50 protein-coding genes (2 of these 50 running past the window's edge) are annotated in these 56,938 nt (G+C 71.1%); 24 read left to right on the forward strand and 26 right to left on the reverse strand.

Annotated elements, in window-relative coordinates:
• Both I004_RS0119875 and I004_RS0119880 read left to right on the forward strand, forming a co-directional pair.
• Window positions 1-418, forward strand: partial view of an LD-carboxypeptidase gene (locus I004_RS0119875; RefSeq protein WP_028436945.1) — the 3' end only. The gene continues 527 nt to the left of window position 1, outside the view; only the last 418 of its 945 coding nucleotides appear in the window; the start codon falls outside the window, past its left edge; its stop codon occupies window positions 416-418.
• Window positions 415-954 (forward strand): DinB family protein, encoded by a 540-nt coding sequence (locus tag I004_RS0119880; protein ID WP_486580138.1) that lies wholly within the window; start codon window positions 415-417, stop codon window positions 952-954. Before I004_RS0119875 ends, I004_RS0119880 begins: the two co-directional genes overlap by 4 nt.
• Before the next feature lie 31 nt (window positions 955-985).
• Here I004_RS0119880 and I004_RS0119885 read toward each other — a convergent pair whose 3' ends face one another.
• Window positions 986-1,903 (reverse strand): haloalkane dehalogenase, encoded by a 918-nt coding sequence (locus tag I004_RS0119885; RefSeq protein ID WP_028436947.1) that lies wholly within the window; start codon window positions 1,901-1,903, stop codon window positions 986-988.
• 59 nt (window positions 1,904-1,962) lie between these two features.
• Here I004_RS0119885 and I004_RS34940 point away from each other — a divergent pair, with 59 nt between their 5' ends.
• The gene (locus I004_RS34940) at window positions 1,963-2,568 is read left to right on the forward strand and encodes a TetR/AcrR family transcriptional regulator (RefSeq protein ID WP_037976937.1); all 606 of its coding nucleotides are present in this window, start codon (window positions 1,963-1,965) and stop codon (window positions 2,566-2,568) included.
• Window positions 2,569-2,628: 60 nt separating this feature from the next.
• Here the strand turns inward: I004_RS34940 and I004_RS0119895 are convergent, their stop codons facing one another.
• Window positions 2,629-3,642: an aminoglycoside phosphotransferase family protein gene (locus I004_RS0119895; RefSeq protein WP_028436948.1), complete on the reverse strand. Its 1,014-nt coding sequence runs from the start codon at window positions 3,640-3,642 to the stop codon at window positions 2,629-2,631.
• Window positions 3,643-3,656: 14 nt separating this feature from the next.
• Here I004_RS0119895 and I004_RS0119900 point away from each other — a divergent pair, with 14 nt between their 5' ends.
• From I004_RS0119900 to I004_RS0119930, 7 genes are all read left to right on the forward strand, one after another.
• Entirely contained in the window at window positions 3,657-4,319 is a 663-nt protein-coding gene (locus I004_RS0119900) for a 4'-phosphopantetheinyl transferase superfamily protein (RefSeq protein WP_051345219.1), read from the forward strand.
• Between the two features lie 169 nt (window positions 4,320-4,488).
• Window positions 4,489-6,570 carry a DUF5107 domain-containing protein gene (locus tag I004_RS34945; RefSeq protein ID WP_486580139.1) on the forward strand — a complete coding sequence of 694 codons (2,082 nt, stop codon included), beginning with the start codon at window positions 4,489-4,491 and terminating at the stop codon, window positions 6,568-6,570.
• A 233-nt stretch (window positions 6,571-6,803) separates the two neighbouring features.
• Entirely contained in the window at window positions 6,804-7,565 is a 762-nt protein-coding gene (locus tag I004_RS0119910) for a DeoR/GlpR family DNA-binding transcription regulator (protein ID WP_028436950.1), read from the forward strand.
• Between the two features lie 92 nt (window positions 7,566-7,657).
• The gene (locus I004_RS0119915; protein WP_028436951.1) at window positions 7,658-9,019 is read left to right on the forward strand and encodes an ABC transporter substrate-binding protein; all 1,362 of its coding nucleotides are present in this window, start codon (window positions 7,658-7,660) and stop codon (window positions 9,017-9,019) included.
• Window positions 9,016-9,987, forward strand: coding sequence for a carbohydrate ABC transporter permease (locus I004_RS0119920; RefSeq protein ID WP_028436952.1), 972 nt, complete (start codon window positions 9,016-9,018; stop codon window positions 9,985-9,987). Before I004_RS0119915 ends, I004_RS0119920 begins: the two co-directional genes overlap by 4 nt.
• A complete protein-coding gene (locus I004_RS0119925; protein ID WP_028436953.1) occupies window positions 9,984-10,862 on the forward strand; it encodes a carbohydrate ABC transporter permease in 879 nt (292 codons plus the stop codon). Before I004_RS0119920 ends, I004_RS0119925 begins: the two co-directional genes overlap by 4 nt.
• The gene (locus I004_RS0119930) at window positions 10,859-11,848 is read left to right on the forward strand and encodes a zinc-dependent alcohol dehydrogenase family protein (protein ID WP_028436954.1); all 990 of its coding nucleotides are present in this window, start codon (window positions 10,859-10,861) and stop codon (window positions 11,846-11,848) included. The genes I004_RS0119925 and I004_RS0119930 overlap by 4 nt, the downstream gene beginning before the upstream one ends.
• A gap of 208 nt (window positions 11,849-12,056) precedes the next feature.
• Here the strand turns inward: I004_RS0119930 and I004_RS0119935 are convergent, their stop codons facing one another.
• The 5 genes from I004_RS0119935 to I004_RS34965 all read right to left on the reverse strand — a co-directional run bounded on the left by I004_RS0119935 (window position 12,057) and on the right by I004_RS34965 (window position 17,067).
• The gene (locus I004_RS0119935) at window positions 12,057-12,413 is read right to left on the reverse strand and encodes a glyoxalase/bleomycin resistance/dioxygenase family protein (protein WP_028436955.1); all 357 of its coding nucleotides are present in this window, start codon (window positions 12,411-12,413) and stop codon (window positions 12,057-12,059) included.
• Between the two features lie 33 nt (window positions 12,414-12,446).
• The gene (locus I004_RS34950) at window positions 12,447-13,286 is read right to left on the reverse strand and encodes a class I SAM-dependent methyltransferase (RefSeq protein WP_037977053.1); all 840 of its coding nucleotides are present in this window, start codon (window positions 13,284-13,286) and stop codon (window positions 12,447-12,449) included.
• A 69-nt stretch (window positions 13,287-13,355) separates the two neighbouring features.
• Complete coding sequence (locus I004_RS34955) at window positions 13,356-15,182, reverse strand: bifunctional phosphatase PAP2/diacylglycerol kinase family protein (RefSeq protein WP_078511476.1); 1,827 nt, start codon at window positions 15,180-15,182, stop codon at window positions 13,356-13,358.
• A 270-nt stretch (window positions 15,183-15,452) separates the two neighbouring features.
• Window positions 15,453-15,854: a DUF2795 domain-containing protein gene (locus I004_RS0119955; RefSeq protein WP_028436956.1), complete on the reverse strand. Its 402-nt coding sequence runs from the start codon at window positions 15,852-15,854 to the stop codon at window positions 15,453-15,455.
• Window positions 15,841-17,067 (reverse strand): baeRF2 domain-containing protein, encoded by a 1,227-nt coding sequence (locus tag I004_RS34965; RefSeq protein WP_051345220.1) that lies wholly within the window; start codon window positions 17,065-17,067, stop codon window positions 15,841-15,843. Before I004_RS34965 ends, I004_RS0119955 begins: the two co-directional genes overlap by 14 nt.
• A gap of 168 nt (window positions 17,068-17,235) precedes the next feature.
• On the opposite strand from I004_RS34965, the gene I004_RS0119965 reads away from it, so the two are divergent.
• Window positions 17,236-17,457 (forward strand): DUF6158 family protein, encoded by a 222-nt coding sequence (locus tag I004_RS0119965; RefSeq protein ID WP_028436957.1) that lies wholly within the window; start codon window positions 17,236-17,238, stop codon window positions 17,455-17,457.
• A gap of 179 nt (window positions 17,458-17,636) precedes the next feature.
• Here I004_RS0119965 and I004_RS34970 read toward each other — a convergent pair whose 3' ends face one another.
• Window positions 17,637-19,673: a thiamine pyrophosphate-requiring protein gene (locus I004_RS34970; RefSeq protein WP_078511478.1), complete on the reverse strand. Its 2,037-nt coding sequence runs from the start codon at window positions 19,671-19,673 to the stop codon at window positions 17,637-17,639.
• Window positions 19,674-20,350: 677 nt separating this feature from the next.
• Between I004_RS34970 and I004_RS34975 the strand changes: the two genes are divergently transcribed.
• From I004_RS34975 to I004_RS0119990, 4 genes are all read left to right on the forward strand, one after another.
• On the forward strand, window positions 20,351-21,196 hold the full coding sequence (locus I004_RS34975) for a SigB/SigF/SigG family RNA polymerase sigma factor (protein WP_051345221.1): 846 nt from the start codon (window positions 20,351-20,353) through the stop codon (window positions 21,194-21,196).
• Window positions 21,197-21,566: 370 nt separating this feature from the next.
• A complete protein-coding gene (locus I004_RS37625; protein WP_051345222.1) occupies window positions 21,567-22,130 on the forward strand; it encodes a GAF domain-containing protein in 564 nt (187 codons plus the stop codon).
• 153 nt (window positions 22,131-22,283) lie between these two features.
• Window positions 22,284-23,396: an aminotransferase class I/II-fold pyridoxal phosphate-dependent enzyme gene (locus tag I004_RS34985; protein ID WP_051345223.1), complete on the forward strand. Its 1,113-nt coding sequence runs from the start codon at window positions 22,284-22,286 to the stop codon at window positions 23,394-23,396.
• A 77-nt stretch (window positions 23,397-23,473) separates the two neighbouring features.
• Entirely contained in the window at window positions 23,474-24,511 is a 1,038-nt protein-coding gene (locus tag I004_RS0119990; RefSeq protein ID WP_051345246.1) for an MBL fold metallo-hydrolase, read from the forward strand.
• A gap of 54 nt (window positions 24,512-24,565) precedes the next feature.
• On the opposite strand, the gene I004_RS0119995 is transcribed toward I004_RS0119990, so the two are convergent.
• A complete protein-coding gene (locus I004_RS0119995; protein ID WP_486580140.1) occupies window positions 24,566-25,207 on the reverse strand; it encodes a DedA family protein in 642 nt (213 codons plus the stop codon).
• Complete coding sequence (locus tag I004_RS0120000) at window positions 25,207-25,980, reverse strand: MBL fold metallo-hydrolase (RefSeq protein ID WP_028436960.1); 774 nt, start codon at window positions 25,978-25,980, stop codon at window positions 25,207-25,209. Before I004_RS0120000 ends, I004_RS0119995 begins: the two co-directional genes overlap by 1 nt.
• Before the next feature lie 189 nt (window positions 25,981-26,169).
• Here I004_RS0120000 and I004_RS34990 point away from each other — a divergent pair, with 189 nt between their 5' ends.
• Window positions 26,170-28,332: a phage holin family protein gene (locus tag I004_RS34990; protein WP_051345224.1), complete on the forward strand. Its 2,163-nt coding sequence runs from the start codon at window positions 26,170-26,172 to the stop codon at window positions 28,330-28,332.
• 36 nt (window positions 28,333-28,368) lie between these two features.
• On the opposite strand, the gene I004_RS34995 is transcribed toward I004_RS34990, so the two are convergent.
• From I004_RS34995 to I004_RS0120020, 3 genes are all read right to left on the reverse strand, one after another.
• Window positions 28,369-29,454, reverse strand: a complete 1,086-nt coding sequence (locus I004_RS34995; RefSeq protein ID WP_051345225.1) for an acyl-CoA desaturase — start codon at window positions 29,452-29,454, stop codon at window positions 28,369-28,371.
• 145 nt (window positions 29,455-29,599) lie between these two features.
• The gene (locus I004_RS0120015; RefSeq protein ID WP_051345226.1) at window positions 29,600-29,920 is read right to left on the reverse strand and encodes a YrhK family protein; all 321 of its coding nucleotides are present in this window, start codon (window positions 29,918-29,920) and stop codon (window positions 29,600-29,602) included.
• An 18-nt stretch (window positions 29,921-29,938) separates the two neighbouring features.
• Complete coding sequence (locus I004_RS0120020) at window positions 29,939-30,982, reverse strand: PHP domain-containing protein (protein WP_028436962.1); 1,044 nt, start codon at window positions 30,980-30,982, stop codon at window positions 29,939-29,941.
• Between the two features lie 229 nt (window positions 30,983-31,211).
• Between I004_RS0120020 and I004_RS0120025 the strand changes: the two genes are divergently transcribed.
• The gene (locus I004_RS0120025; protein WP_028436963.1) at window positions 31,212-31,601 is read left to right on the forward strand and encodes a nuclear transport factor 2 family protein; all 390 of its coding nucleotides are present in this window, start codon (window positions 31,212-31,214) and stop codon (window positions 31,599-31,601) included.
• Here the strand turns inward: I004_RS0120025 and I004_RS0120030 are convergent.
• Complete coding sequence (locus I004_RS0120030) at window positions 31,591-32,388, reverse strand: helix-turn-helix transcriptional regulator (protein ID WP_028436964.1); 798 nt, start codon at window positions 32,386-32,388, stop codon at window positions 31,591-31,593. The two genes, I004_RS0120025 and I004_RS0120030, sit on opposite strands and share 11 nt — an antisense overlap.
• A 101-nt stretch (window positions 32,389-32,489) precedes the next feature.
• Here I004_RS0120030 and I004_RS0120035 point away from each other — a divergent pair, with 101 nt between their 5' ends.
• A complete protein-coding gene (locus tag I004_RS0120035; RefSeq protein ID WP_028436965.1) occupies window positions 32,490-32,795 on the forward strand; it encodes a 4a-hydroxytetrahydrobiopterin dehydratase in 306 nt (101 codons plus the stop codon).
• Window positions 32,796-32,799: 4 nt separating this feature from the next.
• On the opposite strand, the gene I004_RS0120040 is transcribed toward I004_RS0120035, so the two are convergent.
• The 3 genes from I004_RS0120040 to I004_RS0120050 all read right to left on the reverse strand — a co-directional run bounded on the left by I004_RS0120040 (window position 32,800) and on the right by I004_RS0120050 (window position 36,632).
• Complete coding sequence (locus I004_RS0120040; RefSeq protein ID WP_028436966.1) at window positions 32,800-33,978, reverse strand: trypsin-like serine protease; 1,179 nt, start codon at window positions 33,976-33,978, stop codon at window positions 32,800-32,802.
• A gap of 238 nt (window positions 33,979-34,216) precedes the next feature.
• Complete coding sequence (locus tag I004_RS0120045) at window positions 34,217-34,858, reverse strand: fasciclin domain-containing protein (RefSeq protein ID WP_028436967.1); 642 nt, start codon at window positions 34,856-34,858, stop codon at window positions 34,217-34,219.
• Window positions 34,859-34,916: 58 nt separating this feature from the next.
• A complete protein-coding gene (locus I004_RS0120050; protein ID WP_078511481.1) occupies window positions 34,917-36,632 on the reverse strand; it encodes a molybdopterin-dependent oxidoreductase in 1,716 nt (571 codons plus the stop codon).
• 154 nt (window positions 36,633-36,786) lie between these two features.
• Here I004_RS0120050 and I004_RS0120055 point away from each other — a divergent pair, with 154 nt between their 5' ends.
• The 5 genes from I004_RS0120055 to I004_RS0120075 are packed head-to-tail and all read left to right on the forward strand — an operon-like array spanning window position 36,787 to window position 42,275.
• Window positions 36,787-38,103 carry an FAD-dependent oxidoreductase gene (locus I004_RS0120055; RefSeq protein ID WP_037976948.1) on the forward strand — a complete coding sequence of 439 codons (1,317 nt, stop codon included), beginning with the start codon at window positions 36,787-36,789 and terminating at the stop codon, window positions 38,101-38,103.
• The gene (locus I004_RS0120060; protein ID WP_051345227.1) at window positions 38,097-38,861 is read left to right on the forward strand and encodes a DUF1365 domain-containing protein; all 765 of its coding nucleotides are present in this window, start codon (window positions 38,097-38,099) and stop codon (window positions 38,859-38,861) included. The genes I004_RS0120055 and I004_RS0120060 overlap by 7 nt, the downstream gene beginning before the upstream one ends.
• 8 nt (window positions 38,862-38,869) lie before the next feature.
• Complete coding sequence (locus I004_RS0120065) at window positions 38,870-40,162, forward strand: SAM-dependent methyltransferase (RefSeq protein WP_028436971.1); 1,293 nt, start codon at window positions 38,870-38,872, stop codon at window positions 40,160-40,162.
• Window positions 40,159-41,442, forward strand: coding sequence for an SAM-dependent methyltransferase (locus I004_RS0120070; protein WP_028436972.1), 1,284 nt, complete (start codon window positions 40,159-40,161; stop codon window positions 41,440-41,442). Before I004_RS0120065 ends, I004_RS0120070 begins: the two co-directional genes overlap by 4 nt.
• The gene (locus I004_RS0120075) at window positions 41,439-42,275 is read left to right on the forward strand and encodes a DUF1295 domain-containing protein (RefSeq protein ID WP_028436973.1); all 837 of its coding nucleotides are present in this window, start codon (window positions 41,439-41,441) and stop codon (window positions 42,273-42,275) included. The genes I004_RS0120070 and I004_RS0120075 overlap by 4 nt, the downstream gene beginning before the upstream one ends.
• Before the next feature lie 64 nt (window positions 42,276-42,339).
• Here I004_RS0120075 and I004_RS0120080 read toward each other — a convergent pair whose 3' ends face one another.
• The 4 genes from I004_RS0120080 to I004_RS0120095 form a co-directional block, all read right to left on the reverse strand.
• The gene (locus tag I004_RS0120080; RefSeq protein WP_028436974.1) at window positions 42,340-43,131 is read right to left on the reverse strand and encodes an anti-sigma factor; all 792 of its coding nucleotides are present in this window, start codon (window positions 43,129-43,131) and stop codon (window positions 42,340-42,342) included.
• 26 nt (window positions 43,132-43,157) lie between these two features.
• Window positions 43,158-43,745 carry a sigma-70 family RNA polymerase sigma factor gene (locus I004_RS0120085; RefSeq protein WP_028436975.1) on the reverse strand — a complete coding sequence of 196 codons (588 nt, stop codon included), beginning with the start codon at window positions 43,743-43,745 and terminating at the stop codon, window positions 43,158-43,160.
• A gap of 320 nt (window positions 43,746-44,065) precedes the next feature.
• Window positions 44,066-44,902, reverse strand: a complete 837-nt coding sequence (locus tag I004_RS0120090) for an aldo/keto reductase (RefSeq protein ID WP_028436976.1) — start codon at window positions 44,900-44,902, stop codon at window positions 44,066-44,068.
• A gap of 168 nt (window positions 44,903-45,070) precedes the next feature.
• Complete coding sequence (locus I004_RS0120095) at window positions 45,071-46,897, reverse strand: AMP-dependent synthetase/ligase (RefSeq protein WP_028436977.1); 1,827 nt, start codon at window positions 46,895-46,897, stop codon at window positions 45,071-45,073.
• A 302-nt stretch (window positions 46,898-47,199) separates the two neighbouring features.
• On the opposite strand from I004_RS0120095, the gene I004_RS35000 reads away from it, so the two are divergent.
• A complete protein-coding gene (locus I004_RS35000) occupies window positions 47,200-48,291 on the forward strand; it encodes a bile acid:sodium symporter family protein (protein ID WP_078511484.1) in 1,092 nt (363 codons plus the stop codon).
• Here I004_RS35000 and I004_RS35005 read toward each other — a convergent pair.
• The 5 genes from I004_RS35005 to fdhF all read right to left on the reverse strand — a co-directional run.
• Window positions 48,247-50,097, reverse strand: coding sequence for an exo-alpha-sialidase (locus I004_RS35005; RefSeq protein ID WP_078511486.1), 1,851 nt, complete (start codon window positions 50,095-50,097; stop codon window positions 48,247-48,249). The genes I004_RS35000 and I004_RS35005 overlap by 45 nt on opposite strands.
• 282 nt (window positions 50,098-50,379) lie before the next feature.
• Window positions 50,380-52,287 (reverse strand): molybdopterin biosynthesis protein, encoded by a 1,908-nt coding sequence (locus I004_RS0120110; RefSeq protein WP_028436978.1) that lies wholly within the window; start codon window positions 52,285-52,287, stop codon window positions 50,380-50,382.
• Window positions 52,284-53,504, reverse strand: coding sequence for a molybdopterin molybdotransferase MoeA (locus I004_RS0120115; protein ID WP_028436979.1), 1,221 nt, complete (start codon window positions 53,502-53,504; stop codon window positions 52,284-52,286). Before I004_RS0120115 ends, I004_RS0120110 begins: the two co-directional genes overlap by 4 nt.
• A complete protein-coding gene (locus I004_RS0120120; protein WP_028436980.1) occupies window positions 53,501-55,231 on the reverse strand; it encodes an NAD(P)H-dependent oxidoreductase subunit E in 1,731 nt (576 codons plus the stop codon). The genes I004_RS0120115 and I004_RS0120120 overlap by 4 nt, the downstream gene beginning before the upstream one ends.
• Window positions 55,228-56,938: the 3' portion of a formate dehydrogenase subunit alpha gene (fdhF, locus tag I004_RS35010; RefSeq protein WP_051345229.1), read on the reverse strand. 1,244 nt of this gene lie beyond the right edge of the window; only the last 1,711 of its 2,955 coding nucleotides appear in the window; the start codon falls outside the window, past its right edge — the gene reads right to left on this strand; the stop codon is at window positions 55,228-55,230. The genes I004_RS0120120 and fdhF overlap by 4 nt, the downstream gene beginning before the upstream one ends.

Here is a 56,938-nt window from a genome sequence, read left to right on the forward strand (position 1 = left end):
CGACAGCGGGACGCTCGTTCCTGGTCGCGCCCACGGCATCACCCTCGGCGGGAACCTCTCCCTCCTCGCCTCCGAGCGAGGCACGTCGCACGCCCGCCCCTCGGCAGCGGGAGCCATCCTGCTGCTGGAGGACATAGACCAGCCGCCGTACAGCATCGACAGGTTGCTGACACAGCTGCTGCGCTCGGGCTGGTTCGACGGCGTCGCCGGCATCGCGCTGGGTTCCTGGACGGCGTGCGGCGACCCGGAGGAGGTCGGCGCGGTGCTCCGTGACCGGCTCGAACCGCTCGGCGTTCCCGTCGTCGGGGAACTCGGCTTCGGCCACGGCCCGTCGACGCCCACACTTCCGCTCGGTGTCCCTGCCGTGCTGGACGCCGACGCCCGCACTCTCACCTACGACGAACCGGGACTGCTGTGACCGCCATCGAACCCTCGATCCCACCGCTGCCGTCGGGCGAGCCCGATCCGTCCGTCGCCGATCCGCACGTGCTGCTGCGCGGCTATCTCGACTTCTACCGGGACACCCTTCTGCGGAAGCTCGACGGGCTGTCGGAGGCCGAGCTGCGGAGGAGTCATGTGCCCTCGGGCTGGTCGCCGCTGGAGCTGGTGCGGCACCTGACGTACGTCGAACGCCGTTGGCTGTCATGGGGGTTCGAGGCCGAGCGGGTCCCGGACCCTTGGGGCGACAGGGGCGGCGACGACAGATGGCGCGTCCCGGACGGTGTCCCGACGGCCGACGTCGTCGACGCTTTCCGCGCGCAGTGCGACCGTTCCCGCGAGATCGTCCGCGAGGCCCGTCTGGACGCTCACGCACGGCTCGGCGGACGCTTCCCCACCGAGGACGAGGCGCCCTCGCTGGCCTGGATCCTCTTCCACCTGCTGCAGGAGTACGCGCGGCACGTGGGCCAGCTCGACGTGGCGAGGGAACTGGCGGACGGAGCGACCGGGGAGTGAGCCGGGGCCTACGGCGCCCGCTGCAGCCCATTCATGAACTCGTGCGCTGTCCGAGGAACTCAACTATGTGGCGGGCCAGTTCCTCACCCGCATCCTCTTGGAGGAAGTGCCCGGCATCACGAATGACCGGGTGATCGTGTCCCTGTGCGCCTCGCATCTCGCGCTGGAAGATCGGGGCCATGCCTTTGGTGATGGGGTCGCCGTCGCTGAAAGCCACCGACATCGGAGTCGGGCTGTCGCGCAAGGCAGCCCAGGCGGCCCGGTTGGCTGCAGTGGCGGGGTCATCCGGCGACGTGGGCACCAGTCCGGGCATCGCTCGGGGACCGGCGCAGTAGGAATCGTCGGGGAACGGCGCATCGTAGGCGGCGCGTACCGCGTCGCTCATCGGGCGCTGACATCCGGACTGCACAAACCGGCCGATGTCGAGAGTGGGCTGGCCCTGGATGGCTTCGCGGAACTTCCACCAGATGTCGGGCATCGGGATGTCGCCGGTGGGCAGGCCGGTGTTGGACACCACCAGACTCGCGAAGCGCTCCGGGTGCTCGGCGGCCATGCGCAACCCGATCAGGCCGCCCCAGTCCTGTCCGACCAGCGTCACGCCGGTGAGGTCGAGGTGATCGAACACCAGGGCGCGTACCCATTCGACGTGGCGAGCGTAGGTGTGGTCGAACACGCCGGTCGGCTTGTCGGAGCGGCCGAAACCCACCAGGTCCGGGCAGATGACGCGGTGGCCGGCCGCGGCCAGCGTCGGCATCATCCGGCGGTACAGAAACGACCACGACGGCTCACCGTGCAACAGCAGTACGGGATCCGCGTCGGCGGGTCCGTCCTCCACCCACGCCATCCGCAGTTCGCCGCCTTCGTCGTCGGACACGTGGGCGTACCGGGGCTCATAGGGGAAATCGGGGAGATCGGCGAATCGCTCAGCGGGAGTGCGCAGGATCTGCATGGCCGTCGACCCTAACGGCGAGTTGACTGACCGGTCAACTCCCGCCTACGTTGGCCGCTATGGAGACACGTGACCGGATCGTCCGTTCTGCGGCCGGGCTGTTCATCACCCGTAGTTACCAGTCCGTGGGAATCAGCGATCTGTGTGCGACGGCCGACGTGCGGAAGGGCAGCTTCTATCACTTCTTCGCCTCGAAGGCCGACCTGGCCAAGGCCGTCGTCGATCTGCACGCGGCGGAGTTGGAACGAAACCTCGGCGAGGTCGATGAGGACGACCCGGCGGCCCGGCTGCTGGCAGTCGCCGATGCGGTGACGTCGGTACAGAGCGCTTTTGAAAAGCAGTTCGGCCGGATAGTGGGTTGCCCGTTCGGCAACCTCGCAGCCGAACTGTCCACCACCGATGAAGCACTCCGCGCACATGTCGCGGCGGTGCTGACGCGCTGGGAGGCGCAATTGGCCGACGCCTGCCGGCACGCCGCCGCGCGCGGCGTCCTGCGGGAAGGCGTCGAGCCGGACCTGCTTGCGCATCTGACCCTCGCCCAGATCCAGGGCTTGATCCTGCTGGCGAAGGTGTCCGGGGCCCCTGCTTCCCAGATCACGACGGGGCTGCGTGCGTTCCTCGACCTCAACCTCCGGGAGCCGGCCGAGAGCCGGGTCCCGAACTGATCCCGGGCCACCAGGCAGGCAGTCGACGGGGGAGTGAAGTGGGCCGCGACCGGGGCCCGTTCAAAGCTCGGCAAGCTCCGCCAGGACCCGTACCTGCTCCGACATCCGCGCGGAGTCCGACAGATCGCCGTGGCCGTCGAGGTGGTACAGCAGGAAGTCGACGAGGCGTGCCACTGCCCAGGCGCGTAGGCGCGCGACGTCCGTACCGGTCGCGTCCGCCACGAGCGCGGTGCGCCGGGCGAGCACCCGCCGCGGATCGGGATGGCCGAAGGGATCGTCGGTCTGCTGGATCAGCGGCCACGGGTCGAACGCCGGGTCCCCGTACATCGGCTTGGTGTCGATCGCCAGCCACGGCTCGCGCTCAGCGGTCAGAAGGTTGCCGGGGTTGAAGTCACCGTGAACGACGGTTTTCCGTCCGCCGCCGCAAGGGAGTTCGCGCAGCAGCCCCGCCCCGAGCAGGAAGAGACCGGTATCGACCCCGGCGGGCCAGTCGTACCGCTCGACGCGTTCCTCTGCGCGATCGGCCCAGTCGGACGCCACCGCCGACAGCGGCTCCACGGACGGCACTTGGTTGCCGCCGCCACCGACCCTGCCCGTGCCCGTGTCAGCGCCCGTATCTGTGCCCTCGGCGCCCGTCTCCGGGCCCGCCTCCCACAGCCGCCGCAGCACCCGGGCGCCCAGCAGCAGCCGCTCCTCCGCCGGCAGATCCGTCGCCGCGCGCAGCTCGGTGCCGGGTTCGCAGCGCTCCAGCAGCAGGGCGTAGCGCTCCGGGTCCTGCTCGTACACGAGTACCGACCCACGGCCCGCCCACAGCCTCAGCACCTCGCCCTCGGGCCGTGCCTCCGCATGCGGCCACGTCACCTTCAGCACGGCGGCGGTGCCGTCCGCCCGCTGCGCCGGAGCCACCCAGGAGCAGCTGCCGCCGTGGTACGGGGCGGCGAGCCGCAGCTCCCAGCAGTCGCGGAACTCCTCGACAAGGGCGGGCAGTTGCTCCAGCCACCGGCGTCCGCTCGCGGTTCGCCGCATGTCGTTCATCACCGGCAGCGAGGGCGGGAAGAGCGAGGCGTCCGTCACGGTACGTTCGTACCATGACCGCCGGCCCCGCCACTTCCCCAGCTCCCGCGGCCCCGGAGACGGTGATCCTGCGCGTGTCCGAGAACGTCGCCCACGCCACCCGCGAACTGCAATGGCTCTCCCAGGAGGAGCGGGCACGGGCCGCGGCGTTCAGACGTCAGGAGGACCGGGACCGCTACCACGTCGCGCACACCGCGCTGCGCCGCGAACTCGCCCGCCGTACTAACACCGCCCCGTCCGAGCTCCCCCTCGTACGCGCCGACTGCCCCGTGTGCGGCGGCCCGCACGGCAGGCCGGGCCTCGCGGGCGACCCCTTGCACTTCTCGCTCTCGCACGCCGGAGATCTGGTGCTCCTCGCGTTCGCCGACGTACCCGTGGGCGTCGACGTCGAGTCACTGCCGGGCCCGGGCGTCGTCGAGGAGGTCTCCAGGACCCTCCACCCCCGGGAGCGCGACGAGCTCGGCGCCCTGCCGCCACAGCAACGGCCGGCGGCGTTCGCCCGTTGCTGGACGCGCAAGGAGGCCTACGTGAAGGGGACCGGAAGCGGACTCGGGGAGGAACCGTCGGTCACGTACGTCGGCACCTCACAGCGGCCCACCTGGCCGCAGGGCTGGAGCATCGGCGACATCGACGTGGCCACCGGCTACGCCGCCGCGTGGGCGCTCCGGCGCAGCTGACCGGCCACAGCGCGGTCCTCCGGGGCCCGGCGGCCCCGGTCGGGGCCCAGCCGTGGGAGGGGAGTGCCCTCGGCAAACCGGCGGCCTGTTCAAGGCGACGTCCAGCGTGTTCCATGGTCATCAGGGGGTCCCGGCGAGGCGGCGGCGCCCACGGAGGATCGAGGTAGCCGTGCCGACGACGCTGCGCCGCACCACTGTGACCCTGCCCGTCGCTGGGGGCACCTCTCCGGCCTCCCCCTGGGCCTTCGGCCCCGGTGGTGCCCCCAGGTCCAGAAGGACGATCGGCCCCGAGAATCCGCTGCCCGCGCTCGCGCCCCTCGACGAGATGCACACCATCGACGAGCACGAACGGGCCGCGCTGCCAGCCGACATGGCGCGTCAGGTCGGCTACGCACCGCTGCGGTCCGTGCTGCCCGTCCGCATCCTCGACGGCTACACACGCGAGCGCACACCCGCCTCCCTGGACGCTCTGGTCCTGGAGAACGACCGGCTCCGCGCGACCGTGCTCCCGGGACTCGGCGGCCGAATCCACTCCCTGCACCACAAGCCCACCGGACGCGAGCTGCTCTACACCAACCCCGTTCTGCAGCCCGCGGACTTCGCCCTGAACGGCGCGTGGTTCTCGGGAGGCATCGAGTGGAACATCGGCGCGACCGGTCACACCACGCTCTCCGTCGCGCCCATGCACGCCGCCCGCGTGCCCGCCCCCGACGGCTGGGGGCCCCACCCGGCGGCAGCTGGGGGAGACATGCTGCGGCTGTGGGAGTGGGAGCGCCTGCGCGACACACCGTTCCAAGTGGACCTGTGGCTCCCGGAGGGATCCGACTTCCTCTACGTCGGCGCCCGCATCCGCAATCCGCACGACCACACCGTGCCCGTCTACTGGTGGTCCAACATCGCGGTGCCGGAGGACGAGCGCGCCCGCGTCCTCGTCCCGGCGGACGAGACCTGGTACTTCGCCTACGAGCGCCGCCTGCGCCGCATCCCCGTGCCGGAGTGGGACGGTGTGGACCGGTCGTACGCGCTGCGGAGCGAGTTCCCGGCCGACTACTTCTACGAGATCCCCCGCGAGGAGCGGAAGTGGATCGCCTCCCTCGACGAGCAGGGCACGGGCCTCGTCCAGACCTCGACGGACCTGCTGCGGGGCCGGAAGCTGTTCGTGTGGGGACACGGGCCCGGAGGGCGGCGCTGGCAGCAGTGGCTCACCGAGCCCGGCACCGGCGGCTACGCCGAGATCCAGGCGGGCCTCGCACGCACCCAGCTCGAACACATTCCGCTGGAGGCGGGGCGGGAGTTCGCATGGCTGGAGGCGTACGGGCCGCTTGCCGCCGACCCGGCCACCGTGCACGGCGACGACTGGGCCGCCGCACGCAGACACACGGCCGCCCGCCTGGAGGAGATCCTGCCCCGTGCCGACGTGGACGCGGCGTTCGCGGCCTGGCGCCCGCACGCCGACACCGAGCCGGAAACCGGAGCGGACGGCACGTTCCTCGCCACCGGCTCCGGCTGGGGAGCGCTCGAAGTGGCCCGCGGCGGCCACAAGTTGCCCGGCACGCCCTTCCCCCGCGAGACGATGGGCGAGCAGCAGCGGCCCTGGATCGAACTGCTGACGAAGGGGCGGTTCCTCGACGATGCGGCCGGTGCTCAGACCGCTCTCACCGCCTCCGATCCCGGCCCTTCGCTCGTCTCCGACGCCTGGCGCGACCAGCTGGAGTGCGCGCCCTCGGGGCCGGTGACCGACTACCACCTGGGTGTCGCCCAGTGGCACGCGGGCGACCGCGCGCAGGCCGTGCGCAGCTGGGAGCGCTCTGCCGCGGCGGCGCCCACGCCCTGGTCTCTGCGCTGCCTCGGCCACGCCGACGCCTACGACACCGCCGGCGGTCTGCACCCCGAGCGTGCCGCCGACCGGTATCTGGCCGCGCTGGACCTGGCGACGGCCGCCCCCGCGCCGACCCTCGCCGCGTTCGTGCGCGAGGCGGTGCCCGTTCTGCTCGCGGCGGGCCGCACATCCGCCGCCGCCGACGCCCTGGAACTGCTGCCGCCGGAGTACCGGCTCCGCGGCCGCTTCCAGCTCCTGCACGCCCAGGTACTGCTGGCGGACGGCGAGAAGAAGGCGGCGCGGGCGGTCTTCGACGAGGGATTCGAAGTCGACGACCTGCGCGAGGGTGACGAGGTTCTCAGCGAGACGTGGGCGGCCGTCAGTGCGGAGCCGCTGCCCGCTCGGTACGACTTCCGGATGCGCCCGGCCTGACGAGCCGGACCCGGAACGGGCATCACCGCCCCCGAAACAGACACCCCGGTGCGCCGCGCGGGCCCCACCACCCCAGGGCACAGGGACCGCAAACCGACGGTGAAACGGGCAGATACGGTCACGATCCCGCCGGTACTTGGCCTGGTCCCCGTGTTCGAGGGGCTGTACAACTCTCTACACGAGCCCGAACGGGCAGATCCGTGACCGTACGGAGAGGGAAGGGGGCGTCCTTCATGAGCGCGGAGGAACGTCAGCGGGAGATCGTCGGGGCTGCCCGGCGAGGTGGATCCGTCGACGTCGCCGAGCTCGCCGCCGAGTTGGGTGTCGCGAAGGAGACGGTCCGCCGGGATCTGCGCGTACTGGAGTCCCACGGACTGCTGCGCCGTACGCACGGAGGCGCATACCCGGTCGAGAGCGCGGGTTTCGAGACGACGCTCGCCTTCCGCACCACCATGCACGTACCGGAGAAGCGCCGCATCGCCGCCGCCGCGGTCGAACACCTCGGTGACGCGGAGACGGTCTTCATCGACGAGGGCTTCACGCCGCAGCTCATCGCCGAGGCTCTGCCACGTGACCGTCCGCTGACCGTCGTGACCGCCTCCCTCGCCGCGGCGGGCGCGCTCGCGACGGCCGAGGAGATCACGGTGTTGCTCCTAGGAGGACGGGTGCGGGGCGGCACCCTCGCCACCGTCGACCACTGGACGACGAAGATGCTCTCCGGTTTCGTCATCGATCTGGCCTTCATCGGAGCCAACGGCATCTCCCGCGAACACGGCCTCACCACGCCGGATCCGGCCGTGAGCGAAGTCAAGGCGCAGGCTCTGCGCGCCTCACGGCGCCGCATCTTCGCCGGCATGCACACGAAGTTCGGCGCGGTCAGCTTCTGCCGCTTCGCGGAGGTCGGCGACTTCCAGACGATCATCACCTCGACAGGGCTGCCTGCCTCCGAGGCCCACCGGTACTCGCTCCGCGGACCTCAAGTGACCAGGGCCTGAAGGCCCGTTCACGGCCGGCCTCCCCGCTCGTCCGCCGGCCCGTCCCGTGCATCCACCGCCCGTTTCGCCCCCTTATGACCAGGAGACCGCACATGCGCATCCGCAGCCGCCACAGGACACGCGCAGTGATAGGCGTCGCCACGGCAAACGTGCTGCTGGCCGCCTGCGCCGGCGCCGGAAGTCTCGCCACCGGCGGCGACACCATCAACGTCCTGATGGTCAACAACCCGCAGATGGTCGAGTTGCAGAAGCTCACCGCCAAGCACTTCACCAAGAAGACCGGCATCAAGGTCAACTTCACGACGCTGCCGGAGAACGACGTCCGGGACAAGATCGGGCAGGACTTCGCCAACCAGGCCGGCCAGTACGACGTCGCCACGATCAGCAATTACGAGGCGCCGATCTACGCCAAGAACGAGTGGCTCAAGCCCCTGGACGGTTATCTGAAGAAGGACCCGGGCTTCGACCAGAAGGACATTCTTCCCCCGATCCGCGAATCCCTGAAGGGCGAGGACGGCAAGACCTACGCCGAGCCGTTCTACGGCGAATCCTCCTTCTTGATGTACCGCAAGGACGTCTTCAAGAAGAAGGGCCTGGAGATGCCCGAGAAGCCGACCTGGCCGCAGGTCGCCGAGCTCGCCGCCAAGGCCGACGGCGCGGAGAAGGGCATGAGCGGCATCTGCCTGCGCGGACTTCCCGGCTGGGGCGAGGTGATCGCTCCCCTGACGACGGTCGTCAACACCTTCGGTGGCACCTGGTTCGACAAGGACTACAAGGCGAAGCTGACCGACCCGGCCTTCGTGAAGGCCACGAAGTTCTACGTGGACCTGGTGCGCAAGCACGGCGAGTCCGGCGCCACTCAGTCCGGGTTCGCCGAGTGCCTCAACAACATGACGCAGGGCAAGTCCGCCATGTGGTACGACGCCACCTCCGGCGCCGGTTCCCTCGAAGCGGCCAAGTCCCCCGTGAAGGGCAAGATCGGTTACGCGCCGGCGCCGACCGTGAAGACCAAGTCCTCGGGCTGGCTCTACAGCTGGGCGTGGGGCCTGCAGAAGTCCTCCCGCAACCAGGACAAGGCATGGAAGTTCATTTCCTGGGCCTCCAGCAAGGAGTACGAGCGGCTGGTCGGCAAGGAGTTCGGCTGGGCCAACGTCCCCGCGGGCAAGCGCACTTCCACCTACGGCATACCCGAGTACAAGAAGACCGCCGGCGCCTTCGGCGAGACCACGCGCAAGGCCATCACCGAAGCCGACCCGCGTGACCCGGGTGTGCAGCAACGGCCCACCATCGGCATCCAGTTCGTGGACATTCCCGAGTTCTCGGACCTGGGCACCAAGGTATCCCAGGAGATCAGCGCGGCCATCGCCGGACGCCAGTCCGTCGAGACGGCCCTGAAGAAGTCGCAGCAGCTGGCCGCAGAGATCTCCGAGGAGTACGAGGGGCGAGGGCAGTGACAGACACGACGACCACCACCACGACCACACCGCCCGGTGGGACCGGGCACCGCACCGCACGGCCCACGGTTCCGGCGAAACCGCCGGCCGGGCTGCGCGCCTGGGTTACCCGCGCGCCGCTGATGCCCGCGCTGATCTTCCTGATCATCGTCACGCAGCTGCCGATGGTGGCCACGCTGGTGATCTCCGTCTTCGACTGGAACGCGCTCTACCCGGAGGCCCGTTCCTTCGCCGGACTGGCCAACTACGGTGAGGTGCTGGGCGATCCGGAGCTGCGCAAGTCGGTGTTCACCACGATCCTCCTCACGGTCACCGTCGTGCTCGTCAGCCTCGTGCTGGGGATGCTCCTGGCCCTGCTGCTCGACCGCCGATTCAGGGGCCGCGCGGCCGTCCGCACGATGCTGATCGCACCGTTCCTGCTGGTGCCCGTGGCCGCGGCACTGCTGTGGAAGCACGTGCTCTACAACCCCGAGTACGGGCTCTTCAACGGCCTCCTGCACGCCGTCTTCGGCGACGGCGCGGCCCAGCCGGACTGGGTCGCCGAGATGCCGCTGGGCGCCGTCGAGGCGTCGCTGGTGTGGCAGTGGACGCCCTTCATGATGCTGATCCTGCTCGCCGGGCTGCAGAGCCGGCCGACGGAGGCCGTCGAGGCCGCCCGCATCGACGGTGCGGGCGCATGGCAGGTCTTCCGCTACATCACGCTGCCGCATCTGCGCCGCTATCTCGAACTGGGCGCGCTGCTCGGCACGGTCTACATCGTGCAGAACTTCGACGCCGTCTTCACCATCACTTCGGGCGGCCTCGGCACCGCGAACCTGCCGTACTCGATCTACCAGACCTTCTACCAGGGCCACGAGTACGGCACCGCGTCCGCCGCCGGAGTGCTCGTCGTGATCGGCTCCATCATCATCGCCACCCTCGCGCTGCGGGTGGTCTCGTCCCTCTTCCGCGAGGAGGCCACATCATGAGCGCCGCGCCCGCCACTTCCATACCGCCCGCCGTGGACACCGCGCCGAGGAAGGTGCGCAGGAGGAACGCCGCACTGGGCCTGATCGCATGGCTCGTCGGCATCCTCTTCGTACTGCCCGTGCTGTGGATGGCCCTGACCTCGCTGCACTCCGAGGCCGACGCCGCCACGAACCCTCCGTCGCTGGCCGCGCCCCTCACCCTCGACGGCTACCGCGAGTTCTTCGGAGCCGGGGGAGGACCGAGCCCCTGGTTCTCGCTCGCCAACTCCGTGACGGCGTCCGTGGTTTCGACGGTGTTCGTACTGCTGCTGGCGCTGCCCGCGGCGTACGCGCTGTCCATCCGGCCCGTGAAGAAGTGGACCGACGTCCTGTTCTTCTTCCTGTCCACGAAGATGCTTCCGGTCGTTGCGGGGCTGCTGCCGATCTACCTCTTCGCCAAGTCCACCGGGACGCTGGACAACATCTGGCTGCTCGTCATCCTCTATACCTCCATGAACCTGCCGATCGCGGTGTGGATGATGCAGTCCTTCCTGTCCGAGATCCCCACCGCGCTCATCGAGGCCGCCCAGATCGACGGGGCCCGTCTGCCGGTGATCCTCACCCGCGTCGTCGCACCGATCGCCATGCCCGGCATCGCCGCGACCTCTCTCATCTGCTTCATCTTCAGCTGGAACGAGATGCTCTTCGCCCGGGTCCTGACGGGCGTGATCGCACAGACCGCGCCCGTCTTCCTGACCGGATTCATCACCAGCCAGGGCCTGTTCCTGGCGAAGGTGTGCGCCGCGTCCCTCGTGATCTCCCTGCCGGTACTCGCGGCGGGGTTCGCCGCCCAGGACAAGCTGGTCCAGGGCCTGTCTCTAGGAGCCGTGAAATGAAGGCAGCTCTCGTCGAGTCCGTGGGCAAGGTCGGACTCACCACCGTCCCCGATCCGACGCCCGGCCCGCGTCAGGTCGTCGTACAGGTGGCGGCGTGCGGGCTGTGCGGCACCGATCTGCACATCCGGCAGGGCGAGTTCGCCCCGTCGCTGCCGCTCGTGCCCGGCCACGAGTTCGCCGGCGAGGTCGTCGGCCTGGGCAGCGAGGTGAGCGAACTGTCCGTCGGCGACCGCGTGGCCGTCGACCCCTCCCTGTACTGCTACGAGTGCCGCTACTGCCGCACCGGGCACAACAACCTGTGCGAACGATGGGCCGCGATCGGCGTCACCACGGCGGGCGGCGCCGCCGAATACGCCGTGGCGCCCGTCGCCAACTGCGTGAAGCTGCCCGAGCACGTACGCACACAGGACGCGGCTCTCATCGAGCCGCTGTCCTGCGCCGTGCGGGGCTACGACGTGCTGAAGAGTCAACTCGGCTCACACGTACTGATCTACGGCTCGGGCACCATGGGCCTGATGATGCTGGAGCTGGCCAAGCGGACCGGCGCCGCCGCCGTCGACGTGCTCGATCTGAACGAGGAACGGCTCGCCACAGCACGCCGGTTGGGCTGCTCGTCCGCGGCGGCCACGGCCGACGAACTCGACCGCCCGCAGGGATGGGACCTCGTCGTCGACGCCACGGGGAACGCCGCCGCCATCCAGGACGGCCTCGGCCGCGTCGCGAAGGCCGGAACTTTCCTTCAGTTCGGCGTCTCCGACTACGCGACGACCGCCACCATCGAGCCGTACAAGATCTACAACCAGGAGATCACCATCACCGGCTCGATGGCCGTTCTGCACAGTTACGAGCGTGCGGCCGAACTCTTCGCGGGCGGCGTGCTGGACCCGGAGATCTTCATCTCCGACCGCCTGCCCCTCGACGAGTACCCCGACGCGCTCGACCGCTTCGCGGCGGGCAAGGGGCGGAAGATCGTCGTCGTGCCCTGACGGGCGCCCTACGGCCGTGACCCCCGGGGTGTTCACCGCCCCGGGGCCGCGAACCGTTCCCGGTCGTGCAACTGCTCCGACGGGGTGAACTGCGGTTCGTCCGGGGCGGGTTGGCGCGCGGGGCGCCCGCCCTCGGACGGGATCCCGCATGTGCCGCGGACTACCGCGGGCCCGGTGCCTGGCCGCCCGCCCTCCTGGCGGGCTGCCGTCATCCACCCTCCGCTTGGCGGTCGACGTACTCGAACACGCTGCCGTCAGGATGGCGGGCGATCACACTGCGCCCGACCGGGGTCTCCTTGGGACCGGCCACGATCTGGGCGCCGACCGCCTCCAGGTCCGCGACGGCTTCGCCGACGTCCTTCACGGCGAGCGTCGCCGCGATCTTCCGGAGGATCTCCAGATGCTCCGACGGGCCGCTCATCAAGACGAAGGGCCCCACGGCCGCGACCGAGACCGGTCCTTGTGTGAAACGCACCGCCTCGGTGCTCGCCAGCCGCTCGTACGCCGGAACTGCAGCGTCCAGATCATCGACGCAGACGCGCAGTGAAGTCCCCAGAATGTCCATGTCCCGCACCCTAGTTGGGCGACTCGACGCACGTCAGGCCCGGCACAGGATCTCCCCGTGCGGCACCGCGAACCAGCCGTCCTCCCGCGCACCCCACTCGAGCCACGCGTCCGCCGCCTCCCTCAACTGCTCACGCGTGGCATGACCGCCCTCCACGGCGGACGTCGCGAAGGACGAGCTCAGCGTGCGCTCCGCCCACGACTCGCTCCACCACGCGCGCTCTTCACCGGTGGCGAAGCACCACGTGGCCGCCGACGCGGTGACGTCCCGCAGGCCCGCCTCACGCGACCAGGCACGCAGCCGGCGTCCGGCGTCGGGCTCGCCGCCGTTGGCGCGAGCCACCCGCCGGTACAGGTCCTGCCAGGCGGCCAGCCCCTCCACCAGCGGATACCAGAACATCGCACCGTAGTCGGCGTCCCGTGCCGCGACGATGCCGCCCGGAGCGCACACACGGTTCATCTCCCGCAGCGCCCGCACCGGATCGCCGACGTGCTGAAGCACCTGATGCGCGTGCACCATGTCGAAGGCGCCGTCGGGGTGCTTCAGGGCGTGCACGTCGCCCACCTCGAACGTCACGTTGTCCAGCCCACGGCCCGTCGCCGCCTCACGGGCGCGCTCCAGCACGCCGGGTGCCGAATCGAGTGCCGTGACGTGCCCCTCCGGCACCAGAGCCGCAAGGTCCGCTGTGATGGTGCCGGGCCCGCACCCGATGTCCAGCACCCGCATGTCCGGCTTCAGTTCGGCCAGCAGGTAGCCCGCCGAATTGACCGCCGTACGCCACGTGTGTGAGCGCAGCACCGCCTCGTGGTGACCGTGTGTGTAGACGGCCGTTTTTTCGTCCCCGGCCGCCCGTGTCCCGTGATTCGCCGCCATGATGCGCAGGCTATTGCGCCCCGGGCGGTGGAGGACACCGGCGACCGCCATGCGGACCGGAGGCCGCGCTCACAGGCTCAGCGGCCGGTAGACACGCAGCGCCTCGTGCTCCTTGTCGAGCAGCAACCGCCCCGGAGCCCTTGCCACTTCACCGTCGTAGCTGAGGTGCGTGCCGGACGGGATGTCGGTGATCATCATCCGGCGCAGCCGCGTCGTGCTGTGGAGCGGAGAGCGGTCGACCGCGCTGGTGAGGGCCGCTATGAACAGCCGGGTACGGGCCCAGCGGCCGGCCTTGACGATGCGGACGTCGAGTATCCCGTCGGCCAGGTCATGCCGCCGCACGGGCGCCATGCCCACCCGGTAGGTGCAGTTACCGGCGAAGAGCAGCCACAGTGCCCGCTCCTTGCCTCCCAGCCCGGCCTCGACGGGCCCGCTCGTACGCAGGACGCGCAGCGCGGCGAGCACACCGGCCGGCCACGGGCCGATGCGGTGCGCCCACCGCTCGCGGATGCGCACCAGTTCCGGATACGCGCCGAGGCTGAAGGTGTTGAGGAAGTAGCCCGGCTCCTGCGGTGCCGGTGACGTCAGCGCGGCATCGGCTTCCGCGTCGCTCATGCCCCCCGCTTCCGCCGCCCGCACGATCTCCTCGGCCCCCGACACCGGCTGAGGCGTGAAGCGTCCAAGGTCCACGGCCACGGCGTCGCCCGACTGCACGGCCCGGCAGGTGTCCGCGAACTCCTCGATGCCGAGGTCGAAGGCGAAGTGGTTGTGAGTGCCGCCCGGCAGGACGGCCAGCGGGACTCCCGCACGCATCGCGCAGACGGCGGCGGTGTTCACGGTGCCGTCCCCGCCGCAGACGCCGAGCGCGCCGCCCAGCTCCGCGGCCCGCTCGGCGGCTTCCTCCAGCGCTTCACCGAGGTCGCCGGACTTCGGGTCGCAGGTGATGATCTCGGCCTTGGGCAGCATGTTCCGCACGACGCCCAGCGCCGCGGGTTCGATGGCCTCCGCGACCTCCTCCTGTTCGGCAGCCGCGGCCTCCTCGTTCCGGTTCACCTCCAGCAGGTTCGTCGTGGGGAGGAAGTCGGAGTCCTCCAGCCGGGAACCGGACGTGGCGTTGGCGACCAGCACCAGCCCAGAACCCTCCGGCATCGCCGGGGCATCGGCCAACGGGCGTCCGGGGGAGGGGAGTTGCGAGCGGGTGGGGGCGATGCCGCGTACGGCGAAGGCCGAACCGACGCCGAGGGCCGCGCCCACCAGAACGTCGCTGGGGTAGTGGACGCCCGTGTAGACACGGGAGAAGGCCACGGCAGCCGCAATGGGCGCGACCGTGGCCCCCCAGCGGGGAGACTCCAGGGCCACTCCTGTCACGAAGGCGGCGGCGGAGGCGGCATGGCCCGACGGGAAGGACGTGGTCACCGGCTGACGGTGCAACTGCCGGATCAGCGGCACCCCGTCGAGCAGTGGACGCTCCCGCCGCACCGCGTGCTTGCCCAGGGTGTTGACCGTCGTCGACGCCAGGGCCAGAGAGGCCAGGCCCCGCGCGGCGGCCCTGCGGGCGCGCGGAGTGTTGGACAGCGCCATCGCACCGGCGACCGCGAACCACAGCCGCCCGTTGTTGGCGCTCCGGCTCAGGCGGGGCAGCACCCGCTCCGGACCGGGCCAGTCGCGGTCGGCAACGAGTTCGAAGAGGCGGCGGTCGGTTTCCGACCAGGCCCGTGACGCGGGCCAGCTCCGCCAGGCGGACGTACCCTCCGTCGCCGCGGCCGTCCTGTTCCAGCGGGCGAAGGGTGACTTGAGAGTCCCGGTCCCCGGCTTCGCCGCGCCGACCCGGTTCTGAAGGTGCCGCCGTTGGAAGCCGCGCAGACTCTCGCCCACACGGTCGGTGAATGTTGCCATGAATCTGCGCCTTCTCTGACCTTGTTGTCCGTAAACCTTCGCGTTACGCGACCGCGCTGTGCCCCTCTCATGAAGCGGGCTCCACAAGAGAGGCACAGTGAAGCGGTTCCCGTCGTCCGGGCGACGGGAACCGCTTCGCGTCTCGCTCACACAGCCGACACCGGGACCGGCCCGGTCACGGCCGTACAGGCCGCATACGGGCCGCGTCCCGCAGAACCGCACCGCGCCCTTCGGGGGGCGGTGTGCCCGCGGTTCGCCGTTCCATGCCGGTCACGCCTGAGGCTTCCGCCCCAGAGCGGCCATCACCTCCTGCACGTTTCCGTACTTGTCGCCGCCCCTGGGCAGCTCACGCACGGTCTCCACCAGGAAGTCCGGTGCGTACTGGTCCATGAGCGTGCGCTTGAGTCCTTCCCGGCCCGCCGGGAAGGCAGCACGGCCGAGATGCCGCGCCAGTTCGGAGCGCAGGGCCTCGTCCTCCACCTCCTCGCGGTCGGTCGAGCGCAGTCCCTGCTGCACGGGGTGATCCGTGATCTCCGGGTCGTCGTCGGCGCCGGGCTCGGGGTCGTCCCACTCCTCGGCCCTCGTGGGGTGCCCGGACCGGATCCAGCCCTGCATCTCCCGCTTGGCCTCGTCGTCCCGGTGGACATTCAGCCGGCCACTACCGCGTTGCATGTTGTCCGCCACCGGCTCCACCTCCTTCCGGTGCTCCTTCGTGCGGCCAGCGCAACAGCGCCCCGAGACCGCCGTCCGGCAGGTCCCGCGGCACACCTTCGGGTACGTCGGAGTCCCGTACGCACAGCACATCGGCGCCCGTCGCCGCCGCCGCTCGCAGCAGCGCGTCATCGGCGCGTGCCGGGGAAGGCTCGGTCGCGCCCAGGTACGGGGATTCGCTGCGGCGCTGCGCCAGCTGGCCGGGCTCGTCGCCCACCCAGACCTCGCGGCGCGTGTCGGGGCCCTCGGGCCGTACGAGCAGCACGCCGATGCGGTGCTCGCGCGCCGCCTCGACCAGTGCCGGCACACCTTCGGCCGCGCCGATCCGGCCTTCGCCACCCGGTGCGCGCCCGGCCTGGAAGCGTTCCATGACGTCGGCCACCCGCTGCCGCGCATAGTCCGCCCGCGCGTTCGCGACCTCTTCCGCGAGCAGCTTCCGGCCGCCCGCGGTGTTCGAGGCGGGCCCCTTGGCGTGGCTGTCGGCGCGTACGCCGTGCTCCGCGTGGACGGTACGTCCACGCAGGTCGGGCGGCAGATGTGCGTACACGGAGTTGCGTTCGCGCGCCTCACCGGCCAGCACGAGCACCTCCGCTCCGCACCTCTCCCAACGGACGCGCAGCTCGTCGGCGATCTCCGCGGCGTTCTGCTCCCAGGTGTTCTCGACCCTCGTCTGGAAGTGCTGCTCCGACCAGTCGGCCGACGGGGTGCGGTGCAGCGGCCAGTCGCTGCCCGTGACGCCGCCGGCGGGCTGTGCGCCGAGAGAGCCGGTCAGCTCGAATTCGGCGCCCTTGCGGTCGATGTAGGCCACGAGCGCCGGAGGATCGCTGTCGGCGAGTTCGACGAGAGGGCCCGTGTGCGGGAGCGGCTGCCAGACGGCGATCGGGCCGCCGCCGGGCGGTGACGCTGTGAGCTCCGTGTCGAGGACGACCTCGCCCTGGGTGGCGAAGACCGCGTGAGCGGGGGGTTCCGGGCCCCGGCTCAGCGATATGAGCCTGTCGTACACAGCTCGGCACGTGGCGTCGTCAGCTCCTGCGTCCTTGAGCTGGTCGCGCGCCGATTTGGCGTTGAGCTCGTGACGGGCGGCTGCGTCCTCGGAGGCCGTGCGGGTGTCGAAGTAGACCGACGCCCAAGGGCCCTTGCGCTCGAAGAGCGGACCGAGGAATCCGAGTTCCATTGATTCCCTCCTTGGATCGCCGAGGCCGGGTACCCGTACGGTCGCGGACCACACGAAGCGAGCCGGCACGTGCGTCGCGGCAGGTCGGCGGCAGGTGGGCGCAGACGCAGCACGAAGCACGCAGAGTCACGAGAGCAGCACGAGAGCGACACCGAGAGAGGGAGCCCCATGGGAATCGATCCCCGCGAGCTGTCCGACGCGGAGCTTCTCAGGGAACTGGAGACCATTCACCGCACCCGGCACGACACACTGCTGCACGCACCGAAGGACGCGCTGTCCGCGCACAGCGTCAGGATGGCGGAGCTGGAGTCCGAGTATCTGCGCCGCCACCCGGACCGCCAGATCACGCCCGGCCGCACGAGGGAGGGCGCCCGGGCGCGGGAGGCGTGACCCGGGAAGACGGCGGACGGCAACGGTGCGTGTGCGGGTGACGGGCCCCCGCACACGCACGGCGTGCCGACCGCATGGCCGAACTCCGCCCGGCACCAAGGAAGTTCGTCCCATGCCCCGGTGGCGTCGCTCAAGGTGAGTTCGCCTGAAGGGACTTGGGCCGGGTGGAACGGTGAGGTTCAGCTGCTTGCGTCCTTCGCGGCACGTTCGCGCTCATCCTCGCGTCCGTGCTTCTTCGACTTCTTCGCCCGCTTCTCCGTGCCGGAGTCATCGCCGGTCTTCTCGCCGCGGGCCTCGTCGTTGGGGTGCTTCTTGCTGTTCTTCCGGTCCTTCCGGGATGCCTTCGCGTCCTTTCCGTCCTTCGAGCCCTCCTCGTCGTGGGCGGCGGCGGTTTCGTCCCGCTCCTCTTTCCCGTCCGACGGATGGGGCCTGCTGCCTGGCAGGAACTCCTGCAGCTTCGCCTTGAGACCCTGCTTGACCACGGCCTTGCGGTCGGTGTCGCCCCTGACGATCGACGCCACCGTGGCCTCGATCTGGTCCCAGTCGGCGTGCGGCGGGATCGGCGGCACGGAGGGGTCGGTCATGAACTCGACCACGGCCGGTCCGCCCGACTCCAGCGCCTGCCGCCATGCGTCCTCCACATCCTCCGGCTTCTCGGCCCTGATGCCGGTCATGCCGAGAGTGCGGGCGAAGGCCGCGTAGGAGACATCGGGCAGGGACTGCGACGGCACGAACTGAGGCGAGCCGCTCATGGCCCGCATCTCCCAAGTCACCTGGTTCAGGTCGCGGTTGTTCCACACGCCGATCACGAACCGCGGATCGTCCCAGGACATGCGGTACTTGGCGAGCGTGACGAGTTCGGCCATCCCGTTCATCTGCATCGCGCCATCCCCGACGAGCGCGACGACGGGCCGGTCGGGGTGGGCGAACTTCGCGCCGATCGCGTACGGAACGGCGCAGCCCATCGTCGCCAGCGTCCCCGACAGGGAGCCGCGCATGGTGCCGCGCATGGTCAGGTGACGGGCGTACCAGTTGGTCGTGGATCCGGAGTCGGCGGTGATGATCGCATCGTCCGGAAGCAGCGGATCGAGGCAGTGGGCGACGTATTCCGGGTTGACCGGGTCCGCGCTCACCTTGGCGCGCCGCCGCATCACGTCCTTCCAGCGGTCGACGGAGGCCATCAACTCCTCCTGCCACTCGCGCCCTTCCTCCTTCTGCCGGAGCTTGGGCAGCAGCCGCCGCAGGGTGGACCTGGCGTCGCCGATGAGGTTCACCTCGTACGGGTAGCGCATCCCGGCCATGTGCGGGTCCAGGTCGATCTGGACGGCGCGGGCCTTGCCGTACGGCGGCAGGAACTGGCTGTAGGGCAGGCTCGATCCGATGGTGAGGAAAGTGTCGCAGTCCCGCATCATCTCGTAGCTGGGACGGCTCCCCAGCAGGCCGATGGGGCCGGTGACGTACGGCAGGGTGTCCGGCAGCACGTCCATCCCGAGCAGCGCCTTCGCCACGCCCGCCTGCAGCATCCCGGCCGTCTGCTGCACCTCGGCCTGTGCGCCGCGTGCGCCCTGACCGGCCAGGATGGCGACCTTCTTACCGGAGTTGAGCACCTCGGCTGCGTGGTCGAGGGACTCCTCGGTGGGCTCGGTGCGCCATCCGCTGCTGCCGAGACTCGAGGGAACCATCTTGAACTCGTGGCCGGGCGGCCGGTATTCGAGATCCTGCACGTCGGAGTGGACGATGACCGCCGTCGGCGCACGGCGGGCGTACGCGGTGCGGATGGCGCGGTCCAGGACGTTGGGCAGCTGCTCGGGGACGGTGACCGTCTCCAGGAACTCCGAGGCGACATCCTTGAAGAGGGAGTGCAGATCGACTTCCTGCTGATACGAGCCGCCCATCGCGGAGCGCGCCGTCTGGCCCACGATGGCCACGACGGGCACGTGGTCGAGCTTCGCGTCGTAGAGCCCGTTGAGCAGGTGGATGGCGCCCGGGCCCGACGTCGCGGTGCACACCCCGAGCGTGCCGCGGAACTTGGCGTACCCGACGGCCTCGAACGCTGCCATCTCCTCGTGCCGCGACTGGACGAAGCGCGGCTCGTTCTTGGCCCGTTCCCAGGCGGCGAGCAGGCCGTTGATGCCGTCGCCGGGGTAGCCGAAGACGTGCTCGACGTCCCACTCGCGCAGCCTGCGCAGGATGTAGTCGGAAACCTTCTCGGACATGGATCGCGCTCCTTTCCCGTGTGCCGGCCGCGCCGGCAGGTTCGGGTTCCGGTCCCCCGCTCGTCTGCTTCCGGGCCCCGGCCGGTCCCAAGAACGGCCGGGGCATGGCCGGCGTCAATTCTCCGGCCTCGATGACTTCTGGGTGCGCCCGAGCACAGGGCGTCCTCGCGGACCGGCGCGGACCCGGCGGGCGTGGACGGAACCGCGTCCGGTGTCCCCGGCATCGACGTCACCGGCCGGCCCGGCTCCTCCAAGTCGGCGGACGCGGGCAGCGGAATCCATGGCCGGGTGGATCCCGGGTCCTCCGCCGCGGGGGCACGTGATGACGCCCGAGGAGGACTCAGGTCCTCGCGGGCCGGAAGGTGTCCGCACGTCGTCGCTGTCGCAAGGCATGCGGCCCCGGGTTACCGGGCCGGGAGGCAGGAAACCCGCCGGTCCTGCCACGGCCATTCGGGGTGGTGGACCCAGGTGGGTGCCCTAAGACACAATGCCGAAGCGGACGTTGACGTTTGCTGTTGGAGGTGAGGGGCAGCCGCAGAGTAGTGCTTCGGCAAGAAGGCACATCCGCGGGAGCGGGAGTTCTCTCTCCGCTCAGGGCCGTTGATTCCGGTCCGTCCGCTGGTGCTCTTCTCCCGCGGTGTCCGCAAATGCGTAACACCTAGGGAAGGCCAAAGCACATGACTTCCGCAATGACCCGCACCAAGCGTGCGCGCCATCCGCATGATGACGCCCCTGATACCGCGGCGGACTTCCGCCGTATCGTCTCCCTGCCCGAGGGGCGGGAGAAGGAAGAGCTCAAGCAGCGGGTCGTCGAGGCGTGGATGCCGATGGCGGAGCGTCTCGCACAGCGCTTCCGCAACCGTGGGGAGACGCTGGAGGACCTGCAGCAGGTCGCTTCGCTGGGCCTGGTCAAGGCCGTGCGCCGCTACGATCCCGACCGCGGCAGCGCTTTCGAGAGCTTCGCGGTACCCACCATCGTCGGCGAGGTCAAGCGGCATTTCCGTGACCACATGTGGGGGCTGCATGTGCCGCGCCGGGTGCAGGAACTGCGTAACCGGGTGCGCACCAGCCGCCGTGAGCTGAGCCAGACGATGGGCGAGCAGAGCCCGTCGGTGGCGCAGATCGCCGAGCACGCCCGGATGTCCGAGGAGGACGTGCTGGTGGGCATGGAGGCGCTGGAGAGCTACAGCACCCTGTCCCTGGACGCCGAGCTGCCGGGCGCGGACGACGGGTACTCCCTGGCGGACACGCTGGGCCGCGCCGAGCCGGGCTTCGACAATGTCGTCTACCGCGAGTCGGTCAAACCGCGGCTGGAGCGGCTGCCGGAGCGTGAGCGTCGCATCCTGTACATGCGGTTCTTCTGCGACATGACGCAGACGAACATCGCCGACCAGCTCGGCATCTCCCAGATGCATGTCTCGCGCCTCATCAGCCGCACCTGCGACCGCCTCCAGCACGAGGTCGACGCCGACACGGAACGCGAACCCGAACCCGAACCCGAACCCGAACTCGCCGCGGCCTGATCCGGCGCACCGGCATCCGCCGGGCGAGCGGCCCGTCACATCTCCGCCCAGGTCGGTGTGGCGGGCCGCGTACGCGGTCGGTACGGGTCACCGCCCGGCCCGAGTTCACCGCGTGCTCCGGGTGGGCCGGGCAGCCGAACCCGCCCGTTCATGGCAGAACCCCGAGCTCCACGGCCTGCAACGGGCCCCCCGCAACAGTTCCGGAAACCGTGGTCGCGGTTGCTGACGTCCCGACACCCGGCATGCGGCTCACGAGGCGCGGCCAGATCACCTGCCCGTCGCCGCTCGGGCACCGCGATGTTCACGAAGCCCTCCGAAACTGCACACATGCGGCCGTTTTCCGTCCGTCGCCCCGGGCAGCCGAACGCATGTGGAAGACCAGCAACCGCTCGGCGCCCTCGAGCGCCCCCAGCACGAGGCTCTCCTCTCCGCGATGCCGCTCGCGGAGCCGGACGACCGGGGGACGGTCCGGGAAACCTTCTGCCGCGGATTCAGCGAACTCGCGGAGCAGGCCGTCGTCTCCACCTCCGGGAGCTGCGCGGCCGCCGTCACGCTGACCGATCCCGAGGGCGGCCCGCTGACCGAGACCCCCGAGGGGCGCGCCTCCGCCGTCACACATCCCGAGGTGTCCGAACTGGTCGCCGTCCAGTGGGAGTCCGAAGAGGGCCCGGTGCCCGAGGCGCTGGAGAGCGGCGAGCCCGTGTTCGTCAGCGATGTGCGGCACGAGACGCGGTGGCCCCGCTACCGGGCCATGGCGCTGCAGCGGGGCCTGCGCGCGTGCGCGACGCTTCCGTTCCGCCACGAGGGTGCCGTGCTGACCGTCTCCGTCTACGCCTTCCGCCCCGACGGGCTGAGCGGGGTGGTCGAGGGGAAGAGCGCGGAGCTCGCCGGCCTCGCCGAGCAGGTCGTGCGCAGCCGCGGGCGCGGCGCGTAGCGGCAGGCGCGCAAGCCGCACCCCTGCGCCGAGCGCCTACGTGTCGTCATGCCTCACCGTCGGAACGTCTGCGAAGGTGGACGTATTGTGCGTTTGTCCGATTCGCCGCCCTACGGATGACATCGGGCGGCACGACGGCCGGAGGCGTGAGCGATGGAGGGCAACGACGGCTTCCGGCAGGCACGCTCCGCCGCAGCCGTCGCAGCTTGCGGCTACTGGCACCGACGCGGCATGGAGACCCGTCCGGACCAAGTGGTGGCCGCACCCGGGGCCTCTCTTCTGCTCTTCGCGGTGCTGGCGGCGACCGGCTGCGGCACCGTCCTGATGCCCAGGCCCGGCGAATCCTGGTACGCGCACCCCGCCCGCCTGCTGGGCCGTCCACTGCACACCGTGCCCGTACCGGCCGAGTGCGGGGGAGTGCCCGATCCGGTTGCCCTGCGCGAGACGGTCCGGCGTGTGCGCACCGAGGGGCCCGAGCCGCCCCGCGTCCTGGTGCTGTCCGTGGCGGACGACTGCACCGGCACCGCCGCGCCACCCGAGCTGCTGCACGAGGTGATCGAAGCCGCGGGTGACGAGCGGCTGCTGGTCGTCAGCGACGAGACATGGCGGGAGACGGCACACGCGCCGCACAGCACCGTCGTCGTCAGCCCCGCCGAGATGGTCCATGGAGGCCGCGAGACCGACGAGGTCGTCGTGCTCGCGGACCTCGGGGAGACCCTGCTGCCGCACGGCCTGGCCGCCGGCATCGCCCGCTTCCCGGCCAGCGGGAGCGGGCAGGGTCTCGCCGAATCCGTGCGAGGGGTGCTGAAGTCGCTGCGTACCGGGCTGACCGGCCCGGACGACGCCGCCGTCGCCGACGCCCTCACCGAACCCGAGTCGCTGCGGGCCCGCCGCGCGAGCACCGCACGCGCATACGGGGCGGTCCTCGGCGGGCTGCACCGCGTCGTCACGGAGGCCGGGGCGCTGTGCCGCCCGCCGCGCGTCGGGCGGCACCTCTACGTCGACTTCGAGCCGGTGCGGGCCCGTCTCGACGCCCACGGCGTCCGGGACTCGCCCGGCCTGGAGGCTCAACTCGTGCGGATGTTCGGGCCGTTCGTGTGTGGCGGGCACCGCTTCGGCGACGATCCGCAGGCGCTGCGGGTGCGGATGTCCAGTGGGCTCGTCGCGGATTCGGACCCGCCCGGATCCCCGGCATCACCCGGTGTCGGCCGGGCACTCGATTTCGTGAAATCGGCCCTTACCGAACTGACGGCCCTCCGGGGGTGACTGTGGAACCGACGGTGGAACCGGACCGGACGCTGACCGAACGGGAGACGGAGACAGCCGAGAAGGCACCCCCGCGTGTGCCCGCCAGGCCCGTCCGGCCGGCACATGTGGAGCCGCCGCTGCTGGTTCCCGTCGGGGCCAAGCGGTTCTGGCCGCGGACCTTCGCGCACCGGCTGACCGCGCCGCTTCCCGGCGTACAGGCCCTGCTCCGCGTCGCACGTGAGGGGTCGATGCGGCCGGCGCCCGAGACGCTCGGCGACATCGCGCGGCTGCCGTACGAGCCGGGTCCGCTCCCCGCCGCACGACCGGGCACCCTCGCCGTGACGTGGGCGGGGCACGCGAGCTGGGTCGTCCGCATCGGCGGTCTGACGGTGCTGACCGACCCGGTCTGGTCACACCGCATCCTCGGCACCCCCGCCCGTGTCACGCCGCCCGGCCTGCCGTGGGCGGACCTGCCGCGCGTCGACGCCGTGGTCATCTCGCACAACCACTACGACCATCTCGACGCGCCCACGCTGCGCCGACTCCCGCGCCGTACACCCCTGTTCGTCCCCGCCGGGCTGGGCCGCTGGTGCCGCAGAAGGGGCTTCAGGAGCGTGACGGAGCTGGACTGGTGGGAGGCCGCGGAGCTGCCCGCGAGCGACGGCGGCCGCGTCCGCTTCGAGTTCGTCCCCGCACACCACTGGTCGCGTCGGACGCTGACGGACACCTGCCGTTCGCTGTGGGGCGGGTGGGTGCTCACGCGATTCGGCAAGGGGCCGGGAGAGCAGAGGGCCAGGCGCGTCTACTTCGCGGGGGACACCGGCTACGGCCGGTGGTTTTCCGAGATCGGCCGCCGCTGTCCCGGAATCGACGTGGCGCTGCTCCCGGTCGGCGCGTACGAACCGCGCTGGATGCTCAGACCGGTGCACACCTCGCCCGAGGAAGCGGTGCGGGCCTGCACGGACGTGGGGGCGCGCGCCATGGCGCCCATGCACTACGGGACGTTCCTGCTCTCGGCGGAGCCGCCGCTGCAACCGCTGGAGCGGGTGCGTGCGGCGTGGGCCGCGGCGGGACGGGCGCGCGGAGATCTGTGGGACCTTCCCGTCGGGGCGTCACGGGCGCTGGAAGGGTGAGCCTCTCGGGCGGACGCGGGTGCCGCGTCGGTCGCGGATCCTCGCGGACGGTGCTCAACTCGCCCTGAACCGCCGCCATATGGTCGGAGCGACGCTGATGATCACGGTGAGGGCGACCGCCGCCGCCACCCCCTCCCACGGTTCGGGGAAGACGGAGCCGCTGAGAAGCCCGATGAGCTGGTAGACCACGGTCCAGGCGAGGCAGGCGGGGAAGTTGCCGCGGACGAATTCGCGTGTGCGCATCCGCGCGAGCAGACAGGCCAGCATGACGGGTATGCGTCCCGCGGGTATGAGCCGCGAGACGATCAGCACGGCCACCTCGTTCTCGTGGAGTCTGTCCTGGGCCTGGCGCAGACGCTCCGGGGGCGCGTGTTCCCGCAGGCGCTCCAGCCAGCGCGATCCGTGCTCGGAGTCCACGCCCCGCCGGCCCAGCGAGTACAGCGTGACGTCCCCGAGGAACGCGGCGGCCGCGCCCAGTCCGAACACCGCCGCCAGGCCGAGAACCGGCACGCTCTGGTGCAGGGCCAGGACCGCCGCGAGGCTGACTATGGAGCCCGTGGGAATCACCGGCACCAGCGAGCCGAGCAGCACCAGGACGAACAGGGAAGGGTAGGTGACGGCCTGCTGCGTGGACTCCGGAGGTGTCACGGCGCCCGCGCCGAAGCCCGCCTCCGCGAGCATGAACTGAAAGGACATCAGGCCCCCTCCAGCGTCATGCTCTCACCGTGTCCCAGCCGGTGGACCGTGACCCCGGGTGCCAGCATCCCTGCCTTCCGTACGAACTCGTCGCCGGGCGCGTGGAATTCGTGCGGCCGCACCGCGTCCATGCCGATCGGCCAGTACGTGCCGTAGTGCACCGGAACCGCCGTGCGCGGGCGCAGACGTACCAGGGCCTCGGCGGCACGCTCGGCGTCCAGGTGCTCCGGACCCAGCCACGGGCCCCAGCCCCCGACCGGCAGCAGCGCCGCATCGATGGTGCCGACCGCCTGCGCCATGCCGTCGAAGAGGCCGGTGTCGCCGGCGAAGTAGGTGCGGGCGGCGCCCTCCACCACGTATCCGAGCGCGGGTGTGCGGTGCGGCCCGTACGGAAGGCGACGCCCGTCGTGGGCAGCGGGCACCGCGCGTACCGTCACGTCGCGGACGGCGACCCTTTCCCCGGGGCCCACCTCCTCGAGGCGCAGCAGGGACCCAAGTCGCCGCAGCCGCGGCACGGCGCCCAGTGCTCCCCGAGGCAACAGGACGCGCGTGCCGGGCGTCAGCAGTGTCAGCGAGCCGAGATGCAGATGGTCGGCGTGGAGGTGGGACACGAGCACCACGTCGGCGTGTGCGGCAGCGGGCGGCGGCAGACTGCCCCGTCGTCTGCGCAGGTGGGCCATGCGCCGCACCAGCAGCGGATCAGTGAGAACCGTCACTCCGGAGTCCCGCACCGTTGCCGTGGCGTGCCCCCACCACGTGACTTCCACCGGCACCTGTGCTCCTCCTCATGTGGGCCGTGTGACTGGCCGCGTGCTTCGAGCGTATGCGCCGGCGCACGGGGACGGGACGGGCGCTGTGCCACGAGCCGGGCGCAACGTGGAGAATTGGAGAATATCCCTCGCATCGGGTGGGTTCTCGTGTCCTGAGGTGTGCGAGTGGATCAGGGAGAGTTGGGAGTCAGCATGCCGCTGCGGATCTTTCCCCCGGCCCTGCCGGGGGGCACCCCACGGCGCTTGCGGTCCTTCGGAGCCGCTGTGCTGCGGGTGCTGGCCGTGTGGCTGGTGAGCACCCTCACGCTGCTGGCGCTCGCGGGCATCCTTCCCGATTTCCGGCTGCAGTCACCGGACGGCGACAGCGCCACGTTCATCGCCACCACCGCAGCCATAGGAGCCGGCGTCTTCGGCCTGCTCGGAGCGGTGGTGTGGCCCGTGCTGGTGCGGGCCCTGCTGCTGGTGCCGGCGCTCGTACTGGGCACGCTCGTCTTCTTCCTCAACGGCTCCCTGCTGTGGCTGGCTCTGTCACTCGTGCCGTACGGAAGCGGTTCGGCCGAGCCCGGCACCGCCGTGGTCGTGGCCGCGGTGATGTCCGCCGCGTCCTCCGCCACCAGCACGGCACTGGCGGTGCGCGACGACGGCGCCTACCGTCGCCGCCTGGCCCGCCTCACCGGCCGCAGGCGCCGCCGCGAGGGCCTGGGCCCGGCGCCGCGCACGCCCGGAACGGTCTTCGTGCAGCTCGACGGCGTCGGTCACGACCTGCTGCGCGAAGCAGTGTGCGGGTCGGAGAGCGAGCCTCCGCTGATGCCGGCCGTCGCCGAGATGTACGGCAGCACGCACCGGCTGACCCCCTGGCGCACCGACTGGCCCTCCCAGACCGGTGCCAGCCAGCTCGGCATCCTCCACGGCAGCAACAAGGACGTTCCGGCCTTCCGCTGGTACGAGAAGGAGTCGGGGGAGGTGCTGATCAGCAACCGCCCGTCCGGCGCCGCGGAACTTCAGCGCCGCGCGGTGGAGGAGACCGGCGACCGCGGGCTGCTCGCCTTCGACGGCGCCAGCCGGGGCAACCTCTTCAGCGGCGGCGCCAGCCAGGTCGCCCTGGTGGTCTCGGTGGCCGCTCGCCGCGACCGCGAGAACCGGTCCCGCGCGGGTTACTTCGCCTACTTCTCCGACCCGGCCAACGCGACCCGTACCGCTGTGTCCTTCGTCGCCGAGGCGGTGCGGGAGCTGATCCAGGCCACGCGCTCGCGGCTGCGCGGTGACCGGCCGCGCGTGCCGCGCGGCGGGCTGTATCCGCTGATCAGGGCGTTCGCCACGGTCGTCCAGCGAGATGTGGTGGTCGCCGCCGTGCTCGGCGACGTCTTCAGCGGGCGCAGCGCCGTCTTCGCCGATCTGGTCGGCTACGACGAGGTGGCCCACCACTCCGGGCCGCGGGGCGGGGACGCCCGGCAGGTGCTGCGCAAGCTGGACCGGTCCGTGGCACTGATCGCCAAGGCGGCGCAGCGTGCGCCGCGCCCGTACCGCATCGTGCTGCTCTCCGACCACGGGCAGAGCGCGGGGGAGACCTTCCGCGCGTCCTACGGGCTGACCCTGGAGGATCTCGTACGGGCGGGCTGCGGGCTGCCCGTCTCCCGCCGCGTCGGGCGCACACCCAGCGGGGCGGAGGCGCGAGCCGCCGCCCGCGCGGCGCTGCACAGGCCGGAGGAGGGGCCGCAGAGCGAGGAGCGGACACCGTCCAGGAGCGAGGGCCCGGTGGTGCTGGCCTCCGGCAACCTCGGGCTCGTTTCCTTCGCCGACGTGCCGGGCCGGATGTCGAGGGAGCAGGTCGACAAGCGGCACCCGGCTCTGCTGCGTACGCTCGCCGACCATCCCGGCATCGGATTCCTGCTGGTGCACAGCGACCGGTACGGACCGGTCGTACTGGGCGGCGGCGGAGCCGAACACCGCCTGGACACCGGTGGGATCACCAGCGGCCCGGACCCGCTGGCTCCGTTCGGGCCCGGGGCCGCGGACGCCGTACGGCGCAGCGCCGGCTTCCGCAACGTGCCCGACATCGTCATCAATTCGGTGATCGATCCGGGGACCGGCGCCGTGCACGCCTTCGAGCAGCAGATCGGCTCGCACGGCGGGCTCGGGGGTGAGCAGAACGAGGCGTTCCTGCTCTCACCGCGCGAGCTGTCCGTCCCGACGGACGGTGAGGAACTGGTCGGGGCGGAGCGGGTGCATCTGGTCCTGCGCCGCTGGCTGAACGAGGCGGGGGGCAGAAATGTGCCGGCCACGCGTTCACCGGACGCGCTCGAGGCCGCGGACAAGGAACTCCCCGCGGCCCCGCCGGCGGCTCATCCCGCCTGAGCGCGATCCGCCGACGGGGCCGCGGGGAGCGGCACTTCAGCCGCGGAGTGGCGTGCCCACGTCGTGCAGATGACCCAGCGCCTCCCGCCACGAGGCGATCAGGCCCGTCTCGTGGTAGCCGATGCCCAGTTCGGCGCAGTAGTCGCGGACGATCACGCGGGCGCGGCGCAGATGCGGCGAGGGCATGCTCGGGAAGAGGTGGTGCTCGATCTGGTGGTTGAGGCCGCCGAGCAGCACGTCGGTCAGCGGCCCGCCACGCACGTTGCGCGAGGTGAGGACCTGCCGCCGCAGGAAGTCCGGGCGGTCGTCCCCGCTGAGTATCGGCATGCCCTTGTGGTTCGGGGCGAAAATCGAGCCGAGGTAGACGCCGAAGACGGCCTGGTGGACGAAGAGGAACGCGAACGCCGTCCCGGGCGGCAGGACGAGAAAGAGCGCCGCGAGATACCCCCCGAGGTGCGCGAAGAGCAGAGACCCCTCCAGCACGCGCTGCTTCATGTGGGCCTCGCGCAGGGCGCGGACGCTCGAGACGTGCAGGTTGAACCCCTCGAGGGTGAGCAGCGGGAAGAACAGCCACGCCTGGTGGCGCCCGATGAAGCGCGGCAGCCCCGTGGCGGCGCTCGCCTGGCCCTGGGACCACACGAGGATGTCCGGCCGGACGTCCGGGTCGAGCTCCTCGTGGTTGGGGTTGGCGTGATGACGGGTGTGCTTGTTCATCCACCAGCCGTAGGACATCCCGATGCCGAGGTTGCCGACGATGCGGCCGCCGATCTCGCTCGGTCTGCGCCGGGTGAAGACCTGACGGTGTGCGAGGTCGTGTGCCGCCAGGGCGAGTTGGCCGAAGACCAGCCCGAGGAAGCCGGCCACCGCGAGCTGCCACCAGGTGTCGCCGAGGACGAGGAAGGCCGCCCAGCCGCCCGCCGCCGCCAGGCCCACCAGCGTCAGCCGCAGCGTGTAGTGGCCGGGGCGGCGCCGCATCAGTCCCGCCTCGTCGATCCGCGCGTACAGCCGCGCGAAGTCGCTGCCCTGCCGCCCGGGCGGTCCTTCCCCGTGCCCGTGTCGGGGAGCCGTGGTCGCTGTCGTCGTCCGTGCCGCCGTTTTCGCTGTTGTCGCCGGTGTCGTCATGCACTGAAGCCTCCCGGCGCGGGGGAGGGTGCCGACAGCCGTGCAGCCCGCCTCTCACCAGGGGTGTCCGCCGCAGCACGGAGGTGTCGCCAGGTGCACCCCCGTACGGGGGCGGGCCCGCGGGCACCCCGGCGCGGGGCCGGTCTCAGAAGTCCTGCGAGGACTCCTGAGCGGAGTAGTCCCCACCGTGCATCCGCAGCAGGTGCGTGTGGCGCACCATCCTGATGACCGGCCTCACCAGAAGCTCCACACTGCCGAAGACGAAGCACCAGGTGCCGGCCGTCTGCCAGTCGGGGGAGAAGAACATGACGCTGCCGACGAGGAACCACACGGCGATGAGGATGTCGTTGGCGATGCTCGCCGCCTCGTAGCGCCGGCGGATCGCGGCCTCCGCGGCCTTCACACGGAGCGTCAGCGGCCGTTTGCCGTTCCCGTGGGAGGGCTGACGGGGGCCTGTCTCGGACACCTTGGTCCTCCTGTCACGTCACGCGTCGCGGGAACCGTGTGTCCAGCTCAGCAGGTCCGTGGCCGTCCAGGTGTTGATGACGCGCTCGGCAGGCACGCCGCACTCCGCCGCACGGACGCACCCGTTGATCTGCCAGTCCAGCTGGCCGGGCGCATGGGCGTCGGTGTCGATGGAGAAGTGGACGCCCGCGTCCACGGCCTGACGCAGCAGACGGCGGGGCGGATCGAGCCGTTCCGGGCGGCAGTTGATCTCCACGGCGGTGCCGGACTCGGCACACGCCGCGAAGACAGCCTCCGCGTCGAACTCGGACTCCGGGCGGCTGGAGCGCAGCCTGCCCGTGCAGTGCCCCAGCACGTCCACGAGCGGGTGACGCACGGCGGCGACCATGCGGCGTGTCATCTCCGCGGCCGGCATCCGCAGTTTGGAGTGCACGGACGCCACGACCACGTCCAGGCGGGCCAGCAGCTCCTCGTCCTGGTCCAGCGACCCGTCCAGGAGGATGTCACACTCGATGCCGGTCAGCAGCCTGAACGGAGCCACCTGTTCGTTGACCTCCGCCACCACGTCCAGCTGTTCCCGCAGCCGGTCGGCGGACAGGCCACGGGCCACCGTCAGACGGGGCGAATGGTCCGTCAGCGCCGTCCATTCGTGGCCGAGTTCGGCGGCCGTACGGGCCATCGTCGCGATGGGACTGCCGCCGTCCGACCAGTCGGAGTGCATGTGGCAGTCGCCCCGCAGCGCCGAACGCAGGCCCCGCGCCTCCTCGGTGACCGGGGTGTCGTCCACGGTCGTCGCCTCCGGCCGGGACTCTTCCTCGCTCTCCAGCTTCGCGAGATAGCCCGGGACCTCGCCGCGCAGCGCCTCCCGTACGACCTGAGCGGTCTTGGGGCCCACCCCTTTGAGTGATTCGAGCTGCCCTGAGGCCGCGCGCCGCTCCACCTCCTGCGGTCCCAGGCCCGTGAGCACCTCGGACGCGGTACGGAAGGCCCGCACCCGGTAGGTGGGGGCCAGCGCGCGTTCCAGCAGGAAAGCGATCCGGTCCAGTGCCGTGATCGGGTCCACCGGTTGCCCCTCCTCGCCGTGCCGTAGCCGTGTGCCCGCGGGACCTGCCGGGGCCTCGCGTCGACGTCCTCATCTTCCACGGTGTGGCACCTGGGCGGGGAGGGGCGCGCGCCGCTGCGACGAGGGACCGCCCGGAGTCGGCCGGCCTTACCCCTGAGGTAATCGACCGTTCCGCCGGAGAGGCCGAAGGTGGTTCCACCGAGTGGCACCCTCCGAGAAGGGACATCGCATGAATCGCTATGAGACCGCCGTGAACCGCTACTTCGACGCCTGGAACGCCGACGAGGCCGGCAGCCGGAAGAGTGCCGTCGCCGCCGCCTGGACCGCGGACGGCTCCTACACCGACCCCCTCGCCGACGCACGGGGCCACGACGAGCTCGCCGGTGTGATCGCCGCCGTGCGGGAGCAGTTCCCCGGGTTCAGCTTCGTGCCGACCGGCACCGTCGAGGGCCACCACGACACCGCCCGCTTCAGCTGGGAGCTGCGCGCCGACGAGGCGCCGGCGGGGGAAGAGGCACCCGTCGCCGGATCCGATGTGATCACGCTCGCCGAGGACGGACGCATCCGCTCCGTGCTCGGCTTTCTGGACCGGGTGCCCGAGGCCGCGGCTACGGCATGAGCAGCTGAAGGTCCTTGGCCGTCTCCGGGCCGGCGGGCAGGAACGTCTCCACCGCCAGCTCGGAGACCGTCACGTCCATGGGCGTGTTGAAGGTCGTGACCGCCGAGAGGAAGGCGAGCCTGCGCCCGGCATGCTCGATGACCATCGGAAGCGCGAACGGGCTCGCCTCCCCGACCGTCTCTTCGCCGCCGGGCGGCAGCGGGTAGGCCGTCACCTCCTCGTACAGGGCACGCAGCGACTCGGACCTCAGCAGCGCCAGCTGCCGCTCCATCTGGTGGAGCAGATGGCCGCGCCACTCGCGGAAGTTGACGATCCGCCGGGCGAGCCCGTCCGGGTGGAGCGTGATGCGCATGGCGTTCACCGGCGGCTCCAGCAGCCAGGGTGCGACGCCGTCGAGCAGCATCACGATGCCCCGGTTGGCGGCGAGCACCTGGTAGGCGCCGTCCAGGGCGAGAGCCGGGTAGGGCTCGTACGCGGTGACCATGCGCTCCAAGTCCGCGCGGAGGTGCTCCAGGGCGGGGGAGTCGAGCGGCGTCTCCGGGTAGTGCGGTGCGTAACCGGCGGACACGAGCAGGGCGTTGCGCTCCCGTACGGGCACCTCCAGCTGTTCCGCCAGGTTCAGCACCATCTCCCGGCTGGGACGGGAGCGGCCCGTCTCGATGAAGCTGATGTGCCGGGAGGAGGAGTCGGCCCGCAGGGCGAGATCGAGCTGGCTCAGCCCCGCACGCTCCCGCCAGCTCCGCAGCATGGGCCCGGCGCTGCTGTCACCGGTGGCGGAGGTGGTCATGGACCAAGGGTAGGCCTCCCGTCGGTCGGGGACCCGCGGGGCCAGGTCCTAGGCTGGTGGGACGCCGTCAAGCACGCCGCAACAGAAAGCGAGAGACCCTCATGGCTCCCGAACCGCTGACCCGGCAGCAGACCGACGACGCACTGGCCGCGCTTCCCGGCTGGAGCACCGACGGCGACAGCATCACCCGTACGTACTCCTTCGCGAAGCACCTGCCGGCCGCCGCGATGGTGGTCCATGTCGCCGCGATCCAGGAGGAGCTGAACCACCATTCGGAGATGTCGCTCGGCTACAACAAGCTGTCCGTCACCGTGAACACGCACAGCGTCGGAGGGCAGGTCACCGCGAAGGACATCGAGCTGGCCCGCCGCGTCGAGGAGATCGCGGCGGGACACGGCGCGAGCTAGCAGGTCAGCTCGTGCTCAGCTTCAGCTGGTACGCGGAGAGCGGCTCGGCGACCGGCTGGTAGTAGGTCGTGCCGCCCGTCGAGCAGTCGCCCGATCCGCCCGATGTCGTCCCCTGAGCTTGGTCGCCGGAGACGAACGGCCCGCCCGAGTCGCCCGGTTCGGCACACACGGAGGTACGGCTCAGCCCCCGGACCGTGCCCTCCTCGTAGGAGACGGTGGCGTTGTGCTGCTCGATGGTGCCGCAGCGCCAGCCGCTGGTCGACCCGGAACGGCAGACCGAGGAACCGGACGGCATCCGCTTCGACCCGGCGACGGACAGGTTCACGGCGCCGGGGCCCTTCACGTACGGCTTCGCCCGCCAGCCGCTGTTCACCGCGACCCAGCCGTAGTCGTCGCCCGGGAAGGACCGTGCCTGGACGGTTCCTTGGGCGGCCCTGTTGTGGCCCGTCGTCTTCGCGCCCGCCTTTCCGCAGTGCCCGGCGGTGAGGAACCCCTCGGTGCTGCCCTTGGTGACGGCGAAACCGATGGAGCAGCGGGTCGAGCCGGAGGTGTAGTAGGCGTCGCCGCCGCGCAGATCCTCGACATAGGTGCGGGGTTTCTCGGTGGACTGGGTCACCCGGACCAGTGAGGCGGACGCACCGCTGCGGGCGAGGAAGTCCTTGGCCGCCGCGGGCTCGTTCGCCCGTACGACGACGCTGTTGCTCCGTACGTCCACCGCCCACACCGAGGTGCCGCGTGGCGCGCGCTTGACCGCCGAGGTGTCGAGGGCGCTCTTCGCGGACTCCAGGCTGACGAGGCTGTTCTCGACCACCTTCGGTTCGGCGCCGGCTTCCTTGATGGCGGCCATGTCGCCCCGGTCGGTCGTCGCGACGACGAGCTTCGAGGTCGCTCCCGTGACCCAGGCGCCTCCGAAGTGGCTTCCCAGCTCCTCGCGCAGCTGCTTCTCGACGGCGACGGCCCGCTCCTCGTTGGCGATCCTCTTCTTGGCGTCGGCGGTGGTGATACCGAGGTCCTTGCTGATGCTCTTGAGCATCCCCGGCGCGATCTCGGGGACGGGCGTCGCCGCCGTGGAGGCAGCGGAGCCGGGAGGAGAGGGCTCACCCGCGGTCGCGGGCATCACGGCGATGCCGAGGGCGCCGACGGCCATGGCCGTGGCGGCGAGGACCGGGAGCTTACGGGGCATTGGCGCTCTCCTCGTGTCGCTGGTGCACAGGCATTCTGTGACCATGCCTCAGCGTCCGGCCGACGCCTGGGGCGCACCACCCGTGGGGAGACCAGATGGACGTACGGTGCCACCACTCGGGCGTCCGTCCGCCCCGTCCGCCCCGTCCGCCCCGTCCGGCGGCCCGTGCCGCACGGACCCCGTGAATCCGTGCGGCACGGGCCTGTCTCTCCGGCGCCTCCTGGTACCTGCCGTGCCTCTACTTCGGGGGCATCAGGACAGAGTCGATGATGTGCACCGTGGCATTGGCCGTCCTCACGTTGCCGCAGCCCACCGCGGCCTCGTCGTTGACCTTGTAGGAGTCACCGGAGCCAGCGGTGGTGATCTCCTCCTTCGCCAGCGTGGAGTAGGAGCCGTCGGCCAGCTTCTCCTTCGGAAGCTCCTCGCCCACCACGTGGTACGTCAGGACCTTGGTGAGCATCTGCTTGTCGCTCAGGACCTTCTCCAGGTCGGCCTTCGGGATCTTTTCGAAGGCCTCGTTGGTCGGAGCGAAGACGGTGATGTTCTTCGAGCTGTTTAGGGTGTCGACCAGGCCGGCCTTCTTCACTGCGCTCACCAGCGTGGACAATTCGGGATTGTTCGAAGCGGCGGTGGCGACGGGGTCCTGCGCCATGCCCGCGAAGCTGCCCTTGCCGGTCTTGGGCACGGCCTTGCAGGCCGGTCCGAACTCGCCGCTCGCCGCCTGCTCCGGCTTCTCCTTCTTCCGGGACTCGGAGGACTTCTTGCTGTCCGCGCTGCTGCTCGTGCTGCCGCTGTCGTCCGAGCAGGCCGTGATGCCCAGCGGCAGCACTGCCACCGCGGTGATGGCCACGATGGTCCTGCGGATGCGTGAGGTGTTCATCGTTCTCTCTCTTTCTGTACGGGGTGCTGGAATCCGGGCCGGGGTCAGGTGCGTCGGGTCACGTCACGTCGACCACCACCGAGTGCCGTCCTGTGGCGCCGTCGGGTACGGTCCCGGCGCGCTCGGCGGTCTGCGTCTCGCCGTCCTTGTCGGTGGCCCGCACCTGAAGCCGGTGGCTGCCGGGTTCGGCGGGCCACTCCCACATCCACTGGCGCCAGGTGTCGTGGCTGTCCTCTTCCGCCGGCCGGGCCCGCTGCCAGGGGCCGTCGTCGACCCGCACCTCGACCCGGCCGATGCCCCGGTGCTGCGCCCAGGCCACGCCGGCGACGCGCACCGTGCCTGCCTTGACGGAGGACAGCGGCCGGGGGGTGTCGATGCGGGACTGGGTCTTGACCGGCGCCTCGCGCGCCCAGTCCCGCCGGACCCAGTAGACGTCGTAGTCGTCGAAGGTGGTCAGCTCCAGCTCCCGCAGCCACTTGCACGCCGACACGTAGCCGTACAGGCCGGGCACGACCATGCGGACCGGGAAGCCGTGGGCGAGGGGCAGGGGTTCGCCGTTCATGCCGACGGCGAGCATGGCGTCGCGCCCGTCCATGACCGTCTCCACCGGGCTACCCAGCGTCATGCCATCCACGGAGCGCGCCACGAGCTGGTCGGCCCGGCCGCCCTCGGACGGCGGACGCACGCCCGCCTCGCGCAGCAGGGTGGCCAGCGGCACGCCGAGCCAGGCCGCGTTGCCGGTGTAGGAGCCGCCGACCTGGTTCGAGACGCAGGTCAGGGTGATGTGCCGCTCGATGAGTTCGCGTTCCAGCAGGTCAGTGAAGCCGAGCGTCAACGGGCGTCGCACGCCCTTGCCGTGGATGCGCAGCCTCCACTCGCCGACATCGATGCGGGGGACGGCCAGCGCGGTGTCGACACGGTAGAAGTCCTTGTTGGGCGTCGTGAACGGAGGCACGCCGTCGATCCCCAGGTCGGCGCCCCGCGGTACGGGCGCCGCCCGCGAGTGCGGCGCGGGAAGGGACACCGAGGCGCGTGAGGCCGCCGCCCGTACGCGTTGTGAGGTGCCCAGCCGGCGGCCGAGCAGGCCCGCACCGGCCGAGCCCACGGCGACGGCACTCGCCGCCAGGGCGAAGCCCCGCCGGTCGAAGGCGCCCGGCGCGGGCGGGGGCGCCGGCTCCCCGGGCGGCCGCGCGGCCGCCTCACCGCGTGTGTCCCCTCCCGCCGGCGTGGTGATCTCCGCGGCGGGCGGCGGCTGTTGGGCGAGCCGCCCGGCCAGCAGGTACAGCACGAGGGCTCCGGCGAGGGCGCCCACGACGGAAGGCACCGCGTCCAGCGGCCCGGCGTCCGGCCGCTCCACCGCCGCCCACGCCCCGACCAGGCCGAACACGAGCACGCCGGCCGCGCCGGTACGCCGCCGGTGGAGCGCGAGCAGCCCGAGCGCGAGGGCGAACAGCAACAGCAGCGCCCCGATGCCCAGTTGGAGCGCGAGCTTGTCCTGGCTGCCGAAGGTCCTGATGGCGAAGTCCTTGACCTCCGCCGGGGTCCGGTCGATCACGGCGCCGCCGACGGCCGTGACCGGGCTCGCCCCGGGACGCACGGCCACCGACACCGGTTCGGCCACCGCCAGCGCCGCGAATCCGGCCAACAGTCCGCCGAGCATGCCCAGCCCGGCGCGCAGCAGGCGCCGTTCGCTCCGGCCGGTCGCCTCGGCTGCGAGGGGTGCGCGGCGGGCCGCCTCCGTGATCGGTTCTCGGTCCGTGTCCACATCCCGCATTCGGCGCCCGAGCGCCGCGGGATTGGCCCGTCCGGCGAAAGAATCGCAGTTCAAGGCCCATGGAAGAAAGTCAGTTCCGCGACCAAGCCGCCGCCCGTCCGGCTCCGAATGAGGTCGGAGAGGGCAGTGTTCGCCCCCGTACGGAAGGAGCGGCATGGCAGAGCGCAGTGGTAGTGGCAGGCGGCGCCGGGTGGCCGTGGTCGGCAGTGGCGTGGCAGGACTGACAGCCGCCTACGTGCTCCAGCGGTCGGACTCGGTGTCCCTGTACGAGGCGGACGGCCGGCTCGGCGGGCACGCCCACACCCACGACGTGCCGTCGGCGAACGGCCGTCTCCAGCGCATCGACTCCGGCTTCATCGTGCACAACGAACGTACGTATCCGATGCTGCTGCGGCTCTTCCGCGAACTCGGCGTCCGTACGCAGCCGTCCGAGATGAGCATGTCCGTGCGGTGCGAGGGCTGCGGCCTGGAGTACGCGGGTGCCCGGGGTGCGCGCGGCGTCTTCGCACAGCCCCGCAGCCTCGCGCGGCTCCGCTTCCTGCGCATGGTCGCCGAGGTGCCGCGCTTCCACCGTCAGGCGCGGCGACTGCTGGAGGAGGACGACGGCGGGGCCGGCGCGGGCGACGAACGGGCCGCCCAAGGCGCTCTCACTCTGGGGGAGTTCCTCGCAGGGGGACGCTACTCCCCATATTTCGTCACGCACTTCATGACCCCGCTGGTCTCCGCCGTGTGGTCCTGTGACTCGACGACGGCGCTGCGCTACCCGGCCGCCTACCTGTTCCGCTTCCTGCAGCACCACGGCATGCTCAGCGTCAAGGGCTCGCCGCAGTGGCGGACGGTCGCCGGCGGCTCACGCGAATACGTCGAGCGGATCGCCAAGCAGCTGACGGCAGTTCACACCGCGACGCCCGTACGCACGGTGCGGCGCTTCGGCGACCGGGCCGAGATCGTCACGGAGGACGGGACGTCAGATGAGTACGACGCCGTCGTGCTGGCCACACATGCCGACACGGCGCTGCGGCTGCTCGACGAACCCACCGGCGCGGAGCGCGAAGTCCTCGGCGCCTTCCGCTACTCGCGCAACCCCACGCTGATGCACACGGACCGATCGGTGCTGCCACGGGCAGGGGCCGCCCGCGCCTCCTGGAACTACCTGATGCCCTCCTGCCGCACCGACGCCGCGTCCGTGCGCATCAGTTACGACATGAACCGGCTGCAGCGCCTCGACGCACCGGAGGACTATCTCGTCACGCTCGGCGGCGGGGACCGGGTGGACCCAGGCTCGGTGCTGGCCACGATGGTCTACGAACACCCCGTCTACACACCGGAGTCGGTCGCCGCCCAGCAGCGGCTGCCCGAACTCGCGTCCGCCGTCATCGCGTTCGCGGGTGCCTACCACGGCTGGGGCTTCCACGAGGACGGCTGCCGCTCGGGCGTCGACGCGGCCGCGGCCCTGGGGGTGCGATGGTGACGCCCGACACGGCTACCGCCCGGGCGGGAACAGGCCGACCGGCCCTGTACGACTGCCTCGTGACGCATGTACGGACCCGGCCGCTGCGCCACACCGTGCGGCACCGCACCTACATGTGGCTCGTCGACGTGGACCGCCTGCCGCGGCTGCCCCGCATGCTGCGCCCCCTGGCCCGCTTCGAGAGCCGCGACCACTTCGGCGGCACGGCGCCGACGATCCGCGCCGGCCTGGAACGCTTCCTCGCCGCCAGGGGCATGGACGCGCCCGCCGGGCAGGTGCTGATGCTCGCCAACGCCCGCGTCCTCGGTCACGTCTTCAACCCGCTGACGCTCTACTGGTGCCACGACCGCGACGGCGAACAGGTCTGCGTGGTCGCGGAGGTTCACAACACCTATGGCGAGCGGCACTGTTATCTGCTGCACACCGATGAAGCCGGATCGGCCACCACCGGCAAGGAGTTCTACGTCTCGCCGTTCTTCCCCGTCGACGGTGCCTACCGGATGCGGCTGCCCCGTCCCGGCAGCGCGCTGAGCCTGTCCGTGCGACTGGAGCGGGCCGGCGGACAGCCGTTCACCGCGACCCTGCGCGGACGGCGGCGCCCCGGTACGACCGCGGGCCTGCTGCGGGCCGCGCTCCGTCACCCCTGGCCCACCGCCGCCGTGACCGCCGCCATCAGGCTCCACGGCATCCGTCTGTGTCTGCGCGGCCTGCCCGTGCGCCCCCGTCCCCGTCACCGGATCCAGGAGGGTCTGGAGTGAGTCTGCACATGCCATCCGAGCACGGGCGCCGCACTTCGGTGGACCTCGTGCACTGGCCCGACGTGGCCCGCGCCCCACGCCGCGCGCCCATACGCACAGCCCTTGCCGCCCGCCTCGTGCGGCGCGCCCTGCGAAGCCTGCCACTGCGAGTACGCACCGAAGGCGGGGAGATCCTCGGCCGGGGCGGGCCGCTGCTCGAACTCCACGATTCCCAGGCGTTCTTCGCGAGGATCGGACGGTCCGGCCTGATCGGCTTCGGCGAGTCGTACATGGCGGGGGAGTGGGACGCACCCGACCTGGCCGGGGTGCTCACCGTCCTCGCCGAGAACGTCACCGCGCTCGTGCCGCGGCGCCTGCAGCGGCTGCGCGCCCTGTGGGCGGCGCGGCAGCCGGCGAGCGGACGCAACACCGAGGAGCACTCGCGCGAGAACATCCACCACCACTACGACCTGTCCAACGATCTCTTCGCCCTCTTTCTCGACGACACCCTCACCTACTCCTCGGCGCTCTTCGGCGGCATCCCCGCGGCGTGGCCCGACCTTGCGGCTGCCCAGCGGCGCAAGATCGACCAGCTCCTCGACATGGCCGAAGTGGGCCCCGGAACACGCCTGTTGGAGATCGGCACCGGTTGGGGCGAGCTGGCTCTGCGTGCCGCCGAGCGCGGCGCGCAGGTCGTCACTGCGACCCTCTCCGAGGAGCAGCTGAAGCTGGCGCGCGAGCGTGTACGGGCCGCCGGGCACGAGGAGCGTGTGACGCTGCTGCTGCGCGACTACCGGCAGCTGACCGGCACGTACGACGCGGTCGTCAGCGTCGAGATGATCGAAGCCGTCGGAGCGGAGTTCTGGGCGGGCTACTTCCGCTGCCTGGACCGGCTGCTGGGGCCCGCCGGCCGCGCCGTCCTGCAGGCCATCACGATGCCGCACGATCGGATGCTGGCCACCAGGAACACCTACACGTGGATCCAGAAGTACATATTCCCCGGCGGTCTGCTGCCCTCCCTCGACGCCATCGACCACACCACCCGCGAGGCCACCGCGCTGCGGGTGACCCGGCAGGAACTCTTCGGGCCGCACTACGCGGAGACGCTGCGCCTGTGGCGCGAACGCTTCACCGAACGCGCTCCCGAGGCGGCCGCGCTCGGTTTCGACGCGACCTTCCAGCGGATGTGGACCTTCTATCTCGCCTACTCCGAGGCGGGATTCCGCGCCGGATACCTGGACGTCGGGCAGCTGCTGCTGACCCGGCCGTCAGAGCCCGCCGCTCCCGGCGGGCCCGAGAAGGACAAGGAGAACCCCGCATGAACCCAGGCGGTGCCGCCCAGCGACTCTCGCCCCTACTGAAGGAGTTCGTCGGCAGCCCGCTCCCCGTGCGGCTGCGCGCCTGGGACGGCAGCGAGACGGACCCCGAGGACTCGGCCGAGGACGCGCCCCTGCTGGTGCTCCACTCCCGACGCGCGCTGCGCCGGCTGCTGTGGCAGCCCGGCGAACTCGGCCTGGCCGAGGCGTACATCACCAAGGACCTCGATGTCGAGGGCGATCTCGCCGAGGGGTTGCGCACCGTGTGGCGCACGGTGCGCGCCGGGGGCCTGCGCCCGACCCGTCCCACCTCGCGCGCCGCCGCCCACGCGTTCCGTGTGCTGCTGGGGCTGGGCGCCGTCGGACTGCGGCCGCCCGCGCCCGCCCTGCGGGCCCGTCAGTCCGGGCGGCTGCACAGCCGCGACCGTGACCGGGCGGCCGTGAGCCACCACTACGACTTCTCCAACGACTTCTACGCCCTGCTCCTCGACGAGTCGATGGCGTACTCCTGCGGCTACTGGCGCCGCCCCGACGACCCGGCCTACACCCTCAAGGACGCCCAGCACGACAAGCTCGAACTCGTCTGCCGCAAGCTCGATCTGCACCCCGGTGCGCGGTTCCTCGACATCGGCTGCGGATGGGGATCGCTGACACTGCACGCCGCGCGGCACTACAGGGCCCAGGTCACGGCCGTCACGCTGGCGCGGGAGCAGGCGGCGGCCGTCACCCGCCGGGTCCGCGACGAGGGGCTGGAGGACCTTGTCGACGTGCAGCTGCGGGACTACCGCGACATCGAGCCGGGCACCTACGACGCCGTCAGCTCCATCGAGATGGGCGAACACGTCGGCGACGCCGAGTACCCGGCGTTCGCCGCCTCGCTGCGCGAGCGGCTCCGGCCTCGCGGGCGGCTGCTCGTCCAGCAGATGTCGCGCGGCCGCAACGCGCCCGGCGGCGGCGCCTTCATCGAGACCTACATCGCCCCCGACATGCACATGCGCCCTCTCGGTCACACCGTCTCGCTGCTGGAGGGCGCGGGGCTGGAGGTGCGTGGCGTGGAGTCACTCCGCGAGGACTATGTCCGTACGATCGCGGCCTGGCGCCGCACCCTCGAGGAACGCAGGTCCGAGGTGACGGAACTGGTCGGTGAGGAAGCGGCGCGGGTGTGGCGCCTGTATCTGGCGGGCGGGATGCTCGCCTTCGAGGAGGGACGGATGGGCGTGGACCAGATCCTGGCCGTACGTCCCGACGCGGAGGGCCGCAGCGGAATGGCCGGCGGCGGCCGGTGAACGGCTACCCCTGGGGCGACTTCGCGGTCGGTCTCGCCGCGTGCGCCGGCGCCGCCCTCGCCGTCATGCTCGTGACCTTCGCCGTCGCCCTGGTCAAGGGCATGCACCGCATCGTCGACGTGGCGTGGGGGCTCGGCTTCACCGCCGTCGCCGCGGTCTCCTTCGCGCTGTCGGCCGGCCACGGCGACGACGGACGGCGTGTGCTCGTCACGCTGCTGACCGCCGTCTGGGGGCTGCGGCTCGCCGGGCACATCGCCCTGCGCGGCCGGGGGCACGGCGAGGACCCGCGCTACGAGCGCCTGCTGGCGCGGGCCCGCGGCAACCCGCGGCTGTACGCGCTGCGCACCGTGTACCTGTTGCAGGGCGCGCTGGTGTGGCTGGTCTCGCTGCCGGTACAGGCCGCCCAGTACGTGCCGGGGCCGGTCTCGGGTCCTCAGGCGGTTCTGGCGGCGGCCGCGGTGGCGGTCTGGCTGAGCGGCCTCTTCTTCGAGACCGTCGGGGACGCCCAACTCGCCCGCTTCAAGGCCGACCCCGATGCCCGCGACATCACGGGCGCCCGGATCATGGACCGCGGTCTGTGGCGGTACACACGGCACCCCAACTACTTCGGCGACTTCCTCGTGTGGTGGGGGCTGTACCTGACGGCGTGCGCGGACGCGGCCGTCGCAGCGGTGACGCTGGTCTCCCCGCTGGTGATGAGCCTGCTGCTGACCAAGGGCAGCGGAAAGCGGCTGCTGGAGCGGCAGTTGGCGGACCGGCCCGGCTACGCGGCGTACGCGGCCCGCACCAGTGGCTTCTTCCCCCTGCCGCCCAGGCGCGACGGGACGGGCTGACCCCGCGCGACGGGAACGGCCGGCCGGGACGGGGCGGGGCCCGGTGACCCCGGGCCCCGCCCGGCTATGCCCGGGGGAGCTTCATCAGGGCCAGCGGCCGGCTCGTCGGCTGCGGCGAACCGCCCGCCGGCTCGACGGTGACGCCCATCGCCGACGCCCGGCCGACCTTGCCCTCCATCAGCACGGCCTTGCTGCTGCCGTCCGCGGAGTCCATGAGCCCCGCCGAGCGCATCTTCTGGCCGTCGGCGAACCACAGTTGGTAGACCTTGCCGGTGGGAGGCGCGTCCAGCCCGGAGGCGAGGAAGGCCGCCCGGTCGCGGTCGCGGGAGACGACGACGGTGCCCGATGCCCCGCCCGGAAGTTCGCTGCGCCCGGTCGTCCGCGCGTCCGGCGCCGCCAGCACCCGTGCCAGTTCCTCCTGGCGCTGACGTGACTGCTCGGCCTGTTCGCGTGCGTCCTGTGCCGCCCCGTACTGCCACACCGCGACACCGCCCGACAAGGCTGCCACTGCCGCCAGGCATGCGGCCAGCGCGAAGCGTGGCAGGGAGCGCAGCCGCCCGCCGCTCCCGCCCGTGCGCCCGCCGGTGCCTTCCCGGGCCGGTGCGGGTCCATCGGCGGTCTTCGGCGGCTCCTGCCGCACACCGGCGATCTGCCGCAGCACACTCGCCCGCATCTGGGGAGGCGTGGTCTCGGAGACGGCCAGGCCCAGCCGGCCGGCCGTGGCCCGCAACTCGGCGACCTCCCGTTCGCAGGAAGGGCAGGCCGCCAGGTGGCGCTCGAACGTGTCGCGTTCCGTGGCGGGCAGTGCGTGCACGGCGTATGCGCCGGTCAGCGTGTGCAGTTCGGCCCCGCTCACGCCGTCGGCGGTCACGCTGTCGTCCGTCACGCCGTCACCCCCAGGCAGTCGCGCAGCCGGATCAGGCCGTCGCGCAGCCGGGTCTTCACGGTGCCGAGGGGCTGTGCGAGGAGTTCGGCGACCTCCCTGTACGTCAGCCCGCGGTAGTAGGCCAGGGTCACCGACTGGCGCTGGAGTTCGGTGAGGGTGCGCATGCAGCGGCGTACCTGCTCACGCTCGAGCCGGGCCTCGACCGCCTCGGTGACCTCGTCGAACGCGGGCGTGCGGTTCAGCATCGCCGCGCGCTGCTCGCGGTCCGCGGAGGCCTGTGCCGAACGCACCCGGTCCACGGCGCGACGGTGCGCGAACGTCAGCACCCATGACATCGCGCTGCCCTTCTCCGGACGGAAGTGCGCCGCGGTACGCCACACCTCCACGAGCACCTCCTGGGCGACCTCCTCGGACTGTGCCGGGTCGCGCAGCACGCTGCGGACGAGGCCGAGGACAGGGCCGGCGATGCGGTCGTAGACGTCGGCGAAGGCGTCCTGGTCCCCGCGGGCCACCTGGGAGAGCAGCTGGGCCAGATCGGGCGGGGCCGTGCCGCCCGTGTCCGCGATCTGCACGGTTTCCTTCACGCCACGGCACCTCCCCCCGATCGGCGGGCGCATGCGGGCGTGGCGGGCGGCGCCTGCCCGGCCCGCCCTCCGAGCCACGCGCATCCGTGCACGGAGCGCCGTGCGGTCAAGCCCATGTTTCCTCCCGGGAAGATCTCCTCACAGATGCTTCGTCGCGGATCTCCCGGCGGATTGGTGCCGTTTCCGCCGCGTGCACGGGCCACGCACGACCGCGCGCGGCCGGAGAGCTCCGGCCGCGCGCGGTCGTGCGGATACCGTACGGGAATCCACTGCAGGAAGACGCAGAATGCCTGGGAACGGGGCCCGCGCCGTGCCTGCGCTCAGCCCACGAAGTTCATGGTGTCGGGGTCCGGGCCGAGCCGGGAGTCCGAGTTGAGCTTGGCGATGTCCGCCATCTCCGACTCGTCGAGCTCGAAGCCGAAGACGTCGATGTTCTCCCGGATGCGGGACGGAGTCACCGACTTGGGGATCACCACGTTCCCCGACTGCAGATGCCACCGCAGTACGACCTGCGCGGGCGACTTGCCGTACTTGCCCGCCAGCGAGTTCAGGGTCGGGTCCTGAAGCAGGTCCTTGCCCTGCCCGAGCGGCGACCACGCCTCCGTCGCGATGTCGTGCTCGGCGTGGAAGGCGCGCGGTCCGCTCTGCTGGAGATGCGGGTGCAACTCGATCTGGTTGACGGCGGGCACGGTGCCGGTCTCCTCCAGGAGCCGCCGAAGGTGCGCCGGGTTGAAGTTGGAGACGCCCACGGCCTTGGCGCGGCCCTCCGAGTTGATCTTCTCGAACGCCTTCCACGTGTCGACGTACTTGTCCTTCTCCGGCACGGGCCAGTGGATGAGGTACAGGTCCACGTAGTCCAGTCGGAGCCTGTCCAGGGACGCGTCGAAGGCGCGCAGCGTGGAGTCGTAGCCCTGCTCGGCGTTCCACAGCTTCGTGGTGACGAAGAGCTCCTCACGCGGCACGCCCGAAGAGGCAAGGCCTTGGCCCGTTCCCCGCTCGTTCTCGTAGATGGCGGCCGTGTCGATGCTGCGGTAGCCCGCCTCGATGGCGGTGGTCACGGCGCTCGTCGCCTCGTCGTCCGGCACCTGCCAGACACCGAAGCCCAGCTGGGGCATGACGCTGCCGTTGTTGAGAGTGATGGTGGGAACGCTGCTCACGAACGATCGGTCCTCACATGTCGACGAACTGTTCCACTTCCGCCCCCGTCAACGATCACGGGTGCCGCGGACATTCCTGCCTCACCGGATCAAGCGCCGGTCAGAGACGGACGGCGGACGGTCCGCCGTGTGGCATTTCGCCGTGCGCCGCGTCGCGGCGCGCTCCCGTCACTGGTGGTACAGCGCCTCGATCTCCACGGCGTACGCGGTCTCGATCGCCTTCCGCTTCAGCTTCAGCGACGGGGTCACGTACCCCGCCTCCTCGGTGAACTGGGCCGCGAGTATCCGGAAGGTACGTATCGATTCGGCCTGCGAGACCTGGGTGTTGGCGGCGACGACGGCGCGCCGCACCTCCGTCTCCAGGTCCGGGTCGCGCACCAGCTCCGTCGGCTTCAGCTCCGGCTTCTCCCGCATCTGCAGCCAGTGCGTCACGGAGTCCGGGTCGAGGGTGACCAGGGCGGAGACGTACGGGCGGTCGTTGCCGACCACGATGCACTGCGCCACCAGCGGGTGTGCCCGCACCCGTTCCTCCAGAACTCCGGGCGAGACGCTCTTGCCACCCGAGGTGACGAGGATCTCCTTCTTGCGGCCGGTGATCGTGAGGTAGCCGTTGTCGTCCAGGGCGCCGAGGTCCCCGGTGGCCAGCCAGCCGTCGCGCAGGGCCTCGTCGGTGCCCTTGGGGTTGTTGAGGTAGCCCTGGAAGATCTGGTCGCCGTGCAGCCAGATCTCGCCGTCGTCGGCGATGTGCACCGTCGTGCCGGGCAGCGGGTGCCCGACGGTGCCGAACTTCGTGCGCTCGGGCGGGTTGAGCGTGGCGCCGGCGCTGGTCTCCGTCAGGCCGTAGCCCTCGTAGATGCGCATGCCGATGCCGTCGAAGAAGAGCCCGAGCCTCCGTTCCATCGCGCTGCCGCCGGAAATGGCGCCGCGGCACAGGCCGCCCATGGCCTCGCGCAGCTTGCTGTAGACGAGCGTGTCGAAGACCTGGTGCTTGAGACGCAGTGACGCGTTCGGGCCGGGGCCTGTGCGGAACGCCTTGTGCTCCATCGCCTCCGCGTAGCGAACCGACACCTCGACGGCCTTCTCGAACGGGCCGAGCTTGCCCTCCAGTTCGGCCTTCCGCCGGGAGGCCTGGAAGATCTTCTCGAACAGATACGGCACCGCGAGCATGAACGTCGGCTTGAACGTCTGCAGGTCGGGGAGCAGCGCGTCTGCCGCCATGACGGGCTGGTGACCCAGCCTCACCTTGGCGCGTATGCACACAAGCTGCACCATCCGCCCGAAAACGTGGGCAAGGGGGAGGAAGAGCAGCAGGGAGGGCGGTTCACTCGGCTTGTGGCTGAAGACGGGCGCGTACCTGCCCTGGATGGCTTCGGCGTCCGCGATGAAGTTCGCGTGAGTGAGGACACAGCCCTTCGGGCGGCCCGTCGTACCCGAGGTGTAGATGATCGTGGCCGTGGAGTCCGGCGTGACCGCGAGCCGGTGCCGGTGGACGATGTCGTCCTCCAAGTGGGCGCCGGCGGCCATGAGTTCCTTCTCCGCCTGGGCATCCAGCTGCCACAGCCGCTTGAGCTGCGGCAGCCGGTCGATGACGGAACCGACCGTCATCGCGTGGTCCTCGTGCTCGACGATCGCGGCCGTGACCTCGGAGTCGTGCATCATCCAGCAGACCTGCTCGGCGGAGGAGGTCGGGTAGATGGGCACCACATGCGCGCCGATGGACCACAGGGAGAAGTCGAGCAGCGTCCACTCGTAGCGCGTGCGGGCCATGATGGCGACCCGGTCACCGAAGCGGATGCCTTCCGCCAGCAGGCCCTTGGCCATGGCCATGACCTGGTCGCGGAACTCCGCGGCGGTGATGTCCTGCCACTCGCCGGCCGCATCCTTGCGGGACAGCGCGACCCGGTCCGGGTCTTCCGTGGCATGATCGAAAACGGTGTCAGCCAGCCCGCCAACCTGGGGTGTGGGCGCCAGAGCCGGGACGGTGAACTCGCGCAATGGGAATGCTCCTCGACGTGCAGTGCACAGCTGTGTAAGGCACAGCGCGCGGTGACCGTATCCGATGAAAAAGCTGGTGGGGAGAGGGCCCGAAGCCGGTCAACCCGTCATTTCGGGACGCATCGGATTGGTGTCGTCAGGTTGTTGCAGATCGTACGAGTTTTCTGCACCGAACCTCCCCGAGTAAAGCAGCTACGGGCCACGGGAGAGAATGGGTCCGGAAGACATTTAACGGCACGCCTCGTGGAACCCGGCCCCGTGTCCTGTTCCGCGACAGTCAACAGCACCGCACCGAGGGAGACATGCGCCGACCGGCACAACTGGCCGACCCGTACATCGCTCTGCTGCTGGGCACCGTCCTGCTCGCCGCGTTCCTGCCGGCGAGCGGGAGCATGGCCACCGGTCTCGGGTGGAGCACCAAGGCAGCCGTCGGACTGATCTTCTTCCTCTACGGAGCCCGCCTCTCCACGCGGGAAGCCTTCGAGGGCCTCCGGCACTGGCGGCTCCAAGTGCTCGTCCTTTTCTGCACCTTCGCTGCCTTCCCCCTGATCGGGCTGGCCACACGGGCGCTCGTCCCGTACGTGCTCACACCCGGGCTCCAGGCCGGGCTTCTCTTCCTGTGCCTGGTCCCTTCGACGGTCCAGTCGTCGATCGCCTTCACTTCAGTTGCGCGCGGCAACGTGCCCGCCGCGATCTGCGCGGGCACCTACTCCAGCCTCATCGGAATGGTGGCCACTCCGCTGCTCGCGGCCTGGTTCATCGGCGGTCACGTGGCGCTCGGTGCCGAAGGGCTCGTGGGAATCGTCTGTCAGCTGCTCGCGCCGTTCGTGGCCGGGCAGTTGCTGCGCCGGTGGATCGGCGGCTTCATCACGCGACACCGCCGCATCCTCGGCTTCGTCGACCGCGGATCGGTGCTGCTCGTGGTCTACACGGCCTTCAGCCAGGGCATGATCGAGGGGGTCTGGGGCCGGATCACGCCCATGCGACTGGTGGCGCTGCTCGGCGTCGAGGCCGCCCTGCTCGCGCTGATGCTGACGCTCACGTGGTACGGGGCGGGCCGGCTCGGCTTCACACGGGCCGACCGCCTCGTCACCGTCTTCGCCGGGTCCAACAAATCGCTCGCGGCCGGACTGCCCATGGCCAGCGTGCTGTTCGGAGCCCAGGCGAGCCTGGCCGTGCTGCCGCTGATGCTCTTCCACCAGATGCAACTCGTCGTCTGCGCCTTCCTCTCCCGGCGCTGGGCCAGGAAGGCGCCGGAGACACCCGTCACCGAGGGCAGCACCCGCGCCGTCGCGGCGGGGGGACCGCCGGCAACGGCGCGGGGTGTGCGGCGCGCGAACCGCTCAGCGTCAGCGGGGGGAGCCGACCCTCTCCAGCGGGAGATCCAGCACTGAGCGGCCCCCGGAGCTGACGCGCACCTCGTCCAGAGAGCCGGTGAAGTGCGCCCGGCTGTCCACCTTCTGCCCCAGGTGCACGCCGAAGGGGGACGTGACGCTCACCGAGCCCGGCACGTCGGGGGCGGACACGCGCTCGCTGTCGACGGTCAGCCGCAACTGGCCGTCCTCCCGGCGCAGTTCAGCTCGATGCCACCGTCCGTCGTTGTACGCGCTCGCGGTTGCCACCTGCGCCGTGGCGCTCGGCGCCGGGACCTGCCGTGCGGTGACCGCCGCCGTGATGCGTCCGCCTGCCGGATCGGCCATGAGCCGGACCTGCGGCTGCGCGTTTCCGACGCCGCCCATCCACAGCAGCGGCTGCTCGCCCGTGCCGGCGGTGTAGCGGAACCACAGTCGTGCCGCGAAGTCCCGTTCCTCCAGGGGCAGTCCACGACGCAGCGGCAGCCGCACGGCGTCGTCACGGCCGTCGAAGGCCAGGGCGTTCCCGTGGCGTCCGGTCACCTGCTGCGCACCGCCCAGCACCGCGGCGTCACCGGCGCGGGGAGCGTGGTCGGCCGTCACCGGGTCCGGGCCCCTGCGCGGGCCGAGCCAGTCCTCCGTGAAGCCCGCGAACCGGATCTCGTCACGGGCGTCGACCGGGCCGCCCTCGTAGAGCAGACCGATCCGGTCGCCGCCAGCCCGGACCATGTCGGAGTAGCCGGACCAGTCGGTGGTCACGGTGCGGCCGCGGTCCACGCCCTCCCAGGTCGCGCCCTCGTCATAGGAGGAGCGGATCGTCATCGTGCGGCGCCGGTCGGGGTCGGCGGGCGCGGAGAGCAGCAATCTGTCCGTGCCGCCGGGACTCAGCACCGATCCCTGGACCTGTGGCGTGTAGAGCCCGGGCAGGGCGCGGAACGAGGTGGTGAAGTACTCCCCGCCGCCCCGGGCGACCGCCGTCGACCGGTGCCCGAGATCGGTGCCCTCGGTCTCCCGGGCGCTCGCGAGGACCGAGCCGTCGCGGCGCTCGTGGAGACTCAGCTCCTGCGGCTTCTGCCGGAAGGCCCCCTCGTCCGAGTGCCGATGGCTGTCCCTCGCTCCGAGCCGCCAGTTGCGGCCGCCGTCGTCGCTGATCGCCAGCGCCGCGTGGTTGCGGGTGTTCCTCCCGTCGCGCCAGGTCTCGCCGTTGACGCCGAGGACGAGCCGGCCGGCGTGCGGTCCGTGGCGCAGCTGAAGACCGTGCCCGGGGCCCGTCGCGTACCAGGAGTTCCAGTCCGGCGGCCGGAGCTGTGCGCTCAGGTCACGCGGCGGCGACCAGCTCTCGCCGTCGTCGTCGCTGTACTGCATGTGCGGGGTGCGGTCGCACGGGGACTCGCAGCTCTTCCCGTCCGCACGGCCGGTGTTGAAGGTCTGGGCGAGCAGGATCCGCCCGGTGCGTCCGTCCACGAGGGGCTGCGGATTGCCGTGGGTGTCGCCGCCGCCCTCGCTGACCACACGCAGAGGGCCCCAGGTGCGGCCCCCGTCGGAGGACCGCCTGACGACGATGTCTATGTCACCGGCGTCGCCGCAGTCGCGCACCCTTCCCTCCGCGAAGGCCAGGAGCGTGCCTTTGACCGTCCGTACCACGGCGGGGATGCGGAAGCACTTGTAGCCCTGATCGGGCGCCGCCTTGAAGAGCACTTGCTGGGTGAAGGGCGGCTCGGTGCTGCCGGAGGACGCTTCCGCGCCCGCGGCGGGCCGGGGAACCGCCAGCAAGGAGGCGCACAGGGAGACGAGCAGTCCGGTTCTGAGGAACGCTCCGTGACGTAAGGCTGAGAGACCAGGACTCATGTACGCCCCTTCCGCGGCCCGCGCGGCACGGGCCGTGATCGGCGGTTCACGGGATGTCCGGATGCACTGGGGGTAACCATGCCCGGCCGTGCCCCGGGCTACGTCGGGACGAAAGTGAACAACGCGCGTACGGACGCGCCGAGGAGCGCACGTGGAGCCGGAGGCGTGTAGTCGAAGGGACCCGCGGGACACGGACGCGGACGCGGGCGCCCGCGGCGTTCGGTCACATGGCCCTCTGGATGGCTCTCGAGTGGGGGCTGCTGGTCCGGCGGGCCACGCGAGTCAGCGGATGCGTTTGCCGGTCTCGGCGCAGGAGTAGCCGCCGAGGTCCTCGACGCGGGCCCGGAAGTCCGGACTGTCGAGCAGGGCCCACAAGGGTGCGAACAGTTCCTGCGACATGTCGTCCGAGCGAAGCACCAAGTCGTAGGGTTCCTGCGCGACAGGCACGAAGTCGAGGCCGAACGCGCGGGCTGCGGCCAAGATGCCCAGGCCGGTGTCCGCACGGCCGGCCGACACCGCAGCGGCGACGGCGAGGTGAGTGTGTTCCTCGCGGTCGTAGCCGGGGATGGTGCCGGGGTCGATCTCACGCCGGGACAGTCCGTGGTCGAGCAAGGCACGGGTGCCGGCGCCGCGTTGACGGTTGACGTAGCGCACACCGGGCCGAGGCAGGTCGTCGATCCCCTTGAGGCCCAACGGATTCCCGGGGGCGACGATGAGCCCTTGGTCCCGGTGCACGAGCCGGATCACGGCGGCGTCGGCGCCGAGGAGCTTGTCGACGTAGGGCAGCGTGTACTCGCCGGTGGCGGGGTCGAGCAGATGTGAGCCGGCGAGGTGGCACAGCCCGTCGCGCAGGGCTACCAGTCCGCCGAGGGAACCGACGTTGGACGAGGCGAGTGTCACCAGGGGATCGGTGGCACGCAACGCCGAGGCGGCGAGGTCGAGTACGAGGTCGTGCGAGCCGATCGCGACGATGGTCCGGTCGATCTCGGCGAGCCCGCGCAGGAGTTCCACCCGGACTTCGGTTCCGCCGTGGTGTCCTTCGACACTCGCCGGGACGACGAGGAGGCCGTCGGCGCGCACGAGCGAGGTGAGCACGCCTGCGCCGCGGGGTAGCGGCGTCGCGACGATGTCGTCCTGCACACGGCCGAGCCGGACGCGGACCCAGTCGTCCATCCCGACCACCGACGGCAGCTTCCGGGCGAGCCGGGCTGTCGTCGAGGGCCGCTCGAAGGGCGCGGCGCCTTCGAGTTCGGCCAGCAGCGGCGCGGCGAAGATGTCGAAGGTGAGCGCCGCGGAGACGGGGTACCCGGGGATGCCGATCACCGGCTTGTCCGTGTCGCCCGTGACGGTCCCGAGAACCACGGGGTGCCCGGGACGCACGGCGACTCCATGCACGGCAACGCTTCCCGCTTCGGCGACGACCCGCGCGGTGTAGTCGTCGCGGCCCGCGCTCGATCCCGCGATGGTCATGACCAGGTCGGCTTCCTCCGCGGCTGCGCGCACGACGGCGCTGATGGCCGCCGGGTCGTCGACGACGATGTCGGTGACCCGGGCGTCGCAACCGGCCTCACGGGCCTGCGCGGCCAGCATCAAGGAGTTGGTGTCCGCGATCTCCCCGGGCCGCAGCTCGGTTCCGATGGGCCGGATTTCGTCGCCGGTAGGGATGATCACGACGAGCGGCGCCCGCCGGACGGACAGCTCGGTGAGGCCGGCCGCGGCGCAGGCGGCGACGTCGACCGGGCGCAGTCGGTGACCTTCGGGCAGCAGCAGTTCGGAGGCGCTGATGTCTTCGCCGATGGAGCGCACGTGCTGGTAGGGCGGCACCGCGGCGCGCAACTCGGCGCCGTCGGGAGTGCGGTGGACATGTTCACGCATGACCACCGCGTCATATGTGGGCGACAGCGGATCGCCGGTGTCGACGACTTCGAAGTCCGTCACGACCACCGGCGTGTTCTCGGAGGCACCCACCGTGTCGGCGGCGCGCACGGCGATGCCGTCCATCCCGGACGAGTCGAACGCCGGTGAGGACCGGCGGGCCCACACCGGTTCCGCGGTGACCCGGCCGACCGCAGCGCCGACGGGTACCCGGACCGCTTCGACCCGGGCCGGGCAGCCGGTGGCCGCCCGTGCCTCCCGCCAGGCGGCATGCGCCTGGGCGGCGGGTACGTCGGAGACGAACGGACTGTTCATGCGTACAGGGTTACATCGACGTCGAGGCCGTCGTCGAGCCCGGTGGCCGGTTCGGGGATGATCACGTACCCGTCCGCGCGGGTGTGGACCGACAGCAGGGCCGACGGCCCGAACAGCGGCTCCGCGACGCCGTCCCTGACTCGCACCTGGACCACGTCGAGTCGCCCGGTCGCCGAGGCCAGGTCTCGCGACAGCCGGGCCCTCGTGGTCGGGCGGGCCGGCGGGGTCTCGCAGCCGCTGAGCCGCCACAGCACGGGAATCCCGACCTGCCCGAACACCACCAGCGCGGACAAAGGGTTACCCGGCAGGCCGATCACCGGGATGCCGCCGCATTCGGCCAGCAGGGTCGGCTTCCCGGGCTTGATCGCGAGCCCGTGGCACCAGACGTCTCCGAGCGCGGCTACGGCTCCCATGGTCTCGTCCCGCGCACCGACCGAGGATCCGGCCGAGACGACCACCAGGTCCGCCTCGGGAAGCACAGCGGTCAGCTTGTCCTTCAGCGCGCCGGGCTCGTCCGAGACGATGCCGGCGACGACGGGTTCACCGGTGGCACCGAGTACGAGGCCCGCCAACGCCGACGCGGTGGCATCCCGGACCTGGCCCGCAGCCAGCGAAGCGGTCTCGGGCGGGACGACCTCGTCGCCGGTGGAGATGATCACGACCCGGGGCCGCGCGTGCACAGGCACTGACACCACTCCGGCGGCGGCCAGAAGCCCCAGGTCCGGTGCACGCAGCGGCCGTCCGGCCGGGACCAGCGGTGCGCCGGTGGCCACGTCGTCGTCGGCGCGCACGATTCCGCCGCCCGGCGCGACCGGCCGGGTGACCTCGATCGTGCCGGGCATGGTCTCAGCGGTGTACTCGACCATCACCACCGCGTCCGCTCCATCGGGCAGCGAACCGCCGGTCGGCATCGCCACGCATCCGCCCGGCCGCACGGACACCGTGGGCGCTGCGCCCATGTCGACCGCTCCGAGCAGGTCGAGATACGACGGCAGGCCGTCCGACGCGCCATACGTGTCTGCCGCCCGGACCGCGAAGCCGTCCACAGTGGACCGGGTGAAGCCGGGCAGGGAGTGCGGCGAGGGGACTTCGGCGGCGGGCACGCGGTGCAGCGCCGCCGACAAGGGCACACTTTCGATCGCGGTGCGGTGCGCCGGCTGGAAGCCGGCGAGTGCCTCAGCGACGGTGCGGGTGGTGAAGAACTCGCGTCCGCTCACCGGGGCGGCTGGTCCTTCGCCCCTTCGGGCCTCGGCTGCGGGCGCGCCACGGCACCGCCCTTGTCCAAGCCCAGCACTGACACCACCGGCCCGAGCGCGACTTGGCCGAGTCCACAGATAGACGTCTTCCGCATGGCCTCTTCCAGCTGCAGGATCTTCCCGCGCCCAGCATCGTCCAAAGCGGATCCGGAGTCGAGCACGCCGCGAAGCAACGTGTGCGCCTTCGTCGAACCGACACGGCACGGCACGCACTTGCCGCACGACTCGTTGCGGAAGAACCTCAGCACGTTCGTCGCCGCGGCCAGCAGGTCCGTGCCCTCGGCCAGCACCACAAGGGCGCCGGATCCGAGCATCGTGCCGGCCTCGGACAGGGTGCCGAAGTCCAGTCGCAGGTCGAGCCGGTCGGGGCTGATGAAGTTGGACGACGCCCCGCCGGGCTGGACCGCACCGACCGGTGCGCCGTCGAGCACACCACCGGCGGTGTCGATCAATTCCCGCACCGTCGTGCCCATCGGCACGCAGTACACGCCCGGGTTGCTCACGTGCCCGGAGACGGCGAAGAATTTCCAGCCGACAGACTCGCCGATGCCCTGCGAGCGCCACCACTCCGCGCCCCGTTGCAGGATCACCGGTACGTCGGCGAAGGTTTCCACGGAGTTGATGAGCGTCGGGCGGCCGTGCAGGCCGTAGTTGCCGGGGAACGGCGGCTTGTTGCGGGGTTCGCCGCGGTGGCCCTCCATGCACTCCAGCAGTGCCGTCTCCTCGCCGAGGATGTATCCGCCGGGGGAGACGAAGACGTCCAGTTCTAGAGTGCGCCCGCTGCCGCACGCGTCGGGCCCGACCACTCCGGCGTCCCGCAGCGCGGCGATCTCTTCGCGCAGGACGTGTTCCTCGGGTCCGTACTCGTGCCGGATGAATACCCAGCCCTGCTCGGCGCCGACCGCCACCATGCCCAGCAGCAGCCCTTCCAGCACCAGGTGCGGCTGGTCGGCGAGGATCTGCCGGTCCTTGAAGGTGCCAGGTTCGGACTCGTCGGCGTTGCAGATGGCGTACTTCACCGTGCCGGGTTCGGCCTCAGCGACCAGGCCCCACTTCTTCCCGGTCGGGAACCCGGCGCCGCCCATACCGCGCAGCCCGGAGTCGTTCAGCGTCGCCACGACCGACTCGGTGCTGATCTCGCCGGCCAGCACCGCGCGCAACGACCGGTAGCGGCCGGCCACTTCCGATCCGCTCGGGTACGGGTCGTTGGGCCAAGGTTCGTCGCGGCGCGACGCGGTCGCGTGCCCGACTCCGGCGCCGCGGGCGGCGGTGACCAGATCGTCCACCTCGGACACGGGGGCGGGGTGCTCGTTCACCGCGGCCGCAGGCGCGACGTCGCACCGTCCCAGACACGAGACCTGGGTCAGCTCGACATCGGTGTCCTCGCCGTACTGCTGCTTTATCTCCGCGATCCGGTCCGCACCCGAGCGCAGCCAGCACGACAGATCGTGGCACACACTGACCTGCACCGGCTTCGGCGGTGTGGTGCGGAAGTGCGGGTAGAAGGAGATCAGGCCCTCGATCTCGTACCGCGGCCGGCGGACCTCGCGGGCCAGTTCCTCCAGTTCCTCCCGAGGCAGCCAGCCCAGCCGGGCCTGGATCGCGTTCAGCGCCGGAATCAGCGACGGACCCGGGAACTTGCCCGCCCGCGCCTCTACACCGGGAACCCGTTCGGGACTCAAGGTCATTCCGCCACTCCTGCCGCTGAGACGGATTCAGTGCCCGCTGCATCCAGGGCCTCGACCTGGATCGCGCAGAACTTGAACTCGGGGATCTTGCCGAACGGGTCGGTCTCGTCGATGGTCAGCAGGTTCGCCGCCGCTTCCCGGAAATGGAACGGGATGAAGCAGTTCCCCAGTTGCTCGCGGTGGGAGATCCGGACCTGCAGTTCGATCACGCCGCGCCGCGATCGCACCTGGGCCAGCTCACCGTGGGCCAGGCCGCGGTCCGCGGCATCCTTCGGGTGCATGTACACCTCGGGGATCGGTGAGATCGAGTCCAGTGCGAACGACCGCCGTGTCATCGACCCCGTGTGCCAGTGCTCGAGCAATCGGCCGGTGTTGAGCACCAACGGGTATTCCGCGTCCGGGAGTTCCTTGGCGGGCAACCACTGCGCGGCGACGAGGTGCGCCAGTCCGTCGTCGGTGTTGAACCGCTCGTCGAACAGCACCACGGTGCCGTCGCTGTGCTCCGGGTCGTCGTTCGGGTACAGCTTCCCGGACAGACCGAGGTTGTCGTGGGCGAGGTTCTTGTACGAGGGCATCAGCGCGACCATCTCGTCGAAGATCTCGCTCGGTGAGCCGTAGTTCCAGTCCAGGCCGATCCGCTGGGCGATGTCCTGCACGATCTCCCAGTCGACCCGGGCCTGACCGGGCGGATCCATGACCTTGCGGCCCAGCTGCACGCGCCGGTCGGTGTTGGTGTAGCTGCCGTCCTTTTCCAGGTAGGACGAGGCGGGCAGGATCACGTCGGCGAATTCGGCGGTCTCGGTGAGGAAGATGTCCTGGACGACCAGGAAGTCCAGCGCCGCCAAGGCTTTTCGGACCTTGTTGATGTTCGGGTCGGACAGGAACGGGTTCTCCCCGAGCATGTACATCCCGCGTACGCCGTCGGGTTCGAGCACCGAACCGATGATCTCGGTGACGGTGAGGCCCCGGTTCGGATCGAGCGTCGTGCCCCATGCCTGCTCGAACCGTTCGCGGGTGCCGTCGAGGTCGACGCCCTGGTAGTCCGGGTAGAACATCGGGATCAGGCCGGCGTCGGACGCGCCTTGCACGTTGTTCTGACCGCGCAACGGATGCAGACCGGTGCCGGGCCGGCCGACGTTGCCGGTGATCGAGCAGAGCGCGATCAGACAGCGGGCGTTGTCGGTGCCGGTGGTGTGCTGGGAGATCCCCATACCCCAGTAGATGACGCCGGCGCCGGCTTCGCCCCACTCGCGGGCGACGGCGCGTATCAGGTCCGCGTCCACGCCGGTGATCTGGGCAGCGCGCTCCGGCGGGTAGTCGGCGACCGTGCGGGCCAACTCGTCGTAGTTGGACACGCGCTCGGCGATGAACTCCCTGTCGATCAGGCCGAGCCGGATCACCTCGTGCATGATCGAGTTGTAGAACGCCACGTCCGTGCCGGGCTTGACCTGGCAGTGGTAGTCGGAGTGTTCGGCGACCGTGCTGGCCCTTGGGTCGACATAGACGATCTTGGTGCCGCGGCGGCGGGCCTGTTTGAAGAACGAGCTGGCGACAGGATGGTTCGCCGTCGGGTTGGAGCCCGTGATGATCACGATGTCCGCGTTGGCCACGTCGCCGTAGGTCGTGGACACCGCGCCGGAGCCGACGCCCTCGAACAGCGCGGCGACCGAGGAAGCGTGGCACAGCCGCGTGCAGTGGTCGATGTTG

Source organism: Streptomyces sp. TAA486, from assembly GCF_000426165.1.

Excerpts from the sequence above, each read along its gene's own strand:
- I004_RS0119885 (WP_028436947.1), bottom strand. The coding sequence starts at position 1,903 with ATGCAGATCCTGCGCACTCCCGCTGAGCGATTCGCCGATCTCCCCGAT.
- I004_RS34940 (WP_037976937.1), top strand. The coding sequence starts at position 1,963 with ATGGAGACACGTGACCGGATCGTCCGTTCTGCGGCCGGGCTGTTCATC.
- I004_RS0119900 (WP_051345219.1), top strand. The coding sequence starts at position 3,657 with ATGACCGCCGGCCCCGCCACTTCCCCAGCTCCCGCGGCCCCGGAGACG.
- I004_RS0119910 (WP_028436950.1), top strand. The coding sequence starts at position 6,804 with ATGAGCGCGGAGGAACGTCAGCGGGAGATCGTCGGGGCTGCCCGGCGA.
- I004_RS0119915 (WP_028436951.1), top strand. The coding sequence starts at position 7,658 with ATGCGCATCCGCAGCCGCCACAGGACACGCGCAGTGATAGGCGTCGCC.
- I004_RS0119925 (WP_028436953.1), top strand. The coding sequence starts at position 9,984 with ATGAGCGCCGCGCCCGCCACTTCCATACCGCCCGCCGTGGACACCGCG.
- I004_RS0119930 (WP_028436954.1), top strand. The coding sequence starts at position 10,859 with ATGAAGGCAGCTCTCGTCGAGTCCGTGGGCAAGGTCGGACTCACCACC.
- I004_RS0119935 (WP_028436955.1), bottom strand. The coding sequence starts at position 12,413 with ATGGACATTCTGGGGACTTCACTGCGCGTCTGCGTCGATGATCTGGAC.
- I004_RS34950 (WP_037977053.1), bottom strand. The coding sequence starts at position 13,286 with ATGGCGGCGAATCACGGGACACGGGCGGCCGGGGACGAAAAAACGGCC.
- I004_RS34955 (WP_078511476.1), bottom strand. The coding sequence starts at position 15,182 with ATGGCAACATTCACCGACCGTGTGGGCGAGAGTCTGCGCGGCTTCCAA.
- I004_RS0119955 (WP_028436956.1), bottom strand. The coding sequence starts at position 15,854 with ATGCAACGCGGTAGTGGCCGGCTGAATGTCCACCGGGACGACGAGGCC.
- I004_RS34965 (WP_051345220.1), bottom strand. The coding sequence starts at position 17,067 with ATGGAACTCGGATTCCTCGGTCCGCTCTTCGAGCGCAAGGGCCCTTGG.
- I004_RS0119965 (WP_028436957.1), top strand. The coding sequence starts at position 17,236 with ATGGGAATCGATCCCCGCGAGCTGTCCGACGCGGAGCTTCTCAGGGAA.
- I004_RS34970 (WP_078511478.1), bottom strand. The coding sequence starts at position 19,673 with ATGTCCGAGAAGGTTTCCGACTACATCCTGCGCAGGCTGCGCGAGTGG.
- I004_RS34975 (WP_051345221.1), top strand. The coding sequence starts at position 20,351 with ATGACTTCCGCAATGACCCGCACCAAGCGTGCGCGCCATCCGCATGAT.
- I004_RS34985 (WP_051345223.1), top strand. The coding sequence starts at position 22,284 with ATGGAGGGCAACGACGGCTTCCGGCAGGCACGCTCCGCCGCAGCCGTC.
- I004_RS0119995 (WP_486580140.1), bottom strand. The coding sequence starts at position 25,207 with ATGTCCTTTCAGTTCATGCTCGCGGAGGCGGGCTTCGGCGCGGGCGCC.
- I004_RS34990 (WP_051345224.1), top strand. The coding sequence starts at position 26,170 with ATGCCGCTGCGGATCTTTCCCCCGGCCCTGCCGGGGGGCACCCCACGG.
- I004_RS34995 (WP_051345225.1), bottom strand. The coding sequence starts at position 29,454 with ATGACGACACCGGCGACAACAGCGAAAACGGCGGCACGGACGACGACA.
- I004_RS0120025 (WP_028436963.1), top strand. The coding sequence starts at position 31,212 with ATGAATCGCTATGAGACCGCCGTGAACCGCTACTTCGACGCCTGGAAC.
- I004_RS0120030 (WP_028436964.1), bottom strand. The coding sequence starts at position 32,388 with ATGACCACCTCCGCCACCGGTGACAGCAGCGCCGGGCCCATGCTGCGG.
- I004_RS0120035 (WP_028436965.1), top strand. The coding sequence starts at position 32,490 with ATGGCTCCCGAACCGCTGACCCGGCAGCAGACCGACGACGCACTGGCC.
- I004_RS0120040 (WP_028436966.1), bottom strand. The coding sequence starts at position 33,978 with ATGCCCCGTAAGCTCCCGGTCCTCGCCGCCACGGCCATGGCCGTCGGC.
- I004_RS0120045 (WP_028436967.1), bottom strand. The coding sequence starts at position 34,858 with ATGAACACCTCACGCATCCGCAGGACCATCGTGGCCATCACCGCGGTG.
- I004_RS0120050 (WP_078511481.1), bottom strand. The coding sequence starts at position 36,632 with ATGCGGGATGTGGACACGGACCGAGAACCGATCACGGAGGCGGCCCGC.
- I004_RS0120055 (WP_037976948.1), top strand. The coding sequence starts at position 36,787 with ATGGCAGAGCGCAGTGGTAGTGGCAGGCGGCGCCGGGTGGCCGTGGTC.
- I004_RS0120060 (WP_051345227.1), top strand. The coding sequence starts at position 38,097 with ATGGTGACGCCCGACACGGCTACCGCCCGGGCGGGAACAGGCCGACCG.
- I004_RS0120065 (WP_028436971.1), top strand. The coding sequence starts at position 38,870 with ATGCCATCCGAGCACGGGCGCCGCACTTCGGTGGACCTCGTGCACTGG.
- I004_RS0120070 (WP_028436972.1), top strand. The coding sequence starts at position 40,159 with ATGAACCCAGGCGGTGCCGCCCAGCGACTCTCGCCCCTACTGAAGGAG.
- I004_RS35000 (WP_078511484.1), top strand. The coding sequence starts at position 47,200 with ATGCGCCGACCGGCACAACTGGCCGACCCGTACATCGCTCTGCTGCTG.
- I004_RS35005 (WP_078511486.1), bottom strand. The coding sequence starts at position 50,097 with ATGAGTCCTGGTCTCTCAGCCTTACGTCACGGAGCGTTCCTCAGAACC.
- I004_RS0120110 (WP_028436978.1), bottom strand. The coding sequence starts at position 52,287 with ATGAACAGTCCGTTCGTCTCCGACGTACCCGCCGCCCAGGCGCATGCC.
- I004_RS0120120 (WP_028436980.1), bottom strand. The coding sequence starts at position 55,231 with ATGACCTTGAGTCCCGAACGGGTTCCCGGTGTAGAGGCGCGGGCGGGC.